Consider the following 56265-nt stretch of genomic DNA (forward strand, 5'->3'; position numbering starts at 1 on the left):
TTGGCCGCCGATGGGGCCACAGCCCTTCGAGCCCGTGACGCCGCTGGCCGGGCGCCGTGCCGGCCACCAGCCGGTGCACCTGCTGCCGAGCTGCACCTCGTGGCCGTCCACCTCCAGGCGCGCGTGCTGCTGCGCTTGGCCGCCGATGGGGCCACAGCCCTTCGAGCCCGTGACGCCGCTGGCCGGGCGCGCCCCAGCCTCCCGGTGCACTCACACCCCTGTAGGTTCTTCTGCCAACAAGTGCAACACGGGTAATGCGAACCCCGGGCGCGAACTACTTGCAGTCCGCGCCAAGGGGGTTATGTGATGCAGCAGGGGCTGACAGTCCCTGACCGCTGCAGGCCTTTCCCGAAAGGGCAGGCCGCAGGTAATGCGAGCCCCCAGTGCTGGCAAGAGATTTCCGGTTTTCCATCAATCAGCCTAAGCACAGGCGCTGCAGTGCACGAGCTGCTGCACTTGGCGCGGATCCCGCCCGCTGGCCGTCGATCTACCAGCGCGGCGCCGTGGTGGAGCTGGGCCATGTCCCGCCTGCGGGCCGCAGCAGGCGCGCATAGGGCCGGCGCTGGACATGTACGCCAGGCTGAACACCACTGCCAGCCCGGGCGCACCTTGGTATCGGCCTCACGCCAAGGGATCGAACCGATATTCCAAGTTGGGTGACGCCTGCGCCACCCGGGGGCAACTTTGGGGGCAACTCTTCACTTCGTGGCGTCATTTCCATAGGGAAATGTGCTTCCTGTCGGCGGACCAAAGCAGGGACTCATGTAGTCCCAGGTTCACTCAAGGCCCCTAAGTAGATCAACGACTTAGGGGCCTTTTTCTTGCCATGTTCACCCGCAATGAGGCTGTGCAGCGCGTCCCGAACCGGGGAACAGACCATGATGACGAATGCAGACTGCGTGAATGCCACCTGCCCGCCTGAGTTGCAGCGGCGGCGCTTGACGGACAGTGCGGGGCTGTACCTGGAGGTATCGCCTACCAGGGCCAGGCGCCAAGACGCCGAGTTGCTGGCGCTGCCAGCCGGGGCTGGCGCGCCAACCTCGGTGCAGGGGTTGCCTTGCCACTGGCGGGACCAGCCCTCCTCTCGCGCCCACGCCTCGCAATGGGCCCGGTTGCAAACCTGATGCAACCCTCGGCAACCACCGCTTACTTCACGCCGCCCTGATCGGACCGATGAGGGCGGCGATGTCTCCCCCACTCGATCTGCCCTGCGACAGTGCCGCCGCCCCGACGGCACGACCCAGCGCGTTCCAGCCCTTCCAACGCCTGCAGCGGCTCAAGCTGCTGTGCCTGGGGGGGCTGTTCCTGCTGCTGGCGCTGCTGAGCGTGGCGCAGGGCTGGGATTCGATGCGGGAACTCTCGGCGCAGCGGCGCACGCAGGCCCTTGTGGCCGACATCCACCAGTTGCGCGAGCGGCTGCTCGATACCGAGGACGCGCTGCGCGTCTACCAGACCACCAACAACGACGTGCTGCTGCGCCAATACCTGCGCTGCGCCCTACCCTGCCTCAGCACCGCGGGGCTGCGGGCGCAGGCTGACGAACCGGCGCAGCAGGCGCTGTTCGAGCGCGTCACCGAGTGGGACCAGACCCTGCTGCCGCTGCTGCGCCAGGCGCTGGATGGCGGCCCGTCCACGGCGCCGCTGCCCCTGCCCGCGATCGGCCAGATGCACCGGCTGCTGCTGCAGGCCGAGGAGGCCGAGCTCGCCACGCTGCGCCGCCACGAGGAAGCTTGGCGCACGCGCGGCGTGCAACTGCAACTGATGCTCGGCACCACACTGCTGCTGGGCTTCGCCGGTGTGCTGCTGCTGCAGCGGCGCACCCGGGCGCTGGTGCAGGCCGGGCTGCGCGCGGAGACCGCGCTGGAGGAAGCGCTGCTGCGCGATCCGCTCACCAGTGCCTACAACCGCCGCGGGCTGGATTTGCACCTGGCGCACCGGCTGGACCAGGCGCGGCAGCGGCAGCAGCCGCTGGCCCTGCTGGCGCTGGACCTGGACGGCTTCAAGGCCGTCAACGACCGCCACGGCCATGGCGCGGGCGACACAGCGCTGCGCACCATCGTGGCGCGGCTGCAAGAGACCGTGGGCGAACACGGACTGGTCACCCGCACCGGCGGCGACGAGTTCGTGCTCGCGCTGCAGGCACCATTGGACGAGGCTGGCGCGCATCTGGTGGCGCAGCGCTTGTTGCGCGCCGTGGAGGCCCCGCTGGCGCTGCCCGGCGGCGGCGCGGCGCGGCTGGGGGCCTCCATCGGCTTGGCCATGTTCCCGCGCCACGGCGCCGATGCGCCGACGCTGCTGCAAGCGGCCGACGCCGCCTCGTACGCCGCCAAGCGCGGCGGCAAGCACCGCGTCTGCACTTTCGGCGAGCCGGCGTGGCTGGGCACCGCGCACGCCGTCGTGCCGCTGCGCCGGGTGCGCTGAGTGCGGCTAGGCTGGGCTCGCGCCGCCGCGGCGCATCCAAGCGCGGCTTCTGCAGGCATCCGGCGTGAAATTGCCTTGAAAGTCGCCTGCGGAGCGCAAGTTATGGCCCTGCGGTCCTTAATCCCTGGGGGGCGAAACGTATACTGCCCCGGCTACTTCATCTCGCGGGAAAGCTGTTCACATGGGTGCCAAATTGAAAGTCGCCGGCCTCGTAGCCATTGGCGCCGTGGCGGGCGCGCTCACCACGATGCAGCTGCAGGCGGTGGCACGCAACGCGACTTCACCACTGCCGCTGGAGGAGCTCCAGCAACTCGCCGCCGTCTTCGGCATCGTCAAGAGCGACTACGTCGAGGCGGTGGACGAGAAGAAGCTGCTGACCGATGCCATCGCGGGCATGGTTTCGGGGCTCGATCCGCACAGCCAGTATTTCGACAAGAAGAGTTTCAAGGAATTCCGCGAGGGCACCAGCGGCCGCTTCGTGGGCGTGGGCATCGAGATCGGCATGGAGGACGGGCTGGTCAAGGTGGTGTCGCCCATCGAGGGCTCGCCGGCTTTCCGCGCCGGACTCAAGGCGGGTGACCTGATCACCAAGATCGACGACACCGCCGTCAAGGGCCTGACCATGGACCAGGCCGTCAAGCGCATGCGCGGCGAGCCCAGCACCAAGGTGCAGCTCACCATCTTCCGCAAGGCCGAGAGCCGCACCTTCCCGGTGACGATCACGCGCGAGGAAATCCGCGTGCAGAGCGTGCGCGCCAAGGTGGTGGAACCCGGCTACGCGTGGCTGCGCGTGAGCCAGTTCCAGGACCGCACGGTGGAAGACTTCGTGCGCAAGATCGAGGAAATCTACAAGCAGGAGCCCGCCCTCAAAGGCTTGGTGCTGGACCTGCGCAACGACCCGGGCGGCCTGCTCGAAGGCGCCGTGGCGATCTCCGCGGCCTTCCTGCCCTCGGACGTGGTGGTGGTCTCCACCAACGGCCAGCTACCCGACTCCAAGGCCACCTTCAAGGCCTCGTCGGAGTTCTACCAGCGCCGTGGCGGCGCCGATCCGCTCAAGCGGCTGCCCGAAGCCGTCAAGAAGGTGCCGATGGTGGTGCTGGTCAACGAGGGCTCGGCCTCGGCCAGCGAGATCGTCGCCGGCGCGCTGCAGGACCACAAGCGCGCCGTCATCATGGGCGCGCAGACCTTCGGCAAGGGCTCGGTGCAGACGGTGCGCCCGCTGACGCAGGACACGGCGCTCAAGCTCACCACCGCGCGCTACTACACCCCCAGCGGGCGCTCGATCCAAGCCAAGGGCATCGTGCCCGACGTGTGGCTGGACGAGACCGCCGAGGGCAACGTCTTCGCCGCGCTGCGCATGCGCGAGGCCGACCTCGACAAGCACCTCGGCACCGCCGAGGAAAAGCGCGACGAGGCGCGCGAGAAAGCCCGCGAGGAGGCGCGCCAGAAGCTCGAAGAGCAGTTGGCCAAGCGCGCCGAGCCGCCCAAGCCGCTGCCCGAGTTCGGCAGTGCCGAGGACTTCCAACTGCTGCAGGCGCTCAACCGGCTGAAGAACAAGCCGGTGGTGGTCAGCAAGACCATGAGCGAGCGCAAGCCCGAGAGCGAAACCAACTGAGCCGGCACCACGCTTGGCCATCGGCCACTGCCTTCGCAAAGCCCGCCATGCGCGGGCTTTGTGCTCTGTGGCGGCGGCTATGCTGACGCGATGAACGACGATCAGCTCCTGCGCTACTCGCGCCACATTCTGCTCAACGAACTTGGCGTGGAAGGCCAGCAGAAGCTGCTGGACAGCCGCGCGCTGGTGATCGGCGCCGGCGGCCTGGGCTCGCCGGTGGCGCTGTACCTGGGCACTGCGGGGCTGGGCACCATCACGCTGGTGGACCACGACACGGTGGACCTGACCAACCTGCAGCGCCAGATCGCGCACGACATGGCGCACGTGGGCCAGCCCAAGGTGCTGTCCGCCGCGGCCAGCATCCATGCGCTGAACCCGGAGACGCGCGTCCTCACGCTGCAGGAAAAGGTTGACGCGGCGCGGCTGGACGAGCTCGTGTACGGCGCCGACGTGGTGCTCGACTGCAGCGACAACTTCCGCACCCGCCACGCCGTCAACGCCGCCTGCGTGCGCCACGGCAGGCCGCTGGTGTCGGGCGCGGCCATCGGCTTCGACGGCCAGATCGCCGTGTACGACACACGCCACGCCGAGGCACCCTGCTACGCCTGTGTATTTCCGCCGGAATCGGGCGTGGAGGAGGTGCGCTGCGCCACCATGGGCGTGTTCGCGCCGCTGGTGGGCATCATCGGCAGCATGCAGGCGGCCGAGGCCCTGAAGTTGCTTGCCGGGGTGGGCAGCTCTCTGGCCGGACGGCTGCAAATGCTGGACGCGCGCAGCATGGAGTGGACGGAGATCCGCATCGGCCGCTCCGCCCAGTGCCCGGTGTGCGCCACGCGTGGCGCGGCGCACTGACACAACAAACCATTCCCGTACATCGCATGGAAAAGCGCCCCGACCTGACCGCCCGCAACTTCCCCACGGCCGAGGAAGAAGCGCTGTCGCAGCTTGAAGCCTCCCGCTACGCCGGCCCCGAGAGCGCCTACCGCCTGGCCTTCACCGACACGGCCTTCCTGCTGCGCGAGCAGTTGCGCCCGGTGCGCATGCAGCTGGAGCTGCTCAAGCCCGAATTGGTGCAGCGCGAGCAGGGCATCGAGTCGACCATCGTCATCTTCGGCAGCGCGCGCGTGCTGCCGCCGGAGGAGGCGCAGTTGCGGCTGGAGGCCGCGCGCGAGCTGGGCGAACCCCAGGCGCTGCGGCGCGCCGAGATGGGCGTGCTCATGAGCCGCTTCTACGACGAGGCGCGGCGCTTCGCGGCGCTGGTGACCACGCAATCGCGCTCGCACGACACGCCGATCTACGTCGTCACCGGCGGCGGCCCCGGCGTCATGGAGGCGGGCAACCGCGGCGCCTTCGAGGTGGAAGGCAAGAGCATCGGCCTGAACATCGTGCTGCCGCACGAGCAGGCACCCAACCCGTACATCACGCCGGAGCTGTGCTTCCAGTTCCACTACTTCGCGCTGCGCAAGATGCATTTCCTCATGCGCAGCATCGCGCTGGTGTGCTTCCCCGGCGGCTTCGGCACGCTCGATGAGTTGTTCGAGGTGCTGACGCTGATCCAGACCGGCAAGTCGCGCGCGCGCCCGGTGCTGCTGTTCGGGCGCGAGTTCTGGACCAAGCTCATCAACTTCGACTGGCTGGTGGAGACCGGCATGATCAGCCCCGGCGACGTGAACCTGTTCCACTTCGTCGAAACCGCCGAGGACGCCTGGGCACGGCTGACCGAGATCTACGGCTTCGACGCCCCCGTGACGCAGACCGGCGAGTTCGCCGACGACATCTGAAGGAAAGCGCCCCGTTCGGGCTGAGCCCTTCGACAAGCTCGGGACGAACGGGCACATGGGAGGTAGCCGGCACGGCGGCTGCCCACCATCGATTGCCACCCGTTTGCCGCAGGAGCCGCGCATGAACCGCAATGTCAGTCTCATCGGCGCGCCCACCGACGTGGGCGCCGGGGCCCGCGGCGCCAGCATGGGCCCGGAGGCGCTGCGCGTGGCGCGCATCGGCCCGCTGCTGGGCGAGATGGGCCTGGACGTGGTGGACCGCGGCAACCTCACCGGCCCGGCCAACCCCTGGCTGCCGCCGGTGGAGGGCTACCGCCACTTCGACGAGGTGCTGGCCTGGAACCGCGCGGTGCACGAGGCGGTGTACGCGGAGCTGCAGACGGGGCGCTTCCCGATCCTGCTGGGCGGCGACCACTGCCTGGGGTTGGGCTCCATCAGTGCCGTGGCGCGGCACTGCCGCGGCACCGGCCAGAAGCTGCGCGTGCTCTGGCTCGATGCCCATGCCGACTTCAACACCGACCAGATCACCCCCAGCGGTAACATCCACGGCATGCCCGTGGCCTGCCTGTGCGGCTACGGCCCCCGCCCGCTGGTGGAGATCGGCGGCCACGTGCCGGCGTTGAGCCCCAAGTGGGTCAAGCAGATCGGCATCCGCAGCGTCGATGCCGGTGAGAAGCAGCTGCTGTACGACGCCGGGCTGGAGGTGTTCGACATGCGCTACATCGACGAGATGGGCATGCGCCACACCATGGAGCTGGCCCTGGCGACGATGGACGCCAGCACGCACCTGCACGTGAGCTTCGACGTCGACTTCCTCGACCCCTCCTTCGCCCCCGGCGTGGGCACCACCGTCATGGGCGGCCCCACCTACCGCGAGGCGCAGCTGTGCATGGAGATGATCGCCGACACCGGCCGCCTGGCCTCGCTGGACGTGATGGAGCTCAACCCGGCGCTGGACGTGCGCAACCGCACCGCCGAGGTCGCCGTGGACATGGTGCAGAGCCTCTTCGGCAAGAGCACGCTGGTGCGGCGCCCGGCGCGCTGAGGCTGCTCATGAACGCGGCTTCGCGGCCTCCGCGTTGAGGCCGCAACAGCTGCTCCCGCCCCTCATCCCTGCTGCTGCGCATCCTGCACCGGCGGCACCTGCGGCAGCGCCGTCGCGGGGCGCTGCCGCGTGTTGGCCAGCGCGCCGGCGGACTCCAGGATCGGGTAGGCGATGGAGCAGATGTGCGAGTTGATGCGCTTCAGGTCGCTGATGAGGTCCAGGTGCAGGCTGCTGGTCTCGATGCTGTAGGGCGTGTTGGCCTGCAGCCGCACGATGTGGGTGGCGGCGTACTCGTGCTCCAGGGCGCGGAAGCGCGCCTTCTCCTCCAGCAGCTTCTGCGCGTCGTGCACGTTGCCGTCGAGGAACACGCTCATCCCGAGGCGCAGGTTCTGCAGCAGGCGCTGGTGCAGGTGCACGATCTCGGCCATGCCGGCGTCGGAGAGTCGGCGCTTCTTGCGGATCTTCTTATCCTCGATGTCCTGCAGCACGCGCTCGATGATGTCCCCGATCTGCTCCATGTTGATGGTGAAGGAGACGATGTCGGTCCAGCGCCGCCCCTCGCGCTCCGACAGCGCCTCGCGCGAGATCTGCGTGAGGTAGAACTTGATGGCCGAGTACAGCGCGTCCACCGTGTCGTCCATCTTGCGCAGCTGCTGCGCCAGCGCCAGATCGTCGTGGCGCAGCACGGGCTCGATGCCGCGCAGCATGGTCTCCACGATATCGGCCTGGTGCAGCGCCTCGCGCGCGGCGCAGGTGATGGCCAGCGAGGGCGTCTCCAGCGCCATCGGGTCCAGGTGCTGCGGGCGTGCCGGCGCCGCCGGTACCGGCGGCTCGGTGAGCCACTGCTCCAGCCAGCGGGCCAGCAGCGTCGTGGCACCGACGAACAGCAGCGCCAGCGCCACGTTGAAGCCCAGGTGGAACAGCACCACCTGGCGCGCCACCGAGGGCGCGCTGGCTTGCAGCCAGGCGTGGATCTGCGGCAGCAGCGGCATCGCCACCAGGCAGCCCGCGACCTTGAACAGCAGGTTGCCCACCGGCAGCCGCCGCGTCGCCATCGAGCCGCGCAGCGTGGAGAGCACGCCCAGTACGCCGCTGCCGAGGTTGGCGCCCAGCACCAGGCCCAACGCCACCAGCGGCGCCAGCAGCCCTTGCGCCGCCAGCGTGGCGGTGAGCAGCACGATGGCCAGGCTGGAGTAGGACAGCACCGCCAGCACCATGCCCATGAGCAGCTGCGGCACCACTTCGCGCGGCAGCGAGGCCAGCAGCGTGCGCACCACCGGCGAGGCCACCAGGGGGTGCGTGCTCTCCATGATCAGGTGCAGTGCCAGCGTGATCAGCCCCAGGCCGATGAGCACGCGGCCCAGGCGCCCGGTGGCGCTCTTCTCGCGCGAGATGAACATCACCACGCCGACGAAGATCAGCAGCGGCGACAGCCACGACAGGTCGAAGGAGAAGAACACCGTCATGAGGCTGGAGCCCATGTCGGCGCCCAGCATCACCGCCAGCGCCGCCGAGGTCGGCACCAGCTGCCGTCCGACGAAGGAGGCCATGAGCATGCAGGTGGCGGTGCCCGACTGCAGCAGCATCGTCACGCCCATGCCCGCCAGCAGCGCCGAGGGACGCGAGCCCATGCCGCGCGCAAGCACGTGCCGCAGGTCCTCTCCGAACATGCGCAGCACTCCGGTGCGCACGATGAAGGTGCCCCATACCAGCAGGGCAATGGCGGCCAGCAGATTCAGCAGCTCGGTCATGAATACTTCTTCCGGGTCCCCCGGACGGCGCTGCCCTCCACCCCTCGCGGCGCGCGTCCTTTAAGAAACCCGAGCGAGAAGCATGCCCGAACCTCGCATGTGGCGGCTACAGGTGTTTACATGAAACCATGGTGACGTTGCTATCTCGCCGCACCGCGTTGCTCAGCCTGGGACGCAAGGCCCCTGGCGGTGCCTGAATTCGCGCGGCGTCAGCGCCGCGGGGTCGGCATGCAGGCCCAGGCCCAGCGCCCGTGCCGCGCGCTCGGCGGCGGCATAGGGGCCGGGGCGTCGATGCCAGCCGTCGTTCCAGGCCGCTCCCTGGCGCACCAGTTCCTCCCCCAGGTCCCGGCCCTGCGCATCGGCCACCCGCGCCAGCAGCCGGCCGTAGTCGTCGCGCGTCACCACGTGCACGCGCAGCTCGCGCCCCTGCACCAGCGCGCGCAACGCGTCACGCGCCTGTGGGCCCCAGGGCTGGCACAGCTCCGGCGCATCCAGCCCCTGCAGCCTCAGCTTCAGGGCGCGGCCCCCGTCGCTCGGGACCAGCCACAGGGTGTCGCCATCGACCACCCGCTCGGCGCGGCCACGCAGCTCGGCCGCAGCCTGAGCCGCAAGCGCCGCCGCCGGCGCCATGAGCAGCCCGGTGGCCAGCAACGCCACCCGCAGCCCGTGCAGGCGGCCCGCCGCAACCCGTGCCGCGCGGTGGCGGCTCAACCCGGTTGCTCCACGCCCTGCGCCGCCGGGCGCTCCTCCCGGACCAGCAACTCGTCCAGCCGCTGCAGGAAGGCATGAATTTCGATGGGCTTGCTCCAGAACCCGTCGAAACCGCTGGCGCGGGCGCGCTCGACGTTGTCGGGCATGGCGTCGGCCGTCAGCGCGACACAGCGCAGGCCGCGCGTGCGCGGGTCGGCACGCAGCCGTGCGAGCACCTCGTGGCCGCTGATGTCGGGCAGGTTCAGGTCGATGAGCACCAGCGCCGGCAGCTCGCTGCGCGCCAGCGCCAGGCCCGATTCGCCGCTCTCCGCGATGCGCAGCCGGCACTGTGGCCGCAGCGCCATGATGTGCTCCACCAACAGCGCGTTGACCGGCTCGTCCTCGATGTAGAGCACCAGCGGCGCCGCGCCGGTGGCCGGCATCGCGGCGGCAGGAGGGGAGGTGGGTGCGCAAGCAGCGACCGGTGCCGGCGATGGCGGCGCGGGCACCGGGACCGCTTCAGCCGGGGCCACGGGCAACTCCAGGGTGAACACGCTGCCGCCCTCCTCGCCCCGGCCCGCGCGCAGGCTGCCGTGCATGAGCTGCGCCAGGCGCTGCGAGATCACCAGTCCCAGCCCCGTGCCCTCGATGCCCGAGCGCTCCGCGCCCAGACGGTTGAAGGGCTGGAAGAGCTGGCCGAGCTGCGCGTCGCTGAGGCCCGGGCCCGAGTCCTCCACGGCGATGGCCACGCGCCCGGGACCGGCGGCGCGCACCGTCAGCCGCACCCAGCCGCCGCGGCGGTTGTACTTGATGGCATTGCTCAGCAGGTTGAGCAGCACCTCGCGCAGCCGCGTGGCATCGGCCTGCACCTGCTCGGCCGCGCCGCCGAGCTCGGCGCTGAGCGTGACCTCGGCGGCGCGCGCCATCGGCTCCAGCGCGTCCAGGCAGGACGGCACCAGCGGCGCCAGCGCCACAGGCCTCAGCGCCAGGCGCAGGCTGCCGGACTCGATGCCGGTGAGGTCCAGCATCTCGTTGATCATCGTCAGCAGGTGCTCGCCCGCGCCCTGGATGCGCTGCAGCCGCTGCGCCTGCGCCGTGGGCAGCGGCGAGCGCGCGTCGAGCTGCATCATCTGCGCGAAGCCCAGGATGGCGTTGAGCGGCGTGCGCAGCTCGTGGCTGGTGCGCGCCAGGAACTCGCTCTTGGCGCGGCTGGCGCGCTCGGCGGCCTCACGCGCCGCGCGATCCTCCTCGGCGTACTTGCGCTCGCTGATGTCGAGGTTGGTGCCGGCCATGCGCAGCGCGCGCCCTTGCGCGTCGCGCTCCACCACGCGGCCGACGTCCAGCACCCAGCGCCAAGGGGCCGCACCGGTGCCCACGCGGTACTCGGCCACGTAGGCGGCGCTGCGGCCCTCCAGGTGCGCCCGCAGCGCCGCCTGCATCGCCTCACGGTCCTCGGGATGCACCAGGCCCTTCCAGCCCGCCACGCTGGGCAGCGGCTCCGCCGCGCCGCAGCCGCGCATGGCCAGCCAGCGCGCGTTCCAGGCCAGGGTGCCGGTGGTGATGCTCCAGTCCCACAGCCCCAGGTCGGCGCCGGCCAGCGCCAGTTCCAGCCGCTGCTCGCTGGCCCGCAGCGCGGCATTGGCGGCCGCGAGCTCGGCGGTGCGCGCCGCCACGCGCGAGGCCAGCTCGGCACGCACCCGGTGCTGCAGCCGCAGCAGCCGGAACAGCAACAGGCTCGCCAGCGTGCCGCCGATCAGCACCAGCATCGCGGCGGCCTCCACGGGCGAGTCGAGCTGCTGGCGCAGGTGCAGCAGCCACACCCGGCCGCCCACGTTCACGCGCAGCGACTGCGTCCGCGTGGCCGCTTCGGCCGCCACGCGTGACGGCCCGGCCTGCTGGCCGTCGTAGAGCAGGTTGCCGCGCGAGGGCAAGGCCTCGCGGCCGGCCGGTCCCAGGTCGTGCAGCCGCAGATCCAGCCCCTGCAGCAACTCGCCGCCCAGCGTGGCGTCGATGAAGTCGCTCATGCGCAGCACCACCTCGGCCGTGCCCAGGAAGGCGGTTCGGCGCTGCTCCAACGTGTCCAGCGGCATGAGCGGGCGGTACACCGGCTCGCGCAGCACCAGCAGAGGGCCGAGGTTGCGCGCCTGCTCCAGGTTGGACCACGCCGAGGCGATGAAGCGGCCGTTGTCGCGCGCCTCCTCCAGCCCGCGGCGGCGGTCCGGCGACGAGGCGATGTCGAAGCCGAGCATGGCCTCGTTGCCTTCCAGGGGTTCGAGGTAGTCGACGACGTAGTAGTCGTCGCGGTCGCCCGGCGGATGGATCTCGAAGTCCGGGTAGCCCTGCGGCCGCACGCTGATGTCACCGCGCACCATGGCTTCGAAGGCGAACCGGTCTTCAGCCGCGAGATAGCGCACGAAGCGCAGCGCGCGGAAGCCCGGGTGGCGCCGCGGCAGCTCCAGTTGCTGCGCCAGGCGCCTGAACTCGTCGCGCGTGACCGTGTCGGAGGCCAGGAACAGCCCGCGCACGCCGCGCAGCACCTCGGCCCAGCCGTCCACGCGCCGCTCCACCACCTCGGCCACGATGCGCGCGCGCGCCTCGAAATCCAGCCGCGCGCGCGTGCGGGCCGCCTCCTGCACGTACCACGCCGCGCCCAGGCTCAGCGCCAGTCCCAGCACGAGCACCAGGAGCGCAAGCGGCGGCGAGCGGGACTGGTCCGAAGCAGGCATGACAGACGAACGGCGCTGGAGCGGCGGCAGGACGGCTCCTGTACAGCTGAACTCCCCACCATAGTCCTGCGCTTGCGGGCTGCCCAGGGGACGGCGAGCGGCACCGGCGAGTTGTGCGCAGTAATGCACGGCGCCGGCCAATCGCCATTTCCGCCTCTACCCGTTCGGCCCGCAATTGGGCATAAATACATCCACGGCGCCGCGATGCAGTAAGGTGGCACCGCTCCAGGCAATACGTCGGAAAGGAGGCTTTCATTAGAACGTCGAGTGAACAGACTGCTCCTGAAACTCCGGGGAACGATAAATCTCAGCGACCCATCTGAGTTCTTGCCCCCTGTGTCTTGATGAATTGCACGCGGGTTTTCCATGCCCACGGCTTCAGCCCTTGATGGCATGTCGATTCGGCAAACTTCTGACTGCCGATGTGCATCGACAAATCCAGGGAATACCACCCTGATGCCCCCAAAGCCGCTGTAGCCACGGCGATGGCAAGCCCCTCCCTTCAAACGGCGCCCACGGGCGCCGTTCCATTTTCGTGCAGCTTTCCACGCCAGCACCGATTTTCCGCCTTCGGCCCCTCGTGGATTTTCCAAAGGTGGCGCATAAACAAATTCCTTACCACTGCGCCGCCCATGCCGGCGCCCAGGATTGCGCCATGAACGCCCTCAAGGAATACCTGCTGCTGATCGTGATTTCGGTTTTTCTGGCCAACAGCGTGGGCACGGCCTACGGCGAACTGGCGAATTCCCTGCTCAGCGAGGTCGTGCTCAAGCTGGAGCGGGTACAGGGCCTGGTGCGCTGAAGCCAGCGCGACCCGGCACGATGACACTGGACTATTCCGCCCGTATTTGAACCCGGCGCTCAACCCGCGCCCGGCTCGCCCAAGATCCGGGCCAGCCGCTGCGCCAGCTTCTCGTTGCTGAGCTGCTCCCGCCAGCGCTCCACCATCAGCGGTACGGCCAGCGGGCTGGGCTCCCTCAGATCCACCAGCAGCACCCGCTGCGCCGCCAGCCGGCGCAGCGTCTTCTCCAGCCGCCCTATTTCCAGCTCCTGCGCCAGCGCCTCGTTGCGCGCCTGTGCCAGCAGCAGGTTGTCCGGGTCGTATTGGCGGAACACGTCGTAGAACAGACCGCTCGACGCCTGTAATTGCCGCGCGCTCTTGGCCGCGCCCGGATAGCCGCCGAATACCAGCCCCGCCACGCGCGCAATCTCCCGGAAGCGCCGCTGCGCCAATTGCCGTGCATCCAGGCTGGCCAGCAGATCCGCCTCCAGCTGCGCGGTGGCGAATATCGAGCCGTCCAGCAGCGTGCCCAGAGCCAGCGGGCGCGCGCTCAGCAATTCCAGCCCATATTCGTTGACCGCCAGCGAGAAGGTATTGGCCTGCGCCTGCGCCAGCCGCCAGGCCAGCAATCCCGCCAGGCCCAGGTGCACCGGACCGCCGGCGAAGGGATAAATCCACAAGTGATGGCCCTCGCGCGAGCGGTGGCGCTCGACCAGCAATTCATCCGGCCCGGGCAACCGGGACACGCCGGCCTGCAATTCCAGCATCGGCCGCGCCGCGCGCATTTCCGGCTCATTGAATTCTCCCCGCGCCGCCTCGTGCAGCAATTCGCGCAGGGCATTCGCCAATTCGTCGGACAGCGCCATGCGCGTGCCGGACCAGACCGGGATGCGCCCGCTTTTCTTCGTCGCCCGCGTCACGTAGGCCGTGAGTTCGCGCACCCGCACGAATTCCAGCAGCCGCCCGGCGAACCAGAAACAGTCGCCCGGCGCCAGGCGGGCAATGAAACTCTCATCGACGGTGCCCAGCGCGGCGCCGCCCACCATCCGCAGCCGCATGGTGGTCTCGGACACGATGGTCCCGACCTGCAGCCGGTGCCGGTGCGCGATGGCGCGGTCCGTGACGCGAAAGCGCCCGTCCACCACCCGCAGCCGGTGGTACTGCGGGTACGCCGCCAAGCTCTTGCCGCCCTGCCCCGCGAAAGCCAGCGCCCAGTCGAACTCCTCGCGCGTGAGATCGCGGTAGGCCGGGGCGCCGCGCACCTCCTCGAACAGCGCCGGCGCGCCCCAGCCGCCATCGGGCAGCGGCTCGGCCTCGAAGCCACCGCCCAGCGCCACCGTCACCAGATGCTGCACCAGCACGTCCATCGGTTTACAGGGGCTGCGCCGCGCCTCGATGGCACCGGCCTGGGCAGCGCGGCGCAGCGCCGCCGCCTCCAGCAGCTCGAACGACTGCGTGGGCACCAGCGTGGCGCGGCTGGCGCGCCCGGGCGCGTGGCCGGAGCGCCCCGCGCGCTGCAGCAGCCGCGCCACGCCCTTGGGGCTGCCGATCTGCAGCACCCGCTCCACCGGCAGGAAGTCCACGCCCAGGTCCAGCGAGGAGGTCGCCACCACCGCCTTGAGCCGCCCCTCCTTCAGCCCCTGCTCCACCCACTCGCGCAGGGACCGGTCCAGCGAGCCGTGGTGCAGCGCGATGACGCCGGCCCAGTCCGGGCGCGCCTCCAGCAGGCGCTGGTACCAGATCTCGCTTTGCGAGCGCACGTTGGTGAACACGAGGCAGGTGCCCGCCGGCTCGATCTCGCGCACCACCGCGTCCAGCATGCGCAGGCCGAGCTGGCCCGGCCAGGAGAAGCGCGCCGGGGCATCGGGCAGCAGCGTGTCGATCACCAGCCGCTTGTCGATGCGCCCCTGCACCAGCCGGGCGCTCCCAGCGCCGGTCAAGGTGGACATCGCCTCCTCCAGGTTGCCCAGCGTCGCACTCAGGCCCCAGGTCAGCAGCCGCGGGTTCCAACGCCGCAGCCGCGCCAGCGCCAGCTGCACCTGCACGCCGCGCTTGCTGCCGATGAGCTCGTGCCACTCGTCCACCACCACGGTGTGCACGTGGCGCAGCTCGGCCTCGGCATCGGCGCGCGTGAGCAGCAGGCTCAGCGACTCGGGCGTGGTCACCAGCGCCTGCGGACGCTGCCGCTCCTGGCGCTGGCGCTCGGCCGTGCTGGTGTCGCCGGTGCGCTGCGCCAGTCCGAAGCCCGGCGCCACCTCGGCCAGCGGACGCGCCAGCGCCTGGGCCGTGTCGCTGGCCAGCGCGCGCATGGGCGTGATCCACAGCACCTGCAGCCCCGCCGCCGCGCTGCGCCGCGCCAGCGCGCCGAACCACACGGCGTAGGTCTTGCCGGAGCCGGTGGTGGCGTGCAGCAGGCCGCTGTGGCCCGCGGCCATCGCGGCCCACACCTCGCGCTGGAAGGCGAAAGGCGTCCAGCCCTGGGCGGCGAACCAGGCCTCGGCGGCGGCGCCGGGCGGTTCGGACGGCAAGTCGGGGCGCATGCGCAAGGCGGGCGAGGGAAGCACGGGCGGGGTTCGGACGTACACGGCGAGCATGCCCCAAGCGCCGCCGGTGGCCGCGCGACGGCGGCTGCGCTACCTTGCCTGCCCTGTGTCCACTGCCATGAGGAGACTGCAATGCCCGCCATGACGAAGAAGACGCTGCTGCTGCCGCTGTGCGCCGCCCTCCTGTCCGCCTGCACGTCGGCGCAGCAGCCCGGCGCGTCACCGGGGTCGCAGCTGGGCTTCTTCGTCACCAGCACCGGGCTGGGCCGCGGCGCGGACCTGGGCGGACTGGCCGGCGCGGACAAGCACTGCCAGGCCTTGGCCGAGGACGTGGGCGCCGGCGGGCGCACCTGGCGCGCCTACCTCAGCACCAGCGCCGAAGGCGGCACGCCGGCCGTGAACGCGCGCGACCGCATCGGCACCGGCCCCTGGCGCAACGCGCGCGGCGTGGTCATCGCCGAGAACGTGGCGCAGTTGCACCAGGACAACCGCATCACCAAGGACACGGCGCTGACCGAGAAAGGCGACACCGTGCGCGGCCGGGGCGACACGCCCAACATGCACGACATCCTCACCGGCTCCCAGGCCGACGGCACGGCCTACCCCGCCGGCGGCAACGACATGAGCTGCCGCAACTGGACCCACAGCGGCGAAGGCGCCGCCATGGTCGGCCACCACGACCGCACCGGGCTGGACGACAGCGCGGCGGCCAAGTCCTGGAACACCTCGCACCCCACGCGCGGCTGCAGCCAGGACGCGCTCAAGGCGACGGGGGGCGCGGGGCTGTTCTACTGCTTCGCGGCGAACTGAGGCCCGTCACCCCCAGGCGCCGCCGCCGGCCAGCAGCTTCTCCAGCGCCTGCAGGTCCACCGGCTTGACCAGGTGCCCGTCGAAGCCCGCGTCCTGCGAGCGCTGCCTGTCCGCGGCCTGGCCCCAGCCGGTGACGGCAATGAGCAGCGAGCGCGCCGACCAGGGCTGCTGGCGGATGCGCCGGCACAGCTCGCAGCCGTCCAGCCCCGGCAGCCCCAGGTCCAGCAGCAGCACCTCGGGCTGCAGCCGCGAGGCCAGCTCCAGCGCATGCAGGCCGTCGTAGGCGGTATGTGCCTCGTGGCCGCCGAGCTGCAGCAGCATCGCCAGGCTGTCGGCGCTGTCGGCGTTGTCGTCCACGATCAGGATGCGCCGCCCCCGCGGCGCGGTTTCGCCGGACCGGTGGTCCTCGGAGGCGGAATCGGAAGGGGGCGGAAGGTCGGGCAGGTTCGGCATGGCAGGGTCGGCCGATGCGGCCGCGGCGGGTATCGGGCCAAAGGCCGTTAAAGATGGGGCGCTCGGCCCCGGAGACAAGGGGATTGTCCCCGCAGCGCCCGGTGGGTTTCCCGGGAGACGCTGCCGGCCTCCAGGTTCGGCCGGCGCAGCGTGCCCTTCGCTTCGATCCCGGGCCCGCGCGCCTACGCGCTGACGATCCAGCCCTCCACCGGGTCGAAATCGGCGGGCAGTCCCCAGTCCTCGCGGCTGCCGGCCCAGGCGGCCTGCACCAGGCACAGCACGGCATCGAGCCGGTCGCCGCTGGCATCGGCGATCAGCGCGTCGTGCTGCGCCGGCGTGAGTTTCAAGCGCAGGCCCAGGCGCGTGCGGCCCTGCTCCAGCGCGGCGACGATGTCCTTGCGCGCGATCAGCCGCTCCGGCGTGTGCTTGAGCGCGTCGTCGTTCTTGTAGGAGCGGCGGCCGATGAGTTCGCGCGCCAGCAGCCCCGGATAGGCCTCCAGCGCGACGCGCGTGCGGTCGCCGTCGAGCAGCCCGGGCAGGTGCGCGCCCGCCTCCAGCAGCAGCGGCACGCCCGCGTGCAGCATGTAGGCCACGGGCGGATTGACCCACTTCATCGAGCTGCTGGCGCCGGCCGGGGCGTCGGTGGCGCGGTGGGCGAACTTGCCGCCCACGGGGCGCGCGTTGCAGAAGGCGGCGAAGGTGTCGCGGATGGCGGAGCGCTCCAGGGCCGCGTAGTGGCGCATCAGCGGCAGCCACTCGGTGGGCCAGCCCAGGTGCTCGACCAGCTCGCGCGGCAGCCCGAAGGGAAAGTCGAAGCCGCCGACCCAGGGCCCGGGCCGCTTGAGGAAGGCACCGAAGGCCTCCAGCGTGTCGAAGGCGTGCAGCGCCTCCAGCTTCACCGCGCCCCCCACGGCACGCCCCTGCGCCACCACCACGGGCTTGCGCCGGGTGGGGCGGCTGGAGAAATCGGCGCCGAGGAAGTCGCAGGAATGCATCGGCGCCATTGTCCGGCGCCTCGTCTCAAGCCACCGGCGCCGCCACCTTCGGCTTCCCTTCGGCAAAGAACGCCCGCAGGTTCTCCAGCACCAGCGCCGACATCGCCTGGCGCGTCTCGCTGGTGGCGCTGGCCACGTGCGGCAGCAGCACCACGTTGTCCAGCCGCAGCAGCGCCTCGGGCACGCGCGGCTCGTCCACATACACGTCCAGGCCCGCGCCGGCGATGCGTTTCTCTTGCAGGCACTTCACCAGCACCGCCTCGTCCACCACCGTGCCGCGCGCGATGTTGACCAGGAAGCCTTGCGGCCCCAGCGCGTCCAGCACCTCGGCCGAGACCAGGTTGCGGCTCTCCGCCCCGCCCGCCGCCGCGATCACCAGGAAGTCGGCCCAGCGCGCCAGCTCCACCAGGCTCGGCTCGTAGCCGAAGGACACGCCCTCGGCGGGACGGCGGTTGTGGTAGCGGATCTCCATGTCGAAGCCGCTGGCGCGCCTGGCGATGGTGCGGCCGATGCGCCCCAGCCCCACGATGCCCAGCCGCTTGCCGCTCACGCGCGTGGCCAGCGGAAATTTCTCGTTCAGCCAACCGCCGCGGCGCACGAAGCGGTCCGCCTCGGTGGCGCGGCGCGCCACGTCCAGCAGCAGCGTGAAGGCGGTGTCCGCCACGCAGTCGTTGAGCACCTCGGGCGTGTAGCCCACCGGGATGCCGCGGCGCGCGGCGGCGCCCAGGTCGATCTTGTCCAGGCCCACGCCGAAGCTGGAAATCACTTTCAGATTCGGCAGCGACTCGATCAGCGCGGCGTCGATGCCCACCGCCGCCGAGGTCACGGCGGCGACGAACTCGGCGCCGTGACCGGCCAGGTACGCCCGCGCATCGGGCTGCTGCACCAGCAGCGTGAGCTCGAAATCGGCGGCGAGCTGCTGCTCCAGCCAGGGCGTCAGGCGGCCGATCTGCAGCACGCGGGGTTTGTCAGTCATGAGGGTCCTTTCCATCAGTCGATCTTCACGCCGCCCTGTGCCACCACCTTGGCCCAGTTGGCGCGCTCGCGCTCGAAGAAGGTGGTGAATTCGGTGGGCGTCATGGTGTGGACCTCGGCGCCCTGCCCGCTCAGGCGCTGGCGCACCTCGGGCGTGCGGATGATGCGGGTGAGCTCGGCCGCGACCTTCTCGAGCACCGCCGACGGCGTGTTGGCCGGCATCAGCACGCCCTGCCAGGTGCCGGACTCGAAGCCCTTGACGCCCTGCTCGGCGATGGTGGGCACGTTGGGCAGCAGCGCCACGCGCGTGGACTTGGACACGCCCAGCACCTTGAGCTGGCCCGACTGCACGAAGGGCAGCGTCGCCAGCATGCCGTTCATCAGCACGTGCGCCTGGCCCGCCACGGTGTCGTTGATGGCCTGCGAGCCACCTTTGTACGGGATGTACTCCCACTTGGCGCCGGTGGCCTTCTCCACCGCCACGCCCGCCACGTGCGGCGCGCTGCCGATGGCCGTCACGGCGAAGTCCATCTGTTGCTTGTGCGACAGCGCCACCAGCTCCTTGAGGTTGCTGGCCTGCACCGAGGGATGCACCACCAGCAGGTGCGGCGAGTAGGCCAGCATGGTCACGCCCTTGAGGTCCTTACTGGGATTGAAGGGCAGCCGGTTGTAGACCGACGCGGTGATGGCCAGCGCGCCCACGTCGCACAGCAGCAGCGTGTGGCCGTCGTTGGACTTGGCCACCAAGTCGGTGCCGGTGTTGCCGTTGGCGCCGGGCTTGTTCTCGATGATCACCGTCGTCTTCAGCGCCTCCGACAGCGGCTGGCTGATGGCGCGGGCGATGATGTCCGAGGAGCCCCCCGGCGGGTACGGCACCACGATGCGAAGCGGCTTCGTGGGCCATTGCTGGGCCTGCGCGGCGCCGGCGGCACAAACGGCCAGCGCGGCGGCGGCCAGGGCGTGGAACGTGGTTCTGCAGTTCATGGGGTTGTCTCCTTACAGGTCAGTACGAGGGCAAAACGGGTCCGCCATGCCGGTGAAGGCGCGGTGCTGTACGCGAAGAACGGAGCAGGCGTCCGGCGCGTCCCGTAGCCGAGGCGCCACGCACCCTGCTTCGTCATGCCCGCGCAGGCGGGCCTCCACGAGTCACGCGGTACAGCCCGGCAGGCGTGGACGCCCGCCTTCGCGGGCGTGACGAATTTCTTTTGTTTGCGGTTGCGGATTCGTATGAAAAAGCCGACCCCGCGGCCGGCCTCGGCGCGTCACTCGATCTTGATGTTGGCCGCCTTGATGAGCTGCGCCCACTTGGCGACCTCGGCCTTCTGGAAGGCGGTGAACTGCTCGGTGCCCATCTGCCCGGCCTCCATGCCCAGCTTGGCCAGGCGCTCCTTCACGTCGGGCTGGGCCAGGATCTTGTTGACCTCGTCATGCAGCCGCTGCTGGATCGCCTTCGGGGTGCCCGCGGGTGCGAAGATGGCCTGCCACGACACCACCTCGTAGCCCGGCACCGTCTCGGCCAGCGTGGGCACGTTGGGCATGCTGGACAGCCGCTTGGGCGAGGTCACGGCCAGCGCGCGCAGCTTGCCCGACTCGATGTGCGGACCGGCCACCACGGTGGTGTCGAACATCATGTCCACCTGCCCCGCCATCACGTCCTGGATCGCCGGGGCGCTGCCCTTGTAGGGAATGTGGTCGATGCCGATGCCGGTCTTGAACTTCAGCAGCTCCAGCGCCAGGTGCTGCGAGGTGCCGTTGCCGGCCGAGGCCGAGGTCATCGGCTTCTTGGCCTTGCCCGCGGCGATCACGTCGGCCACGGTCTTGTAGGGGCTGTCCTGGCGCGTGACCAGCACCACCGGGTTGGTGCCGATGAGCGCCACGGGCACGAAGGACGTCACCGGGTCGTAGCCCAGCTTCGAGTAGAGGCTGACGTTGATCGCGTGCGAGCTGATGGTGCCGCCCAGGATGGTGTAGCCGTCAGGCGCCGCGCGCGCGACCTGCTCCGAGCCCACGCTGCCGCCGGCGCCGGCCTTGTTGTCCACGATCACCGTGGTGCCCAGCGCCGGGCCCAGCTTCTGCGCGATCAGCCGCGCCACGATGTCGCTGGTGCCGCCGGCCGGAAAGGCGACGACGTAGGTGATGGGTTTCGAAGGCCACTGGTCCTGCGCCTGCGCGACCGGCAGCGCGGCGGCCAGGGCCAGGGCGGCCACGGTCAGGGTTCGACGGGTGCGGTTCATGGTTTGTCTCCTCTGGGAATTTGTGGGAAATACAGGTGCTGCGGCCCCAGCTCCTCCAGCCGGTTGATGCCCAGCAGCCCCATGTCGGCATGGACCACAGGAAGCGCCGCAGCGCGCGCGGCGCCACGGCCACCGCGGGCTCCACCGGTGTGGCGGCCCTCGGGGCCGGGCTCTGCATCGGGACGGCCATGGGCTGCTGCGGCACCTGTGTCCGCGTCACGCCGCCGGGGCGTCGATGACGATGGCCCGGAAGTCGTTGACGTTGGTCAGCGTCGGGCCGGTGACCACGGAATCCCCCAGCGCCTGGAAGAAGCCGTGCCCGTCGTTGTCGTCCAGGCTGGCGCGCGGGTTGATGCCCTGCGCCCAGGCGCGCGCCAGGGTGTCGGGCGTGATCACGGCGCCGGCGATCTCCTCGGCGCCGTCCACGCCGTCGGTGTCGCCCGCCAGCGCGTGCACGCCCGGCAGAGCGTCCAGCGCCACCGCCATGGACAGCAGGCATTCCACGTTGCGCCCGCCACGGCCCTGGCCGCGCAGCGTCACCGTGGTCTCGCCGCCGGACAGCAGCACGCAGGGCACCTGGAACGGCTGCCCATGGGTGACGACCTGGCGCGCCAGGCCCGCGAGCACCTTGCCCACGTCGCGCGCCTCGCCTTCGAGGCTGTCGCCCAGGATGTAGGGCGTCATGCCCGCCTCGCGCGCCACCGCCGCGGCGGCCTCCAGCGCGATCTGCGGCGCGGTGATCATGCGGGTTTCGCAGCGCTGCAGCCGCGGGTCCTCGGGCTTGACGCTCTCGCTGTCCTCGCGCTCCAGCCAGGCCAGCACCTCGGCCGGCACCTCGATGCGGTACCGGCGGATGATCGCCAGCGCATCGGCGCGGGTGGTGGAGTCGCCCACGGTGGGCCCGGAGGCGATGTCCATGGGGTTGTCGCCGGGCACGTCGGAGATCAGCAGCGTCAGCACCCGCGCCGGGTGGCAGGCCGCGGCCAGGCGCCCGCCCTTGACCGCCGAGAGGTGGCGGCGCACGCAGTTCATCTCGGAGATGGAGGCGCCGCTGGCCAGCAGCGCCTTGTTCACCGCCTGCTTGTGCTCCAGCGTCAGGCCCGGCGCCGGGCCCACCAGCAGCGCGGAGCCGCCGCCGGAGATCAGCGCGATCACGAGGTCGTCGGCCGTGAGGCCGCTGACCAGGGCGCGCACGCGCTCGGTAGCGCGCAGCCCCGCGGCGTCGGGCACCGGGTGCGCGGCCTGCACGATCTCGATGCGCTCGCACGGCACCTCGTAGCCGTAGCGCGTGATGACCAGCCCCTCCAGCGGGCCGTCCCAGTGCTGCTCCAGCGCGCGCGCCATCTCGGCCGAGGCCTTGCCGGCACCGATGACGAGGGTGCGCCCCTTGGGCTTCGCGGGCAGGTGCGGCGGCAGGCACAGCGCGGGCTGCGCGGCGGCGATGGCGGCGTCGAACATGCGGCGCAGCAGGGGGCGGCGGTCGGGGGTGATCATGGACAAATCCTTCGGGTAGGCGGCCAACAACGGTCCTGCCTGTTATCCCGCAAGCTGATGCGCTCCGCGCCCTACTCCGTCATGCCCGCCTTCGCGGGCATGACGACATCTTGTCTTGCGGCCTTCCCTGCAGCACACGCGGCATTGCCAAGCGGCTCAGCTCACCCCTGCGCCACCTCATGGTTCCCCATGATCTCCAGCGCCCGCACCAGCGCCGAGTGGTCGAGGTCGGCCATGCCGTTGGCGGCGAGCACCTGCATCAGCTGCGCGGCGTTGGCGGTCTGCGGCAGCGCCAGGCCCAGCTCGCGCGCGCCCTGCAGCGCCAGGCCCAGGTCCTTCTGGTGCAGCTTGATGCGGAAGCCCGGGTCGAAGGTGCGCTTGATCATGCGCTCGCCGTGCACCTCCAGGATGCGGCTGGAGGCGAAGCCGCCCATCAGCGCCTGGCGCACCTTGGCCGGATCGGCGCCGGCCTTGCTGGCGAAGATCAGCGCCTCGCCCACCGCGGCGATGTTCAGCGCCACGATGATCTGGTTGGCCACCTTGGTGGTCTGGCCGTCGCCGTTGCCGCCCACCAGCGTGATGTTCTTGCCCATCTTCTCCAGCAGCGGGCGCACGCGCTCGAACACCGCCTCGTCGCCGCCGCACATGATGGTCAGCGACGCCGCCTTGGCGCCCACCTCGCCGCCGGAGACCGGCGCGTCGATGTAGTCCGCGCCCAGCGCGTTGATCTTCTGCGCGAAGGTCTTGGTAGCCATCGGCGAGATGGAGCTCATGTCCACGATCACCTTGCGCGGGCCCTTGCTGCCGCCCTGCAGCGCGGTGGCCACGCCGCTCTCGCCGAAGAGCACGGCCTCCACGTCCGGCGTGTCGGGCACCATGGTGAACACCACTTCCGACTCGGCCGTCACTTCCGCGGCGTTGGCGCAGACCTTGGCGCCCGTGGCCGCCACGCTCTGCGGCACCGCGCCGTGCGTGTTGACGAAAAGCTGATGCCCGGCGTTGGCCAGGTGCACCGCCATGGGCGCGCCCATGATCCCGAGGCCGATGAATCCAATGTTCATGTGATCTCCTTTGTCTGGCTTGTGAACGGCTCAGTACGAGCCCGAGCCGGCATCCGCCGGCTTCGGTTGCGCGCGCATCGCGCTGAGGATCTGCTGCGAGCCGGCGGCCAGCAGCCGCGCGTCCGAGCTGACGGTGACGAACTGGAAACCCTTGGCGATGCGCGCCAGCGCCACGTCGGTGCGGCCGTTGTGGATGCCCGCCACCACGCCGTGCGCCTTGGCGCGCTCCAGGATGTAGTCGATGGCCTGCGCCGCCTTGGGGTCCACGTCGTCGAAGGCGGGCTTGCAGCCCAGCGACAGCGACAGGTCCGAGGGACCGATGTAGATCGCGTCGAGCCCTTCGACCGAGAGGATCTCGTCCAGGTTGTCCAGCGCCTGGGCGGTTTCGATCATGGCGAAGCGCACGATCGTGTCGTTGGCCTGCTCGGGGTAATCGGCGCCGCCGTAGTACAGCGCGCGCACCGGGCCGAAGCTGCGCACGCCGCGCGGCGCGTAGCTGGTCCAGGCCACGAGCTTCTGCGCGTCCTCGCGCGTGTTGACCATGGGGCAGATCACGCCGTAGGCGCCCGCGTCCAGGATCTTCATCAGGATGCCCGGCTCCAGCCACGGCGCGCGCACCACCGGCACGGTGTCGGTGGTGGAGATGGCCTGCAGCAGCTGCACCATGGCCTGGTAGTCCACCACGCCGTGCTGCACGTCGATGGTCAGTGTGTCCCAGCCCTGGTGGGCCATGACCTCGGCGGCGAAGCCGTTGGGAATGGCCAGCCAGCCGTTGACGGCGGCGCCGCCGGATTTCCACAGCGTGCGCAAACGGTTCTCTCTCATGGCGTCTCCAGCGTGTTGTCGGGTTCCGGGCCCGGGGCTCGGGCGCGGGTGCGGAAAAAGGCGCCGGCCGGGAGCCGCGGCCCCGGCCGGCGCACGAAGCGCTCAGCGCACCAGGCAGGGCCGCTTGTTGTCGAACTTCCAGCCCGGGATCAGGTACTGCATGGCCACGGCGTCGTCGCGCGCGCCCAGGCCGTGCTGCTGGTACAGCGCGTTGGCCTTCATCACCGCGTCCATGTCCAGCTCCACGCCCAGGCCCGCCTTCCTGGGCACGGCCACCTCGCCGCCCACGATCCGCAGCGGGTTCTTGGTCAGGAACTGGCCGTCCTGCCAGATCCAGTGCGTGTCGATGGCCGTGACGCGACCGGGCACCGCCGCGGCGGCGTGCGTGAACATGGCCAGCGAGACGTCGAAGTGGTTGTTGGAGTGCGAGCCCCAGGTCAGGCCGAAGTCGCGGCAGGTCTGCCCCACGCGCACCGCGCCCTGCATGGTCCAGAAGTGCGGGTCGGCCAGCGGGATGTCCACCGACTGCAGCACCAGCGAGTGCACGAACTGGCGCCAGTCGGTGGCGATCATGTTGGTGGCCGTGGGCAGCCCGGTGGCGCGGCGGAACTCGGCCATCACCTCGCGGCCGGAGAAGCCGCCCTCGGCGCCGCAGGGGTCCTCGGCATAGGCCACCACGCCGTGCATGTCGCGCATCAGGCGGATCGCGTCCTTGAGCAGCCAGCCGCCGTTGGGGTCCAGCGTGATGCGCGCGTCGGGGAAGCGGGCTTTCAAAGCCTTGATGGCCTCGACCTCCTCCTCGCCGCGCAGCACGCCGCCCTTGAGCTTGAAGTCCTGGAAGCCGTAGCGCTTCTGCGCGGCCTCGGCGAGCTTGACGATCCCTTCGGGCGTCATCGCCTCCTCGTGGCGGATGCGTTGCCACTCGTCGGCCGCGTCGGGGTCGCTGTCGTAGGGCAGGTCGGTCTTCCTGCGGTCGCCGATGTAGAAGAGGTAGCCCAGCATCGGCACCGACTCGCGCTGCTGCCCTTCGCCCAGCAGGGCGCACACCGGGACGTCCAGCTCCTGGCCCAGCAGGTCCAGCAGCGCTGATTCCACCGCCGTGACGGCGTGGATGGTGGTGCGCAAGTCAAAGGTCTGCAGGCCGCGGCCGCCGGCGTCGCGGTCGGCGAAGCGGGTGCGGATCTCGGTCAGCACGGCCTGCCAGTCGCCCACCTTGCGGCCCACGACGATCTCGCCCGCATCCTCCAGCGTCTGGCGAATGGCCTCGCCGCCGGGCACCTCGCCCACGCCGGTGCGGCCGGCGCTGTCGGTGAGCACCAGCAGGTTGCGCGTGAAGTACGGGCCGTGCGCGCCGCTGAGGTTGAGCAGCATGCTGTCGCGGCCGGCAACGGGAATGGCCTTCAGGGAGACGACGGTGGGCGTGGAGGTGGGCATGGCGGGCGGGAAGTTGGCGCCCTCCCCCGCCGTGCGGGAGAAGGCTGTGCGGGAACGGGGCGGGGGCGGGACTTCAGTCCGCGCTGATCTTCCGGGTCTCGATCACGTTCTTCCAGCGCGCGTACTCGGCGGCCTGGAACTTCGCGAACTGCTCGGGCGTGTTGGCCACGATCTCGAAGCCCTGATCGGTGAGCTTGGACTTCACGGCCGGCTCGTTGAGCACGGCGGCGATGTGGGTGACCAGCTTGGTCTTGACTTCGGCGGGCAGGCCCTTGGGCGCGGCGATGGCCTGCCACGAGTAGACGTCCACGCCCTTGACGCCGGCCTCGGCCAGCGTGGGCACCTGCGGCAGCAGCGCGGCGCGCTTGTCGCCCGTGACGGCCAGCGCGCGCAGCTTGCCCGCGGCGATGTGCTGCTGCACGGCGTTGATGTTCTGGAACGAGGCGTCCACCACCGCGCCCAGCAAGTCCGTGATGGCCGGCGCGCCGCCCTTGTAGGGCACGTGCGAGCCCTGGGTGCCGGTCTGGGCCCAGAACAGCTCGGCCGTGAGGTGGTCCGAGGAGCCGTTGCCCGAGGAGGCAAAGGTCAGCTTGCCCGGCTCCTTCTTCAGCGCGGCCAGCACGTCGCCCGCGGTCTTGTAGGGCGAGGCCGCCGGCACGACCAGGACGTTCGGGGCCTGGACGGCCACGGTGAGGTAGTCGAAGTCCTTGGTCGCGTCGTAAGGCACGTTCTTGAGCAGGTGCGGCGCGATCACGTAGGGCCCCAGCGAGGCCACCAGCAGCGTGTAGCCGTCCGCCGGCGCGCGCTTGACCTGCGCCGCGCCGATGGTGCCGGTGGCGCCGGCCTTGTTGTCCACCACGAAAGTCTGGCCCAGCCGCGCCTGCAGCCCGGAGGCCAGCGTGCGGGCGATCATGTCGGTGGAGCCGCCCGGCGGGAACGGCACCACCATCGTCACCGGCTTGGCCGGCCAGGCCTGGGCCTGCACGGCCAGGGGAGACAACAGCGCGACACCAGCGAGGGCCGCGGACAACAGGCTTCGACGTTGCATGCTTGGAGTTCCTTGCAAAAGGGGCTGTTCGGTGCCGCCGCAACGGTGCGGCCTGCGCGGCGACGGCAAGGCGCGCTGCCCCGGAGCGGGGACACGCGCCTCGCCTGCCCAGCATGGCCTCAGGCGCCACGACAGCGGACAGCGACTTCACTGATTCTGTTGTCCGTCATCGTACAACTAGGAAATTCGCACCACAAGGCATCGCGGGTTGTGGAGAACACCTAGATGACGCGGCCCGCGGGCTGCCAGGAAAGCTCAGCGCGGGCCGAAGAGGACGTAGTCGGCCGTGTAGGGCACGCGTGAGGAACTGCCGGCCCGCGACGCGCTGCAACCGGTACGGGGCGCGACGCCGCCCACGGTGTGGATGCGCTGCACGCTGCTGACGCGGCTGAAAGTCCCTTCCTTGCCCACGGAGCGGGCGCGCAGCAGCAGCCAGGGAATGGCGCCGGCGGCGGGCGCGTCCACCCGCTCCCGCACGACGCCGACGATGCGGCTGCCGTCGTCAGCCTCCCAGTGCGGCCCCACGTAATGGCGGCCGATGCGCTGGCCGCGCTCGTCGAACAGGTCGGCCTCGGGCGCGACCAGGGCCCACTCGTAGCCCGAGGCATCGGCCTTGAGGCGGCACTCGTAGACCTGCACGCCGCGCGCCGGCACCACCCGCACCAGCCGCTCGTCCGCCGGGGGTCGCAGCTGCTGCGGCACCTCGGGCGCCGGTGCAGGGCCCGGAAGCATGGCGCAGCCGCCAAGGAGAAACGCCGGCAGCGCGGCGAGCAGGCCAGGGGGAAACAGGCGCATGGAACACCTCCGCACAAGGGCTCGGGAACCGTCCCGGGCGCGCAGTGTGGTGCGGCCTGCGCCGCCGCGCCCGGCATGCCCCGGCCGCCGGGACGGCCTTGGCGGCCGGACCGCGCTGCGCGGCGGCTTTTCCATTCCGCTCAGGCGCGGATGTACTTCTCGAACACCTCGCTGAAGTCGCGCCGCGTGTACTCCTGCAGCACCGCGTGGTTGAGGCTGCGCAGCAGCTCGGTGAACTGCCCGGCCAGGCTTTCGCCCGTGCCCGTGCTGCCCAGCTTGTAGGCCGCCGCCGTGGCGTTGAGCGCGTGCAGCGCGTGGCCGCGGCAAACCTCGTCGTGGTGCTGCTGGCGCCCGATGCTGATCAGCGCCTTGTAGATGTCCTTCACCTGCTCGACGAAGCTTTTCCTCACGTCGATGCTGAAAGGCATGGCGCCGATGGCGAACTTCAGCTCCAGGTCCATGTCCAGCGTGCCCGCGGTCTCCAGCGTCACGCCGGTGACGGCATGGCTGGCGTACTCGTAGCGCTTGATGGAACGCTTGGACGACACGGCCGACTCGCCGTCCACGTGGATCAGCGCGAAATTGGTGAAGCAGTACTCGTCCTTCTTCGACTTGATGAGGAAGAAGATGCGCTCGCCGTCCTCGTGGAACAGGTAGTCGTCGGCATCCACGCCGCCGAAGTCCTTGGGCTGGACGATGGTGCCGATGTCGCTGAGGCCCAAGGCCTCGGAAGCAAGCTTCTTGAACATGGTGCGGTCCCTTGCGAGGTGATGGAAGACGGGCCGCGGACAGGCTGCCGCGGCAGGGGGCCCGGTCGGGCCCGGCCCGGATGCGCACCCTGCGCCGTCCCCGGCGTCGCCGTCAACCTTCCCGGGCCTCCGGCAGCGCCGCCGCGTCGCTCTCGCCGCCGCACGGCGCGGCGCGGCTCCAGCGGCCCGCGGCATGCCCCCTTGCCCGGCGCGAATGCAGGAGAAGCCGATATATGACCTGGAGCACGCGCGCCCTGCCGCCCTGCGGCGGCCGGCAATGGGGTCAGTTCTTCTCGCCCGCGGCGCGGCGGCGGCGTTCGCGGCTGTTGGCCAGGTGCGTGCGCATGGCCGCGCGCGCGGCCTCCGGGTCCTGGCGCAGGATCGCGTCGTAGATGCTCTGGTGCTCGCCGTTGGTGCGCAGCAGGTAGGCCTGCAGCTCGGCGCTGGTCTCGTTGCCCAGCCGCGCGCGCGGGATGATCTTGGCGCCCAGCGAACTCAGCAGCTCGGCGAAGTGGCCGTTCTGCGTGGCGCGCGCGATCTCCAGGTGGAAGCCGAAGTCCGGCCCCACCGCGTCGCGCCCTTCCGCCACCGCCGCGGCGAAGGCGTCCAGCGCGCTGCGCATCTCGCGCAGGTTCTCCTCGGTGCGGCGCACGGCCGCCAGCGCCGCGGCCTCGGTCTCCAGCCCGATGCGCAGCTCCAGCACCGCGATCACGTCGCGCAGCGTCTCCAGCTGCTCCGGCGTGATGCGGAACGACGCCTCGCCCGGCCCCACCACGAAGGTGCCCACGCCGTGGCGCGTCTCCACCAGCCCCGCGGCCTGCAGCTTGGAAATCGCCTCCCGCACCACGGTGCGGCTGACACCGAACTCCGCCATCACCGCCGCCTCGGTGGGCAGCTTGTGGCCCGGCGCCAGCGCGCCCTCGCGGATGCGCTCGGTCAGCGCCTCGACCAGTTCCTGAGCCAGCGAGCGCGGTCTCTTGCGCGCGGACAACACGGTGTTCATGACTAGTGAAACCCCCTAAGGACTGCGCCTTGACAGTCAAGGCGCGAAAAACTCAAATAGTTGTACGACAACAGACGACATACGACAAGCGCGGTTTTCCACTCGACCCTGTCGTGACCACCCGGAGTTTCGAACACCATGCTGACTGAGCCTGTCACCGCCCTTCGCTTTCATCGGCTGCTGTTGACCGGCGCCGCCGGCGGCCTGGGGCGCGAGCTGCGCCAGCGCCTCAAGCGCTACTGCGACGTGCTGCGCCTGTCGGACGTGGCCCCGCTGGGCGAGGCCGCCGAGGGCGAGGAGCTGGTGCCCGCGCCGCTGCAGGACAAGGCGGCCGTGCACGCGCTGCTCAAGGACGTGGACGCCGTCGTCCACCTGGGCGGCGTCTCCACCGAGCAGCCCTGGCAGCCGATCCTCGAAGCCAACATCATCGGCACCTACAACCTGTACGAGGCGGCGCGGCTCAACGGCGTCAAGCGCATCTTCTTCGCCAGCTCCAACCACGTCTGCGGCTTCTACAAGCAGAGCGAGGTCATCGGCGTGGACGCTCCCGCGCGCCCGGACGGGCTCTACGGCCTGTCCAAGGCCTTCGGCGAGGACGTGGCGCGGCTGTACTTCGACCGCTTCGGCATCGAGACCGCCTGCGTGCGCATCGGCTCCTCCTTCCCCGAGCCGCGCGACCGCCGCATGCTGGCCACCTTCATGAGCTACGACGACCTGGAGCGCCTGGTGCTGGCCGTGCTGACCACGCCGGTGCTGGGTTGCAGCGTCATCTACGGCGTCTCCGACAACCAGACGCGCTTCTATGACAACAGCGGCGCCGCGCACATCGGCTACCGCCCTCGGGACAGCTCCGACCGCTTCCGCGCCGCGCTGGAGGCCAAGCAGCCCAAGCTGGACCTCAACGACCCGGCCGTGATCTACCAGGGCGGCGCCTTCGTGCGCACCGGCCCCTTCGACGACAACGCCTGAGCGCAGCGGGACCAAGGGCCATGAACCCACAGGACCAGGCCGTGGCGGCCGTGGACGAACTGTGCCCCGTGCGCAACCGCGTGGGCGAGAGCCCGGTGTGGAGCGTCGCGGAGCAGGCGCTGTACTGGGTGGACATCGAGGGCCGGGCGCTGCACCGCTTCGACTGGGCCTCGCGCCAGGAGCGCCGCTGGGCGCTGGCCGAGCGCGTGGGCTGCATCGCGCTGCACGCCGAGGGCGGGCTGGTCGCGGGCATGGAGACGGGCGTGTTCCGGCTGCGGCCGGGCGCCGGCGGCGACCTCCGCGCGGAGCTGCTGCAGGCCGTGCGGTTCGCGCAGCCGGGCATGCGCTTCAACGACGGGCGCTGCGACCGCCAGGGCCGCTTCTGGCTCAGCTCCATGGTGATGGACATGGCGCTGGCGCAGCCCGCCGGCGTGCTCTACCGCTATGACGCGCGCGGCCTGGTGCCGATGGTCGAGGGGCTGGTCACGGGCAACGGCCTGGGCTTCAGCCCGGACGGGCGCACGCTGTACCTGTCGGACTCGCACCCCACGGTGCAGCGCGTGTGGGCCTTCGACCTCGATGTCGAGGGCAACCTCTGCAACCGGCGCGAGTTCATCGACATGAACCAGCACCCGGGCCGCCCCGACGGCGCCGCGGTGGACGAGGACGGCGCCTACTGGATCTGCGGCAACGACGCCGGCCAGGTGCACCGCTTCCTGCCCGATGGCCGCCTGGAGCGCTCGCTGCGCCTGCCGCTGAGCAAGCCGGCGATGTGCAGCTTCGGCGGGCCGGCGCTGCGCCACCTCTTCATCACCTCCATCCCGCCCGCGCTGCCTGCCGCGGGCTTCGATGCCGCGCTCGACGGCGCGGTGCTCGTGGCCCAGCCGGGCCCGCGCGGGCTGCCCGAAACGCCCTTCGGCGGCTGATTCCAGGCCTCCACAACCATTTCTCACGGAGACACGCACCATGTTCAAGCAACTGCCCCTCGCCATGGCCGCCGCGCTGGTCGCCCTCGGCGCGCAAGCCAAGGAACTCCGCTCCGCCGACGTGCACAACAGCGACGACTACCCCACCGTCGCGGCCGTGAAGCACATGAGCCAGGTGCTCGAACAGAAGAGCGGCGGCAAGTACAGGATCAAGGTCTTCAACAAGAGCGCCCTGGGCAGCGAGAAGGAGACGCTGGACCAGGTCAAGATCGGCGCGCTGGAGATGAACCGCGTCAACATCTCGTCGCTGAACTCCATGTGCCCGAAGTCGCTGGTGCCCACGCTGCCCTTCCTGTTCAACAGCGTCGAGCACATGCACAAGGTGCTGGACGGCCCGGTGGGCGAGGAGATCCTCAAGGGCTGCGAGCACGAGGGCCTGGTGGGCCTGGCCTTCTACGACAGCGGCGCGCGCAGCATCTACGCCAAGAAGCCCGTGCGCACCCTGGCCGACGCCAAGGGCATGAAGATTCGCGTGCAACCTTCGGACCTGTGGGTGGCCGTGGCCTCCGCGATGGGCGCCAACGCCACGCCCATGCCCACCGGCGAGGTCTACACCGCGCTCAAGACCGGCCTGATCGACGCCGCCGAGAACAACATCCCGTCCTACGAGGGCTTCAAGCACTACGAGGCGGTGAAGGTCTACTCCAAGACCATGCATTCCATGGCGCCGGAGATGCTGGTGATGAGCAAGGCCGTGTTCGACAAGCTGCCCAAGGCCGACCAGGATCTGTTCCGCGCCGCGGCCAAGGAGTCGGTGGACTTCCAGCGCAAGAAGTGGGCCGAGGCCGAGGCCAAGGCGCTGGAGATCGTGACCAAGGGCGGCGCGCAGATCGTCTCCGACGTGGACCTGGCCTCCTTCAAGTCCGCCATGGCCCCGGTGTACGCCAAGTTCGCCAGCACGCCCGACCTGCAGCGCCTGGTCAAGGCCGCGCAGGACACCAAGTAAGCCGTTCCTCCAGGGCGCCGGCGGCTTCGCCGGCGCCCCTTGACGCGGGCCGCGCCGCCTCGGCGCGGTCCGCCTTTTCTGGAGACTCCCCATGACACCCGCCGCCCTACCGGCCACCGTCGCGGACAACGAGAACGTCAACGCCGCAACGGGCACGCCGCTGACGGCCGCCCACGCGCGTCCGCCCTCCACCCACCTCTATTCGCGCTTTTGCGCCTTCCTGTCCAAGTCCAGCCTGGTGCTGGCCGTGATCGGGCTCATCGCCCTGATCCTGTGCGTGCAGTTCCAGGTCGTCGGCCGCTACATCTTCAACGACACGCCCACCTGGGCCGAGGCCCTGGCGCTGCAGCTCGTGCTCTACATCACCGCGCTGGGCGTGGCGGTGGGCGTGCGCGACGCCGGCCACATCGGGCTGGAGTCGCTGGTGGTGCTGCTGCCCGATGCCTGGCGGCAGCGCGTGGAGATCCTCATCCACGGCTTCGTCATCCTCTTCGGCGCCATCATGGCCAAGAGCGGCTGGCTGTGGACCACCCTGAAGTGGAGCGACATCAAGCCCATGCTGGGCGTGCCCGTGGGCGCCGACTACCTCGCGCTCGTGGTGGCGGGCGTGCTGATCGTTCTCTTCTCCATCGAACACATCATCGCGCTCGTGCGCGGCGAGGAAGTGGTGCCGGCATGGAACTGACCGTCCTCTCCATCAGCTTCGCCATCCTGCTCGTCCTGGGCGTGCCGGTGGCGTTCTCCATCGGCCTGGCCTCCGTCGCCACCGTGCTGTACTCGGGCATGCCCGTGGAGATCGTGTTCCAGAAGATGGTCGGCGGCATGCAGGTGTTCTCCTTCCTGGCCATCCCGTTCTTCGTCTTCGCCGGCGAGCTCATGCTCTACGGCGGCATCGCCGACCGCATCGTGCGCTTCGCCAACTCGCTGGTGGGCCACGTGCGCGGCGGCCTGGGCATGAGCAACGTCGTGGGCTGCACGCTCTTCGGCGGCGTGGCGGGCTCGGCGCTGGCCGACGTCTCGGCCATGGGCTCGGTGATGATCCCGCTGATGAAGAAGGAAGGCTACGACGCCGATTACGCCGTCAACGTCACGACGCACTCGGCGCTGGTGGGCGTGCTCATGCCCACCTCGCACAACCTCATCATCTTCACGCTGGCCACCACCGGCATCGCCTCGGTGAGCGTGCTCAGCCTGATCCTGGCGGGCATCATCCCGGCGCTGCTGCTGACCCTCTGCAACCTGGCCGCGGCCTACTACGTGGCGCGCAAGCGCGGCTATCCCACCCGCGGCGGCTTCCCCGGCTGGATGGAAGTGGTCCGCGCCTTCCTGGGCGCGCTGCCGGGCCTGCTGATCGTGGTGATCATCCTCGCGGGCATCCTCTCGGGCATCTTCACCGCCACCGAATCGGCCGCCACGGCCGTGTTCTGGGCGCTGCTGGTCACGGCCATCGTCTACAAGACGCTGTCGTGGAAGGACTTCCTCAAGGCCTGCGCCAAGGCCTGCAAGGCCACCGGCGTGGTGCTGCTGCTCATCGGCATCTCCAGCGCCTTCGGCTACTTCATGGCCCTGTACGAAGTGCCGCAGAAGACCGGCGAGCTGATGCAGTCCGTGACGGACAACCCGCTGTTGATCTTCCTGATGATCAACCTGCTGCTGTTCATCCTGGGCACCTTCCTCGACATGGCCGCCACCATCCTGGTGTGCACGCCGATCTTCCTGCCCATCGCCGTGCAGTTCGGCATGGACCCGGTGCAGTTCGGCATCGTCATGCTCATCAACTGCGCGCTGGGCCTGAACACGCCGCCCGTGGGCGTGACGCAGTTCGTGGGCTGCGCCATCGGCCAGATCTCGGTGGGCCAGGTGATGAAGTCCATCCTGCCCTTCTACACCGCGCTGACCGTCTGCCTCTTGCTGGTGACCTACGTGCCGGCCTTCTCGCTGTGGCTGCCCAACATGTTCCGATGAGGGTCCCGCGGCCGCGCCGCTTGCCGGCGCGCACCGCCCCGCCCTCCCCTTCCCGTTGAACCCGCGGCCGGCAAGCTCCTCCCCACAGGGCTTCCGGCCGCGCCCCGTTTGAAGCAGGATCCTTCACATGACCGCCTCCTCCGCACCGCTGCTCATCCGCATGCATGCGAACGACAACGTCGCCATCGTCGCCAACGACGGCGGCCTGGGCGCCGGCACCGAGCTGCCCGACGGCCTGGTGCTGCGCGAGCACGTGCCCCAGGGCCACAAGGTGGCGCTGGTGGACTTCAAGGCCGGCGACGCCGTGCGCCGCTACGACGTGCCCATTGGTTTCGCCCTCGACGACATTCCCGCCGGCAGCTGGGTGCACGAGCGCCGGCTGCAGATGCCCGAGGCGCGCGGCCTCGAAGACCTGCCCATGGCCACGCGCAAGGTCGAGCTGCCGCCGCTGGAGGGTTTCACTTTCGAAGGCTTCCGCAACCCGGACGGCTCGGTGGGCACGCGCAACCTGCTCGCGATCACGACGACGGTGCAATGCGTGGCCGGCGTGCTGGAGCACGCGGTCAAGCGCATCCGCGAGGAGCTGCTGCCCAAGTACCCCAACGTGGACGACGTGGTGGGCCTGGAGCACGGCTACGGCTGCGGCGTGGCCATCGACGCGCCTGACGCGGTGATTCCCATCCGCACCCTGCGCCACATCTCGCTGAACCCGAACTTCGGCGGCGAGGTGATGGTGGTGAGCCTGGGCTGCGAGAAGCTGCAGCCCGAGCGGCTGCTGCCGCCGGGCGTGATCCCGCTGGTGGACGAGCGCAACGTGGCCGACATCGGCAACAACGCCGGGCCCGGGCTGGACGTGGTGACGCTGCAGGAGCAGGACGGCTTCGGCCCGATGATCGCCACCATCATGGCGCGCGCCGAGGTGCACCTGGAGCGCCTGAACGCCCGCCACCGCGAGACGGTGCCGGCCTCGGAGCTGGTCGTGGGCGTGCAGTGCGGCGGCAGCGACGCCTTCAGCGGCGTCACCGCCAACCCGGCGGTGGGCTTCTGCGCCGACCTGCTGGTGCGCGCCGGCGCCACCGTGATGTTCTCTGAGACTACCGAGGTGCGCGACGGCGTGGCGCAGCTCACCGCGCGCGCGGCCACGCCGGAGATCGCGCAGGCCGTGGTGCGCGAGATGGCCTGGTACGACGACTACCTGCAGCGCGGCAGCGTGGACCGCAGCGCCAACACCACGCCGGGCAACAAGAAGGGCGGCCTGTCCAACATCGTCGAGAAGGCGATGGGCTCGATCGTCAAGTCGGGCTCCGCGCCCATCAGCGGCGTGCTCTCGCCGGGCGAGAAGCTCAACGGCAGGAAGGGGCTGATCTACGCGGCCACGCCGGCGTCGGACTTCATCTGCGGCACGCTGCAGCTGGCCGCGGGCATGAACCTGCACGTGTTCACCACCGGCCGCGGCACGCCCTACGGGCTGGCGGAGGTGCCGGTGATCAAGGTCGCCACGCGCAGCGACCTGGCGCGGCGCTGGCACGACCTGATGGACGTGAACGCCGGCCTCATCGCCGACGGCCAGGCCAGCATCGAGGACATGGGCTGGCACCTGTTCCGCCTGATGCTGGAGGTGGCCAGCGGGCGCAAGAAGACCTGGGCCGAGCAGCACAAGCTGCACAACGCGCTGGTGCTGTTCAATCCGGCGCCGGTGACCTGATCGGCCTGTTCCCTGTATCGAAGAAACTGAAATATCCCCGTCACACCCGCGCAGGCGGGTGTCCACGAACGCCGGGCTGCGTCCTGGTTGGCGTGGGTGCCCGCCTGCGCGGGCATGACGGGGAACTATTTCAGCTTCGATCAGGATGTGGAATGAACCTACAAACCGCCCCGATGCTCCAGCGCCTGCTCGACGTCACCGCGCTGGAAGCCGCGCTGCAGCGCTTTGCCGACGCGCGCGACTGGAACGGCTTTCACACGCCGCGCAACCTGGTGCTGGCGCTCACCGGCGAGGTGGGCGAGCTGGCCGAGCTGTTCCAGTGGCTCACGGACGAGCAGGCCGCGCGCATCGCGCAGGAGCCCGCCACGGCCCGCGCGGTGCGCGACGAGCTCGCCGACGTGCTGATGTACCTGGTGCGGCTGAGCACCGTGCTGGGCGTGGACCTGGACGCGGCGGTGCGGGAGAAGTTCATTGCCAACGGGGTGAAGTACCCGGCGCCGGATGCGGGCCGCAGCGGCCCGGCCTGAAGCGGCAGGCTCATCCCTTCTTCGGCTTGCCGAGGGCCGCTCCCCGCGCCGGCAACTCGATCGGCAGCCGCGTCTCCGACTTCACCTCCTTCATCACCACGCTGGAGCGCACGTGCGTGACGCCGGGCAGGCGGAAGGCGGTTTCGTGCAGGAAGTGCTCGTAGGCCTGGATGTCGGGCACCAGCACCTTGATGACGTAGTCCGCCTGCCCCGTGGTGGACCAGCAGGCCACGATCTGCGGGCTCTGCGCCACCGCCGCCTCGAAGCGCTGCACCTCGCCCTCCTGGTGCCGGCTGAGGTTGATCTCCGCCAGCACGCACAACTGCAGGTTCACCTTGGCGCGGTCCACCAGCGCCGTGTAGCCGCGGATCACGCCCGCGGCCTCCAGCTCCTTGATGCGCCGCCAGCACGGCGTGCTGGACAGGCCCACCGCGGCCGCGAGCTGCTGCACCGTCTGGCGCGCGTCGCGCTGCAGTTCGTTGAGCAGCAGCACGTCCTGGCGATCGAGCAAATCCATTCCGCTTTACTCCCGAATGTGGAAATGAATTTCCATTTCAACCCGGATTCCGCGAAAAACAAGTAACTCTTTCCCGAAGCCACGCCCTACCCTTTCCCGTTATCAATGAGCAGCCCGGAGAGCGCGCCATGACGACGGAGACAAGACCATCCTTTTCCCCTGCCCTGCAGGACTACCGGCTCGACGACGCGCTGTGGGCGCACGGCGGGCGCGTCTTCCTCAACGGCACGCAGGCCCTGGTGCGGCTGCTGCTGATGCAGCGCCGCCGCGACGCCGTCGCGGGGCTGGACACGCGCGGCTTCGTCAGCGGCTACCGCGGCTCGCCGCTGGGCCTGGTGGACCAGACGCTGTGGCAGGCCGGCGAGCGGCTGCAGGCCGAGGGCGTGCGCTTCCTGCCGGCGATCAACGAGGAGCTGGGCGCCACGGCCGTGCTGGGCACGCAGCGCGTGGAGTCGGACCCCGAGCGCACCGCGCAGGGCGTGTTCGCGCTGTGGTACGGCAAGGGCCCGGGCGTGGACCGCGCCGCCGATGCGCTCAAGCACGGCAACGCCTACGGCAGCTCGCCCCATGGCGGGGTGCTGATGGTCGCGGGCGACGACCACGGCTGCGTCAGCTCCTCCATGCCGCACCAGAGCGACCAGCTGTTCCAGAGCCTGCACGCGCCGGTGCTCTCCCCGTCCAGCGTGGCCGAGATCCTGGAATTCGGCCTCTACGGCTGGGCGCTGTCGCGCTTCTCGGGCTGCTGGGTGGGCCTGACCGCGCTGTCGGAGGTGGTGGAAAGCGGCGCCACGGTGGACCTGGACCTGGTGAACGCCCGCGCCGCGGCCTGGCTCGACGGCGACGCGGTGCGCGGCCTGACCGGCTTCACGCCGCCGCCCGACGGCCTGCACTACCGCTGGCCCGACTTCCCCTCGCTCAAGATCGAGGAGCGGCTGCACCTGAAGCTCGACGCGGTGCGCGCCTTCGCCCGCGTCAACAGCATCGACCGCCGCGTGGTGGAGCCGCGCGAGCCGCGCGTGGGCGTGCTCACCGCGGGCAAGGCGCACCACGACTTCATGGAGGTGCTGCGCCGGCTGGACGTCTCCACCGAGACGCTGGCCGCGCACGGCATCCGCGTGCAGAAACTGGGGCTGACCTATCCGATCGAGCCGCGGCGCGCGCTGGACTTCTGCGAGGGCCTGTCCGAAGTGCTGGTGATCGAGGAGAAGGGCCCGGTGGTGGAGACGCAGCTGCGCGAGCTGCTGTTCAACCGCGCGCGGCGCCCCGCCGTCGTCGGCAAGCGCGACGCCGACGACCGCCCGCTGGTGTCGGCGCTCGGGGAGCTGCGGCCCTCACGCCTGATCGAGCTGGTTGCCAACTGGCTGGTGAAACACTGCCCCGACCTGGACCGCCGCGCGCTGGTGCGCGACTTCACCCTGCCCGAACTGCTGCACAACGAGGCGGACGGCGTGAAGCGCATGCCCTGGTTCTGCGCCGGCTGCCCGCACAACACCAGCACGCGCGTGCCCGAAGGGTCGAAGGCGCACGCCGGGATCGGCTGCCACTTCATGGCCAACTGGATGCAGCGCGACACCGAGGGGCTGATCCAGATGGGCGGCGAAGGCGTGGACTGGGTTTCGCACGCGCTCTTCACCCGCGTGCCGCACCTGTTCCAGAACCTGGGCGACGGCACCTACGCGCACTCGGGGCTGCTGGCCATCCGGCAGGCCGTGGCCGCGGGCACGACCATGACCTACAAGGTGCTCTTCAACGACGCCGTGGCCATGACCGGCGGCCAGCCGGTGGACGCGCCCATCAGCGTGGACGGCCTGGCGCGCCAGGTGGAGGCCGAGGGCGTGCGGCAGATCGCCGTGGTCTCGGACGGCATCGGCAAGTACGCGCGGCAGCACGGCCGCTTCCCGGCCGGCACCACCTTCCACGACCGCGCCGAGCTCGACGCCGTGCAGCGCCGGCTGCGCGAGGTGGCGGGCGTGACGGTGCTGATCTACGAGCAGACCTGCGCCGCCGAGAAGCGCCGCCGCCGCAAGCGCGGCACCTTGCCCGACCCGGCGCGGCGCCTGTTCATCAACGAGGAGGTGTGCGAGGGCTGCGGCGACTGCAGCGTGCAGAGCAACTGCGTGGCGGTGCAGCCGCACGAGACGCCGCTGGGCCGCAAGCGCCGCATCGACCAGGCCGCCTGCAACAAGGACTATTCATGCGCCAACGGCTTCTGCCCCAGCTTCGTGAGCGTGCTGGGCGGGAAGCCGCGGCGCAAGGTGGGCTCGCTGACGGACCTGGGCGCCTTCGTGCGCAAGGTGGACGATTTGCCGCGCCCGGCGCCGCACGACTGGGACGGCCCTTATGACCTGCTGATCACGGGCGTGGGCGGCACGGGCGTGGTGACGGTGGGCGCGCTGGTGGCGATGGCGGCGCACCTGGAAGGCAAGTCGGCCTCGGTGCTCGATTTCATGGGCTTCGCGCAGAAAGGCGGCTCGGTGCTCAGCCACGTGCGGCTGGCGGACCGGGCCGAGCGGCTGAACCAGGTGCGCATCGACACCCAGCAGGCCGATGCGCTGCTGGCCTGCGAGCTGGTGGTGGGCGCCAGCCCCGACGCGCTGCAGACCGTGCGGCGCGGGCGGACGCGCATCCTGGCCAACGTGCACGAGGTGCCGGTGGACGAGTACCTGCGCAACCCCGACGCCACGCTGCGCGTGCCGCAGCTGCTGCAGAAGTTCCACTTCGCCGCCGGCGAGGAACTGGTGGAGACGCTGGACGCGCAGGCGCTGTGCGAGACCTTCATGGGCGACACGGTGGCGGCCAACATCCTGGTGCTGGGCTACGCCTGGCAGCGCGGCCTGGTGCCGGTGAGCCTGGAGGCGCTGCACCGCGCCATCGAGCTCAACGGCGTGGCGGTGCAGGCCAACGAGCTGGCTTTCTCGCTGGGCCGGCTGGCCGCGGGCGACCCGCGCGCGCTGCTGGCGCTGGGCAGCGCGGAGGTGGAGGCACCGCCCGCCGATGAGCCGCTGGAAGCGCTGCGCGCGCGCGGCATCGAAGTGCTCACGGCCTACCAGAACGCGGCCTGGGCCCGCCGCTTCGCCAAGCTGGTGGACGAGGCCGCGGCGCGCGAGCGCGCCCTCGGCGCCGACGCCTCGTTGCCCTTCAGCCGCGCCGTGGCCCGCAGCCTGCTGAAGCTGATGGCCTACAAGGACGAGTACGAAGTGGCGCGGCTGTTTGCCGACGGCGGCTTCGAGCGCCGGCTGCGCCAGCAGTTCGAGGGCGAATTCAAGCTGCGATTCCACATGGCGCCGCCGCTGCTGGCGCGCGAGCGCGGCGGCCGCCCGCCGCGCAAGTGGACGCTGGGTCCCTGGCTGCTGCCGCTGCTGCGCGTGCTGGCGCACGGCAAGGTGCTGCGCGGCACGGTGCTGGACCCCTTCGGCGCGACGGCCGAACGGCGCCTGGAGCGCGAGCTGATCGCGCAGTACGAGCAGCGCGTGCGCGAGCTGCTGCCGCTGCTGAGCGCGGAAAAGCTGCCGCTGGCCGTCGAGATCGCCCGGGTACCGCTGAACATGCGCGGCTACGGCCACGTGAAGGCCGCCGCCGTGGCGCAGGCGCGGCTGCGCGAGGCGGAGCTGCTGTACCGCTTCGACCCGGCGCACCACCCGCGCCCGGCAGCCTCGCGCGCGGCGGGGCAGATCCGTGGCATCCGGGTGACGGCGGGGGCGCATTGAGGCGGTCCATGTGTTGACCACGAGTCGATCACATGCCCAATTTGGGCAAAGCAAAACCCGAATTGGGTACGATTAAACCCAGTATGGGCATGTCACAAGCACTCGACTCGCGGGCATCCAAGGCGCCAGTGGTTCGCGGCGGCCTTTCGGATGCGCTGTTCAGCACCACGCAGCAGCGTGTGCTGGGCCTGCTGTTCGGACAACCGCAGCGCAGCTTCTACGCCAACGAGATCATTGCCTTGACACAGAGCGGCTCCGGCGCGGTGCAACGAGAACTGGCCCGGCTGGCGCAGACCGAGCTGGTCACCGTGCGGCAACTGGGCAACCAGAAGCACTACCAAGCCAACCCGGACTCGCCGATCTACGCCGAGCTGTGCGGCATCGTGCAGAAGACCATGGGGTTGGCCGAGCCGCTGCGCGCCGCTTTGGCGCCTCTGGCGACGCACATCCGCGCCGCCTTCGTGTTCGGCTCCGTAGCCAAGCGCCAGGACACCGCCAGCAGCGACGTGGACCTGATGCTCATCAGTGACGACCTGGGCTACGGGGAGTTGTTTGCCGTGCTGGAGCCCTTGAGCCAACGGCTGGGCCGTGCGGTGAATCCAACGATCTACACGCCAGCCGAACTGCACAAGCGCATTGGGCGCGGCGATGCCTTCATCACCCGCGTACTGGCGCAGCCGCGAATCTGGTTGATGGGAGACGAGCATGCCCTCACCGCTTGAGAACCTTTGTGGTCCCGGCAAGGACCTGCGTGCAGAGGCGGCCGATGCGGCCGAATTCGCCGGCCTGCTGCGCTCGGGCCTGGCCCGGCTGGCTGATGCGTCCAAGGCGCCGCTGTCGCTCGAAAGCCGCTTCGACCTTGGCTACAACGCCTCCCACGCCCTGAGCCTGGCGGCGCTGCGCTGGCACGGCTACCGCCCTGCCAACCGCTACATCGTCTTCCAGGTGTTGCCGCATACGCTGGGCCTGGGCCCCGAGGTGTGACGCGTACTGTCCAAGTGCCATCAAACCCGCAACCTGGGCGAGTACGAAGGAGATTTGGAACTGGACGAGCGTCTGGTCACTGACTTGATTGCGGCCTGCAGCGCCGTTGCGGCACGGGTAGAGGCCCTGGCGCCCATCGCCAAGCCATAAGCGGCGGACGTCACAGCCCGAGTAGCCCGAGTACGGTTCGCAAGGGCTGCCCATGATTGAAGGGAGCCTTCTGCGCTAGCCTCGCCTGCCTCGACACTTGAACGAGGAAAGAAAGACATGCGAGGCATCGTGTTACGCGCCCCGGGAGGCTTGGAGCGTCTGGAAGCCGCCAACCTGCCCGACCCCGGCGCGCCCGGCCCCGGCCAGATCCGCGTGCGGTTGCACGCCAGCTCGCTCAACTACCACGACTACGCCGTGGCGCTGGGCGCCATTCCCGCCGCGGACGGCCGCATCCCCATGTCCGACGGCGCCGGCGTGGTCGAGGCCGTGGGCGACGGCGTGAGCGAATTCGCCGTGGGCGACGCGGTGGTGTCGGGCTTCTTCCCGACCTGGCTCGAAGGCCCGGCGCGCGTGGGCGACTTCGCCACCGTGCCCGGCGACGGCATCGACGGCTACGCGCGCGAGGCGGTGGTCGTGCCCGCCACCTGGTTCACCCGCGCGCCGCGCGGCTACAGCCACGCGGAGGCCGCCACGCTCACCACCGCCGGCCTCACGGCCTGGCGCGCGCTGGTGGTGGAAGGCGGGCTGAAAGCCGGCGACACGGTGCTGGTGCAGGGCAGCGGCGGCGTGTCGGTGTTCGCGCTGCAACTGGCCAAGGCCATGGGCGCGCGCGTCATCGCCACCTCCTCCTCCGACGAGAAGCTGGAGCGGCTGCGCGCGCTGGGCGCCGACCACCTCATCAACTACCGCCGGCACGCCGACTGGGGCCGCCTGGCGCGCGAGTGGACCGGCGGCGTGGGCGTGGACCACGTGGTGGAAGTGGGCGGCCCGGCGACGCTGGCGCAATCCATCGAGGCGGTGCGCGTGGGCGGCCACATCGCGCTCATCGGCGTGCTCACCGGCCTCGGCGGTGACGTTCCCACCGCGGCGCTGATGGCCAAGCAGGCACGGCTGCAGGGCCTGATCGTCGGCAGCCGGCGCATGCAGCGGGAATTCGTCGCCGCGCTGGAAGCCACCGGCATCCACCCGGTGATCGATTCGACCTATGCGCTGCAGGAGCTGGCCGACGCCTTCCGCCACCAGGGGGCCGGGGCGCACTTCGGGAAGATCTGCGTGGCGATCTGATCAGGCCACCGCCCACAGCACTGCTCCCCGTTCGCCCTGAGCTTGTCGAAGGGCTCAGCCGAACGGGCTCGCTTTCATCACGGGCGAAGCGAGCCTCAAGCCACCGCCAGCCCGTTGTTGCGGCTGTAGTGGCGCAGCAGCTCCAGCGCCACGCTGGGCCGGGCGCGCAGGCGGGACTCGTCGAAGCCCCTGTGGAACAGCGGAGCGAGCTCGGCCGGCAACCCGTCGTCCTCGGCCTCCGCGTCCGTCGCCGCCGGGTCCTCTTCGAGGCAGCGGTAGGCCATGGCCCAGTCCGCGAAGGTGCGCTCCGCCACCGGCCCCTGCACCAGCACCGTGACGCGGCGGTGACGCAAGTCGCGCCGGACGCGATCGAACAGCGCCTTCACGGCCGCTTCCTCGCCTTCGAGCAGCTGCATGAAGCCGCCGTGCGCGTACAGCAGCATCCCGGTGATGCCCAGCGCGCGGTTGCGGCGCACGGACGTGGCCAGCAGTGCCTGCAGCTCGGCCCGCGTGGGCTCGTCGCCGCTCACCATGCTGATGTAGATGACTTGGTACAGCGCCATGGACTGCCTTCCGTGGAGTCGGCGGATGGAGGCATGTCCCCGGCCCGGCTGCCGTGACCGGGCGGAGAACAGCGGGTCCGGAACACTGCAACCCGGCCGGCGTTGCGCCCCGGGGGCCGTCCATGCGGACGGCCAGGGAGCGCGGCCCGGCCTCTTGGGCCGGGGTCGCCGTGACTGCAACAACCGCTCATTGTTGGACGCCGCACCTTTCCGGTGCCTGACGTTTCAGCGGTGTGTGGCGCTTCAGCCCTGTGCCGCCGCGCGCCGCTGGCCCACCGCCTCGGCCAGCCGCCGCAGCACCCCGGCCGTCTGTGCCCAGCCGATGCACGCGTCGGTGATGGAGACGCCGCGCTGCAGCGCCACGCCGGGCTTGAGGTCCTGCCGCCCCTCCTCCAGGTGGCTCTCGATCATCAGCCCCGCGATGCGGCGCTCGCCCGCGGCGATGCGCGCGGCGATGTCGTCCGACACCTCGATCTGGCGCCGGTGCTGCTTGGCGGAGTTGGCGTGCGAGCAGTCCACCATCAGCGTCTCGCGCAGGCCGGCCTTGGCCAGGGCCGCGCAGGCGGCGTCGATGCTGGCGGCGTCGTAGTTGGGGCCGCGCGAGCCGCCGCGCAGGATGACGTGGCAGTCGTCGTTGCCGCGGGTCTCGAAGATGGCCGCCTGGCCCATCTTGGTCATGCCCATGAAGGCGTGCGAGGCGCGCGCGGCCTGCAGCGCGTCCACCGCCACCTGCACCCCGCCGTCGGTGCCGTTCTTGAAGCCCACCGGGCAGCTCAGGCCCGAGGCCAGCTGGCGGTGGCTCTGGCTCTCGGTGGTGCGCGCGCCGATGGCGCCCCAGCTCACCAGGTCGGCGATGTACTGCGGGCTCAGCAGGTCCAGGAACTCGGTACCGCAGGGCAGGCCGAGCGCTGAAATCTCCAGAAGCAGCTCCCGGGCTTTCCTGAGCCCTTCGTTGATGCGAAAACTTCCATCGAGACGAGGGTCATTAATGAAACCCTTCCAGCCCACGGTGGTGCGCGGCTTCTCGAAGTACACGCGCATGACCAGCAGCAGCTCGCCCTTGAGTTCCTCGTCCAGCGCCTTGAGGCGGTGGGCGTACTCCATGGCCTGGCCGTGGTCGTGGATGGAGCACGGCCCCACCACGACCAGCAGCCGGTCGTCGCGCCCGCGCAGCACATCGGCCGCGGCGCGGCGGGCGTTTTCCACCAGCGCCAGCACCGCGTCGGACACCGGCACCTCGTCCAGCAGCAACGCCGGCGAGATCAGCGGGCGCACCGCGCCGATGCGCACGTCGTCGATGCGCGTGAGGTCCTGCGTGGAATCGGCACTGCCGGCTTCGTGGTCGTGCTGGGGGTCGTCGATGCGTTGGGTCATGGCGCGGGCCTGGACTGCGGGGGTCAAAGGTCGAAGATTTTCCCCGGATTGAGGATGTTCTTCGGGTCCAGCGCCCGCTTGATGGTGCGCATCAGCTCCACCGCGCCGGCGCCGGCCTCCTCCACCAGGAAGCCCATCTTGTGCAGCCCCACGCCGTGCTCGCCGCTGCAGGTGCCATCGAGCTGCAGCGCGCGGTGCACGAGCTTGTGGTTGAGGTCCTCGGCCAGCGCGCGCTCCTCGGCGCTGTTGGCGTCGATCAGGTAGCCGAAATGGAAATTGCCGTCGCCCACGTGGCCCACCAGGAAGTACGGCAGCCCGGAGGCGTCCACCTCCGCCACCGAGTCCAGCAGGCAGTCCGCCAGGCGCGAGATGGGCACGCAGGTGTCGGTGGACATCACGCGGCAGCCCGGGCGCGACTGGATCGCGGCGAAGTACGCGTTGTGCCGCGCCGTCCACAGCCGCGTGCGCTCCTCCGGCGTGCTGGCCCATTCGAAGGCCTGGCCGCCGAACTCGGCGGCGATCTCCTGCACCGTCTCGGCCTGCTCCTTCACGCCCGCGGGCGAGCCGTGGAACTCCATCAGCAGCATGGGCTCCTCGCGCAGGCTCAGCTTGGAGTGCGCGTTGACCATGCGCACGGTGTTGCCGTCGATCAGCTCCACGCGCGCGATGGGCACGCCAAGCTGGATGGTCTGGATCACCGTGCGCACCGCGGCCTCGATGCTCGGGAAGGAGCACACCGCCGCCGATACCGCCTCGGGCAGCGGGTACAGGCGCAGCGTGATCTCGGTGATCACGCCCAGCGTGCCCTCGCTGCCCACCATCAGCCGCGTCAGGTCGTAGCCGGCGCTGCTCTTGCGGGCGCGGGTGCCGGTGCGAACGATCTTGCCGTCGGCCGTGACCACCTCCAGCGCCAGCACGTTCTCGCGCATGGTCCCGTAGCGCACGGCGTTGGTGCCCGAGGCGCGCGTGGCGCACATGCCGCCGATGGAGGCATCGGCGCCGGGGTCGATGGGGAAGAACAGGCCCGTGGACTTCAGCTCGTCGTTGAGCCGCTTGCGCGTGATGCCGGGCTGCACGGTGACCGTGAGGTCGTCGGCGTCGATGGACAGCACCTGGTCCATGCGCGAGAGGTCCAGGCTGATGCCGCCCTGCACCGCCAGCAGGTGGCCCTCCAGCGAGGAGCCGGCGCCGTAGGGGATCAGCGGCACCTCGTACTGGCTGCACAGGTCCACCACCTCGGCCACCTCGGCGCTGCTCTGCGCGAACACCACCGCCGCCGGCGGCGGCACGGTGAAGGTGGACTCGTCGCTGCCGTGCTGCTCGCGCACGGCCTGCGCGGTGGAGCAGCGCGCGCCGAAGCGCGCCTGCAGCGTCTCGATCAGCGCCTGCGGCACCGGGCGCTGGCGGACCACGGGAAGCGCCGCCGCGGCGCGCCCGGAAACGGTGTCTTGCATGGTGTTGTCTCCGTGGATTCGGCCGGCGACTGGCGGCCGGCTCGCGGGGAAAGGCAGGGACTATAGGCGCCGCCTCCAGCCCCTCCCGCCGCCCGCCAGGCGCCCGGGCGCGGCCGTCCCACGGCGTGAACGAATGGCGCGGGCAAGCGCCGCGCCGGGCACGGCCGGGGCGGCAGGCCCGGGTCCCGGGGCTGCGCCGCGCCGCGAAAATCGACGTCCACCTTCAAGGAGACGCCATGCACCTTGCCCAATGGCTGGGAACCGACCTCCCGCTGATCCAGGCCCCCATGGCAGGCAGCCAGGGCGGCGCGCTCGCCATCGCCGTCAGCAATGCCGGCGGCCTGGGCTCGCTGCCCTGCGCGATGCTCACGCCCGAGGCGCTGCACGCCGAGCTGTCCGAAATCCAGGGCGGCATGCGCCGCCCCTACAACGTCAACTTCTTCGCCCATACGCCGCCCGTGCCCGATACGGCGCGCGAGCAGTGCTGGCGCGAAACCCTGGCGCCCTATTACGCCGAATTCGGTATCGACCCGGCCGACATTCCCGCCGGCCCCGGCCGCGCGCCCTTCAGCGCCGAATTCGCCGCGGTGCTGGAGGAATTCCGCCCGCCGGTGGTGAGTTTTCACTTTGGCCTGCCGGCGCCGGAGTTGCTGGCCCGCGTGAAAGCCTGGGGGGCGAAGGTGCTCAGTTCCGCCACCACCGTCGAGGAAGCCGTGTGGCTGGAGGCGCACGGCGCCGATGCCGTCATCGCCCAGGGCCTGGAAGCCGGCGGCCACCGGGGCATGTTCCTGGCCGAGGACATCACGACCCAGCTCGGCACCTTCGCGCTGGTGCCGCAGGTGGTGAAGGCGGTGCGCGTTCCCGTCATCGCCGCCGGCGGCATCGCGGACGCGGCCGGCGTGCGCGCCGCGCTGGCGCTGGGCGCGGCCGGGGTGCAGGTCGGCACCGCCTACCTGCTGGCCGAGGAGGCCACCACCAGCGCGGTGCACCGCGCGGCACTGCAGAGCGAAGCCGCCCGCCACACGGCGCTGACGAACCTCTTCAGCGGCCGGCCGGCGCGCGGGATCGTGAACCGGCTGATGCGCGAGATCGGGCCCATGTCGGCCGCGGCACCGGCCTTCCCGCTGGCGACGGCGGCCATCGCACCGCTGCGGGCCCAGAGCGAGGCGCAAGGGTCCGGCGAGTTTTCGCCGCTGTGGGCGGGGCAGAACGTCAGCCCGTGCGCCCGGCGCTCGGCGGCCGACATCACGAAGTCCTTCTTCCAATAGCCTCGTGCAGGCGGGCATCCCGGCTTGCGCTCGCCGGGATGCCCGCCTCCGTCAGGGCCAACTCTTGTTACCAGCGCCGACATTCTGAAAAACACCTGCGCTTCAATGTCTTTGGCCGCAGCCGAAGAACGTTGCAGCAAGCCGGGACATGCGTAGCCGCGATGCGCGAGGAAGCTCGTGCAGTTCGAGAAATACCGCCGCTCCGGCCTCCCCCGTCAGGGGACGGGGGATTCCAAGAGATCGACCTATGCGCTCCAAGTCCTGGCGCCTGCGCCTCGCTGTGTCCGGTTTTATGTTTGCTGCGGCAATCTGTCACGCCGCGCCGGCCGTTGGCAATTCAGGCTGCCAGCCCTCCGTCACCGTGCGCACTTTGCCCTTGAATTACACCGAGGTGGATACCGGCGACGTGCGCGCCGTCACGGCATTGAATCGCAATTCCTCGCTGCCGCTGACGCAGAACAGTTTCGGCCTGGGTTCCACCTATGCCGAAAGCCACGTCATGGTGAGCTGGAAGAAGGACGCCCAGGGCTGCCCGGCGCTGGACCTGCAGGTGAGTTATCACAAAACCACCGTGCACGTCGCCAGCGAATTGCGCGAAAACGCCTGCGCCTTCGACCACGTGCACGCGCATGAAATGAACCACCTGGCCATTTACCGGCGCTGGCTGGACGAATCGCCGCAGCGGCTGGGTGAATTCTTCAAGCAGCGTTTCGAGTCCCTGGCCGCCATGGATTCCCTGAGCCGCAACCAGGAAACCATCCGCCTCGCGCTGGCGGAATTCGGCAAGGTGCGCGCGCAGCACGACGAATTCGATTCCGCGGCCGAATACGACCACAACCAGGCGGTCTGCGATCGCTTCATTCCCAAAATGCTGGACCGCCTGAAGGCCGAGGGCAAGCTGCCCTGATTCAATTCTTCAATTGAAACCCCGGCTGAGGAATTTCGAGCCCTTCAGCCCGAAACGCCAGAGCTCGTGCGCGGCCTTGGTGATGCCGATGCGCGGCCCCACCAGCAGTTCCACCGGCTCGGCCGGGCCGGGCAGCAGTTCGAAGGGCGGCGCGTCCAGCGGCAGCCCGTCCAGCGAACGCGTGATGCCCAGCGCCTGCGCCAGCCGCCCAGGGCCCGCGCACAGCAGCTCCAGTTTCTCCACGCCTCGGCGCTCGCGCATGCGCTCCAGCCCGTGCGTGGGCTCCAGCGCCCGGATCAGCACCCCGGCGCCATGCCCGGCTTCGCGGCACACGAAATTCATGCACCAGTGCATGCCGTAGGAGCGGTAGACGTAGGCATGCGCCGGCGGGCCGAACATGGAGGCGTTGCGCGGCGTCTTGCCCGCATAGGTGTGCGAGGCCGGGTCGGCCTGGTCGTAGGCCTCGGTTTCGACGATGCGGCCGCCCACGCCATCGATCAGCAGCGTCACGCCGATGAGCTGCCTCGCCACGAGCAGCGATTCGGCGGAGAAATCAATGTCCACAAGCAGGGTCATGAGTCGATTCTGGCGGGCGTGAGCAAGCCTCCTGCCGCGTCCGGCCCGCCGCGTCGCCGACGCCTCTGTCGGCCGGACGGAGAAAAGTCCCGGTCCCGCCACGTTCCAGCCGGTTGCTATTGCCCATGGCACCGGTCGGCGGCGGGGCTACCGTGTGCGTTCCAATTCCACCTGGAGGAGAAGCCCCATGGCGAACAGCGTGGCGAGGAACAAGCGCGGTCTCTGGGCCGCTGTCGTGGTGGTGGTGCTGGCCGTCCTGGCGGCGGCCGCATGGTGGTGGAACCAGGGGCGACAGTCCTCCACGGTCGGCACGGCCCTCGCCGACCCCGACGCCCCCTTCACCGCGCTGGACTGCAAGCCACGCCTGCTCGATGACCGCCCGGCGCTGGCCATCGTCTTCTCCCAGCCGCTGGACCGGCGCCAGGGTTTCGGCCACGCGCTGCGCGTGGTGGACCTGGGCCCCGCCGATGCCGACGGCGAGGTGAAGGAGCGCGGTGCCGAGCAGCCCGCCGCGTCCGCTCCCGGCGCACCGCCGGCTGGTTCCGCGCCCAACGAAAAACTGCTGCAGGGCGCCTGGGTGGTGGGCGACAACCCGCGCCTGCTCTATTTCCCCTTCATCCAGCCGCAGCGGCGCTTCCGCATCGAGGTGGCCGACGGGTTGAAGGCACAGGACGGGCGTCGGCTCGCGCAAGCCCACCGCTGCGAGGTCGCCAGCGAGGCCATGCCGCCCTCCTTCTTCTTCGCCAGCCGCGGCGTGGTGCTGCCGGCGGGCCAGAACGGCGGGCTGCCCGTGGTCACGGTCAACGTGCCGGAAGTGGACATCCAGTTCCTGCGCGTGGAGCCGGCGCAGCTGCCGCGCTTCCTGGAGCGGGTGGCGGGCGTGCGCAAGGGCGCGCGCGGCGAGGACGGCGAAACGGGCGACACCGACGCGCAAGGCTACACCGGTGACGACGGCAGCCGCCGGCTGCAGGGCCTGGTGGGCGGCTGGGAGCTGGACCAGCTGCGCCAGAGCGCCACCAGCGTGCACCTGGGCCGCTACGGCACCGACCCCACGCCCAACAAGCGCCATGTGAGCTTCATCCCGGTGGAGCAGATCGCCGAGCTGCAGCAGCCCGGCGTCTACATCGCCGTGATGACGCAGCCGGGGCGCTTCTCGGACGAGTACCAGGTCACCTACTTCCACGTCAGCGACATCGGGCTGCAGGCGCGGCGCTACGCCGGCTCCATGGACGCCTTCGCCAGCTCGCTCAAGTCCGGCGAGGCGCTGCGCGGGGTGCAGTTCGAGCTGCTGGACGTGAACGGCCGCTCCCTCGCCCGCGCAGCGGGCGACGCCGAGGGGCATGCCCACTTCGACGGCGCCTTCGAGCAGGCCGCGCTGCTGGTGGCGCGCCGCGGCGAGGGGGCGCAGGGCCAGATGAGCGTGCTGGCGCTGCGCGCGCCGGCACTGGACCTGTCGGAATTCGAGATCGGCGGCCACCCCTCGCGCAACGTGAAGCTGTTCGTGTGGGCCGGGCGCGACCTGTACCGGCCGGGCGAGCGCTTCGAGCTGTCGGTGCTGATGCGCGACGCCGATGGCAAGGCGCTGCCGCCGCAGCCGCTGACGGCCACGCTGAAGCGCCCGGACGGCCGCGGCGTCGGCACCAGCGTCTGGAAGCCGGAAGAGACGTTCCCGGGCTACGCGCGGCATGCCGTGGCGCTGCCGCCGGACGCCCAGACCGGCACCTGGCAGCTGGAGCTGCGCGCCGACCCGGGCGCCAGGCGCGCGGACGCGGTGTGGAAATTCCAGGTCGAGGAGTTCCTGCCCGAGCGCATGAAGCTGGAGCTGTTGACCGCGCGGGCGGTGCTGCTGCCCGGCGACGACTTCGAGGTGGCGGTGCGCGGCGACTACCTCTTCGGCGCCCCGGCGGCCGGCAACCGGCTGCTGGTGGCCGCCACCAGCTCGCGCCAGCGCGAGGCCCTGCCCCGGCAATGGCCCGGCTTCGTCTTCGGCGACTTCGCCGATGACGACCGCACCAGGCGCGAGGAGCTGGACGAGCAGACGCTGGACGGCGAGGGCCGCGCCCGGGTGCGCCTGCCGCTGCCCGACCTGCGGCCGGCCTCGCCGATGCTGGTGCGCGGCAGCTTCAGCCTGCTGGAATCGGGCGGGCGGCCGGTGGTGCGCTCCATCGAGCGCGTGCTGTGGCCGGCGCCCAAACTGCTGGCGCTGCGCCCGCTGTTCGACCGCGACGTGGCGCCGGACAACGCCACGGCAGAGTTCGAGCTCATCCGCGTGGACCCGCAGGGCCAGCCGCAGCCGCTGAAGAAGGCGCCGCTGCGCCTGGTGCGCGAGGACCGCCAGTACTACTGGCGCTACGACGACCAGAAGGGCTGGAACTCGGGCTACACCGAAACCGAGGAGTTGATCGAGTCCGGCCAGGTGGCGCTGCAAGGCGAGCGCACGCGGGTGTCACTGCCGGTGCGCTGGGGCCGCTACCGCCTGGAGGTGGACGACCCCGAAACCGGGCTGCGGCTGCGCTACCGCTTCCACGCCGGCTGGGGCGCGCAGGAGGCCGAGGACATGGGCAACCGGCCGGACCGCGTGCAACTGAAACTGGCGCAGGCGCCGCTGAAGGCGGGCGACCGGGCGCAGCTCAGCATCACGCCGCCGCACGACGGCACGGCCATCGTCACGGTGGAAGGCGACCGCCTGCTCTGGAGCCAGCGGGTGGACGTGCGCGCCTCGGGCACGCGCATCGACATCCCCATCGACCCCGCCTGGGCGCGGCACGACCTGTACGTGGCCGTCACCGCGCTGCGCCCGGGCAGCCAGGGCGACCGCGTCACGCCGGCGCGGGCGCTGGGGCTGATCCACCTGCCGCTGGCGCGGCAGGAGCGGCAGCTCAAGGTGGCGCTGCAGGCTCCGGCCAAGGTGCTGCCCGAGAAGCGCGCCACCGTGCGCGTGAAGGCCGAGGGGCTCAGCGGGCAGGCGGCGCTGGTGACGCTGCACGCGGTGGACGTGGGCATCCTCAACATCACGCGCTACGCCACGCCCGACCCGCTGGACTTCTTCTTCGGCCGGCACCGCTACGGCGCCGAGCAGCTCGACCTCTACGGCAAGCTCATCGAGAAGATGCAGGGCACCACGGCCCGGCTGCGCTGGGGCGGCGACGCCGGCCCGCGCGACAGCAAGAGCCTGCCCAAGAAGGTTCGACTGGTGGACCTGTTCAGCGGCCCGGTACAGCTCGACGCCCGGGGCGAGGCCGAGATCGGGCTGGACATCCCGGACTTCAACGGCACGCTGCGCCTGATGGCGGTGGTGGCGACGGCCGACCGCTTCGGCAAGGCGGACGCGGAAATGGTGTCGGCCGCGCCGCTGGTGGCCGAGCTGGCGATGCCACGCTTCATCGCGCCCGGCGACAGCGCCTTCATCGCGCTGGACGTGACCAACCTCAGCGGCGCGCCGCAGCAGGTGAAGGTGCGGCTCGAAGGCGCCGAGCCGGTGCGCGTGGGCGGCGCGGAGCAGTCGCTGTCGCTCAGGCACCAGCAACGCGCGACGCTGCGCTTCCCGGTGGAGGCGACGGACGCCTACGGCCTGGGCCGGCTGCGGCTGCAGGTCAGCAGCGCCAGCGGGCTGAAGATCGCGCGCGAGTCGGTGCTGCAGGTGCAGCCGGCCACGCCGGCCGAGCGGGAGGCGCGGCGCCTGCGGCTGGAGCCCGGCGGCGAGCTGAAGCTCGACGCGGCAGCGCTGGAGCGCTTCCACAAGGGCTCCGCGGCGCTGTCCATCGCCGTGTCTGATGAACCGCCACTGAACCTGCGTCCGCTGGTGCAGGGGCTGCTGGACTATCCCTACGGCTGCCTGGAGCAGACCGCCAGCGCGGCGTACCCGCACCTGTTCATCGACGAAGGGGCGGCGCAGGCGCTGGGGCTCAAGCCGCGCAGCCGCGAGGAGCGGGCGCAGTTCGTCGAGGGCGCGCTGGGGCGGCTGGCCGGCCTGCAGAAGGCCAATGGCGGTTTCACCTTGTGGGGCGATGGCGGCTACGAAACCTGGCTCTCGGCCTACGTCATGGGCTTCATGCAGGACGCGCGGGACCAGGGTTTCAGCGTGCCGGACGCCTTCTACCGCAAGGCCCAAGGGTGGCTGCTGCAGGAGCTGCAACAAGCGCCGAACCGCTTCCCGCAGTGGCCTGCGGCGCTGCAGGCGACGCTGGGCGCCAGCGGCGCGGGCACCGCGGCGAAGGCAGCGGCTTCTTCGGCCTCGGCCGCCAGCGGCGTGGACGGCCCGGCGCTGAGCGCGCGCGACCGCCGGCTGCTGCGCGACAGCCACCAGCGCTTCGCCGAGCTGGCGCACGCGGGCTACGTCCTGGCGCGCGACCAGAAGGCGCCGCTGGCGATGCTGCGCTACCTGCACGACCAGCAGCGCGGCAAGGCCCGCTCGCCGCTGCCGCTGGTGCACTTGGCCATCGGCCTAAAGCTCATGGGCGACGAGGGCCGCTCGCAGGCGGCGCTGGAGGAAGCGCTGCGGCGTCCCTACGGCCTGCCAGGCGCTCGGGTTTCGGCCTGGGGCGAGGAATGGCTGGGCGACTACGGCACACCGGTGCGCGACCTGGCGCTGGCCTCCGCGCTGCTGGCCCGGCACGAAATGAAGCTGCCGCGGCGCGAGAGCCTGCTGTTCGATGCCATGGACCGCCTGAACGGGCGCCACTACCTCTCCACGCAGGAGCGCCTGGCGCTGTTCCTGGCCGGGCGCGCGGCCGGCATGGCAAGCAGCGCGGCGGGCCGCGAGGGCTGGACGGCGCAGCTGAGCATCGGGGACACGGCACAGGCGCTGGCCTCGCGCGGCACCGAGCAGCGCAGCCTGGACGCCGCGGCGCTGGCGCGCGGCGTGTCGCTGCTGAACCGGAGCGCGCGGCCGCTGTTCGTGGAGGCGGAGGCCAGCGGCTACCCGCTGAAGGCGCCGGCCGTGCGCGGCGACACCATCGAGCTGCAGCGCGCCTGGTTCGATGCCTCGGGCCAGCCGCTGGCCGAGGGCAAGGCGCTGAGCGTGGGCGAGCTGCTGATCGTGCGCGTGATGGCACGCGCGAGCCGGCCCATCGAGGACGCGCTGATCGTGGACCGCGTGCCCGCCGGGCTGGAGGTGGAGAACCTCAACCTGTCGCAGGGGCCGAAGGCGGAGGAATTCAGGGTGGGCGACACGGACGTGGCGCAGGCGATGGCGGACAGCCGGGTGAAGCACCGCGAGTACCGCGACGACCGCTACGTGGCCGCGGCGCGGCTGGACCGCGAGTGGCTGCCGGTGTTCTACATGCTGCGCGTGGTCAGCCCCGGGCGCTTCGTGGTGCCCGCGCCCTTCGCCGAAGCCATGTACCGGCCGGAGCTGCGCGGCGTGGGCGCGGCGGGCGCGCCAGTGGTGGTGAACGATCCGCGGGGAGAGGCGGGACAGTGAGGCGGCAGCCGCTGTCTGCGGAAGGGCGACCATGACCCGCCCCATCGAGCTGGCCCTCGCCGCCGCCCTGGCCCTGCTGCTCGACCTGGACCTGGCCTGTCCTCCCCCCATCCCGCGCGACGCCCCCGGCGCCGTCGTCGTGGCCCGCGACGGCACGCCGCTGCGCACCTGGCCGGATGCGGACGGCATCTGGCGCCAGCCCGTCACGGCCGAGGAGGTCTCGCCGCTGTACCTGCAGGCGCTGCTGGGCTATGAGGACCGCTGGTTTTACTGGCATCCCGGCGTGAACCCCGTGGCGCTGGCGCGCGCCGCCGCGCAGTGGCTGCGCCACGGGCGCATCGTCTCCGGCGGCTCCACGCTGACCATGCAGGTGGCGCGGCTCATCGACCCGCCACCCACCGGCAGCAGCCGCAGCCTGCGCGCCAAGGCGCGCCAGATCGCCCGCGCGCTGCAGCTGGAGCTGCGGCTGTCCAAGCGCGAAATCCTCACCCTGTACCTCAACCGCGCCCCCATGGGCGGCATCGTCGAGGGCGTGGAGATGGCCAGCCGCGGCTACCTCGGCCGCCCGGCCCTGCACCTGAGCGCGGCGGAGGCCGCGCTGCTGGCCGCCCTGCCCCAGGCGCCCTCGCGCCTGCGCCCGGACCGTTCCCCCGCCGCCGCGCAGGCCGCGCGCGACAAGGTGCTGCAGCGGCTGCAGGACCTGGGCACCTGGGACGCGCGCACCGTGGCCGACGCGCGGCTGGAGCAGGTGGCGGCGCAGCCGCTGCGCGCGCAGTGGCTGGCACCGCTGGCAGCCGAGCGGGTGCGGGCCCAGGCACGCGCCAACGGCACGCCGGGCGCCTCCCTCCGGCCGCCGCGCGGCCCCGCGCCCACCGTGCTGCGCACCACGCTGTCGCCCGAAGTGCAGGCTGGCGTGGAGCGGCTGCTGCTGGACCGGGTGGACGCACTGCCGCCCAGGGTCTCCATGGCCGCGCTGGTGATGGACAACGACACGCTGGAGGTGCTGGCCTACGCCGGCTCGGCCGACTTCGCCGATCCGCGCCGCGCCGCGCACGTGGACATGGTCCGCGCCGTGCGCTCGCCGGGCTCGACGCTGAAGCCGTTCCTGTACGCGCTGGCGCTGGACGAGGGGCTGGTCCATTCCGAGAGCCTGCTGGTGGACGCGCCCCAGTCCTTCGGCGGCTACCAGCCGGGGAACTTCCAGGCCAGCTTCAGCGGCCCGGTGAGCGTGGCCGAGGCGCTGCGGAAGTCGCTCAACGTGCCGGCGGTGGACCTGCTGGAGCGCCTGACGCCCCAGCGCTTCGCTGCCGTGCTGCGCGCCGGCGGCCTGCGCCTGCGCATGGCGCCGGGCGCGCAGCCGAACCTGAGCCTGATCCTGGGCGGGGCCGGCACCACGCTGGAGGAACTCGTCGGCGCCTACCGGGCGCTGGCGCGCGGCGGCCTGTCCGGCACGCCGCGGCTCACGGCCGAGGCGCCGCGCGTGGAGGCGCGGCTCATGAGCGCGGGCGCGGCCTTCATCGTGCGCGACATCCTCGAAGGCGGCGGCCATCCCGAGCGTCCCTTTGCCGAGGGCACGCGCCGGCTGGCCTGGAAGACCGGCACCAGCTTCGGTTTCCGGGACGCCTGGGCCGTGGGCGTCACCGGGCAGCACACGGTGGGCGTGTGGGTGGGCCGGCCCGATGGCACGCCCAACCCGGGCTTCTTCGGCGCCAACGCCGCCGCGCCGCTGCTGCACGAGCTGCTGGCGCTGCTGCCCGAGGGCGAGGTGCCGTCCGCGCCGCGCGTGCCGCCGCCGGGCGTGGCGCCGCTGCACAGTTGCTGGCCGCTGGGCTTGAGCGCGCAGGCCACCGCGCCGCGGCACTGCCTGGTGCGCCGCACCGGCTGGATGCTC

General features: G+C 70.9%; 45 protein-coding genes. 22 read left to right on the forward strand and 23 right to left on the reverse strand.

All coding sequences use genetic code 11. From position 1 onward, the window contains the following. A partial coding sequence (locus Q0741_RS05710; RefSeq protein WP_298232231.1) for a hypothetical protein occupies positions 1-210 on the reverse strand: 210 nt, incomplete at its 3' end. A gap of 975 nt (positions 211-1185) precedes the next feature. On the opposite strand from Q0741_RS05710, the gene Q0741_RS05715 reads away from it, so the two are divergent. From Q0741_RS05715 to rocF, 5 genes are all read left to right on the forward strand, one after another. Further along, on the forward strand, positions 1186-2421 hold the full coding sequence (locus Q0741_RS05715) for a GGDEF domain-containing protein (protein ID WP_298232232.1): 1236 nt from the start codon (positions 1186-1188) through the stop codon (positions 2419-2421). 181 nt (positions 2422-2602) lie between these two features. Next, a complete protein-coding gene (locus Q0741_RS05720) occupies positions 2603-4036 on the forward strand; it encodes a S41 family peptidase (RefSeq protein WP_298232233.1) in 1434 nt (477 codons plus the stop codon). A 90-nt stretch (positions 4037-4126) separates the two neighbouring features. Further along, positions 4127-4888 (forward strand): HesA/MoeB/ThiF family protein, encoded by a 762-nt coding sequence (locus Q0741_RS05725; RefSeq protein ID WP_298232234.1) that lies wholly within the window; start codon positions 4127-4129, stop codon positions 4886-4888. 26 nt (positions 4889-4914) lie between these two features. Beyond that, entirely contained in the window at positions 4915-5817 is a 903-nt protein-coding gene (locus tag Q0741_RS05730; RefSeq protein WP_298232235.1) for an LOG family protein, read from the forward strand. 121 nt (positions 5818-5938) lie between these two features. Then, a complete protein-coding gene (gene rocF, locus Q0741_RS05735; protein WP_298232236.1) occupies positions 5939-6862 on the forward strand; it encodes an arginase in 924 nt (307 codons plus the stop codon). 62 nt (positions 6863-6924) lie between these two features. On the opposite strand, the gene Q0741_RS05740 is transcribed toward rocF, so the two are convergent. From Q0741_RS05740 to Q0741_RS05750, 3 genes are all read right to left on the reverse strand, one after another. Continuing rightward, entirely contained in the window at positions 6925-8613 is a 1689-nt protein-coding gene (locus tag Q0741_RS05740; RefSeq protein ID WP_298232237.1) for a Na/Pi cotransporter family protein, read from the reverse strand. A 162-nt stretch (positions 8614-8775) separates the two neighbouring features. Continuing rightward, positions 8776-9324: a thermonuclease family protein gene (locus tag Q0741_RS05745; RefSeq protein WP_298232238.1), complete on the reverse strand. Its 549-nt coding sequence runs from the start codon at positions 9322-9324 to the stop codon at positions 8776-8778. After that, on the reverse strand, positions 9321-12029 hold the full coding sequence (locus Q0741_RS05750; protein WP_298232239.1) for a CHASE domain-containing protein: 2709 nt from the start codon (positions 12027-12029) through the stop codon (positions 9321-9323). The genes Q0741_RS05745 and Q0741_RS05750 overlap by 4 nt, the downstream gene beginning before the upstream one ends. 655 nt (positions 12030-12684) lie before the next feature. Here Q0741_RS05750 and Q0741_RS05755 point away from each other — a divergent pair. After that, complete coding sequence (locus Q0741_RS05755; RefSeq protein ID WP_298232240.1) at positions 12685-12831, forward strand: hypothetical protein; 147 nt, start codon at positions 12685-12687, stop codon at positions 12829-12831. A 59-nt stretch (positions 12832-12890) separates the two neighbouring features. Here the strand turns inward: Q0741_RS05755 and Q0741_RS05760 are convergent, their stop codons facing one another. Then, entirely contained in the window at positions 12891-15350 is a 2460-nt protein-coding gene (locus Q0741_RS05760) for a ligase-associated DNA damage response DEXH box helicase (protein WP_298232274.1), read from the reverse strand. Between the two features lie 135 nt (positions 15351-15485). Here Q0741_RS05760 and Q0741_RS05765 point away from each other — a divergent pair, with 135 nt between their 5' ends. Continuing rightward, positions 15486-16163: a hypothetical protein gene (locus tag Q0741_RS05765; RefSeq protein ID WP_298232241.1), complete on the forward strand. Its 678-nt coding sequence runs from the start codon at positions 15486-15488 to the stop codon at positions 16161-16163. Positions 16164-16169: 6 nt separating this feature from the next. On the opposite strand, the gene Q0741_RS05770 is transcribed toward Q0741_RS05765, so the two are convergent. The 13 genes from Q0741_RS05770 to Q0741_RS05830 all read right to left on the reverse strand — a co-directional run bounded on the left by Q0741_RS05770 (position 16170) and on the right by Q0741_RS05830 (position 29229). Beyond that, on the reverse strand, positions 16170-16616 hold the full coding sequence (locus Q0741_RS05770; protein ID WP_298232242.1) for a response regulator: 447 nt from the start codon (positions 16614-16616) through the stop codon (positions 16170-16172). Positions 16617-16798: 182 nt separating this feature from the next. Beyond that, positions 16799-17611, reverse strand: coding sequence for a DUF429 domain-containing protein (locus Q0741_RS05775; RefSeq protein WP_298232275.1), 813 nt, complete (start codon positions 17609-17611; stop codon positions 16799-16801). Between the two features lie 25 nt (positions 17612-17636). Next, positions 17637-18587, reverse strand: a complete 951-nt coding sequence (locus Q0741_RS05780; protein ID WP_298232243.1) for a 2-hydroxyacid dehydrogenase — start codon at positions 18585-18587, stop codon at positions 17637-17639. Between the two features lie 14 nt (positions 18588-18601). Beyond that, positions 18602-19570 (reverse strand): tripartite tricarboxylate transporter substrate binding protein, encoded by a 969-nt coding sequence (locus tag Q0741_RS05785; protein ID WP_298232244.1) that lies wholly within the window; start codon positions 19568-19570, stop codon positions 18602-18604. A 278-nt stretch (positions 19571-19848) separates the two neighbouring features. Next, entirely contained in the window at positions 19849-20820 is a 972-nt protein-coding gene (locus Q0741_RS05790; protein WP_298232245.1) for a tripartite tricarboxylate transporter substrate binding protein, read from the reverse strand. Positions 20821-21036: 216 nt separating this feature from the next. Then, positions 21037-22314 (reverse strand): glycerate kinase, encoded by a 1278-nt coding sequence (locus tag Q0741_RS05795; protein ID WP_298232246.1) that lies wholly within the window; start codon positions 22312-22314, stop codon positions 21037-21039. 161 nt (positions 22315-22475) lie between these two features. Further along, a complete protein-coding gene (locus tag Q0741_RS05800) occupies positions 22476-23375 on the reverse strand; it encodes a 2-hydroxy-3-oxopropionate reductase (protein ID WP_298232247.1) in 900 nt (299 codons plus the stop codon). A gap of 30 nt (positions 23376-23405) precedes the next feature. After that, positions 23406-24200, reverse strand: coding sequence for an aldolase/citrate lyase family protein (locus Q0741_RS05805; RefSeq protein WP_298232248.1), 795 nt, complete (start codon positions 24198-24200; stop codon positions 23406-23408). Positions 24201-24302: 102 nt separating this feature from the next. Next, on the reverse strand, positions 24303-25634 hold the full coding sequence (gene gudD, locus Q0741_RS05810) for a glucarate dehydratase (RefSeq protein WP_298232249.1): 1332 nt from the start codon (positions 25632-25634) through the stop codon (positions 24303-24305). Positions 25635-25707: 73 nt separating this feature from the next. Then, positions 25708-26682, reverse strand: coding sequence for a tripartite tricarboxylate transporter substrate binding protein (locus tag Q0741_RS05815; protein ID WP_298232250.1), 975 nt, complete (start codon positions 26680-26682; stop codon positions 25708-25710). A 255-nt stretch (positions 26683-26937) separates the two neighbouring features. Continuing rightward, positions 26938-27477 carry a DUF3455 domain-containing protein gene (locus tag Q0741_RS05820; RefSeq protein ID WP_298232251.1) on the reverse strand — a complete coding sequence of 180 codons (540 nt, stop codon included), beginning with the start codon at positions 27475-27477 and terminating at the stop codon, positions 26938-26940. 140 nt (positions 27478-27617) lie between these two features. Beyond that, the gene (locus Q0741_RS05825) at positions 27618-28226 is read right to left on the reverse strand and encodes a PH domain-containing protein (protein WP_298232252.1); all 609 of its coding nucleotides are present in this window, start codon (positions 28224-28226) and stop codon (positions 27618-27620) included. A gap of 283 nt (positions 28227-28509) precedes the next feature. Further along, on the reverse strand, positions 28510-29229 hold the full coding sequence (locus Q0741_RS05830) for a FadR/GntR family transcriptional regulator (RefSeq protein ID WP_298232253.1): 720 nt from the start codon (positions 29227-29229) through the stop codon (positions 28510-28512). Positions 29230-29367: 138 nt separating this feature from the next. Here Q0741_RS05830 and Q0741_RS05835 point away from each other — a divergent pair, with 138 nt between their 5' ends. The 7 genes from Q0741_RS05835 to Q0741_RS05865 all read left to right on the forward strand — a co-directional run bounded on the left by Q0741_RS05835 (position 29368) and on the right by Q0741_RS05865 (position 36327). Beyond that, complete coding sequence (locus Q0741_RS05835) at positions 29368-30198, forward strand: NAD(P)-dependent oxidoreductase (protein WP_298232254.1); 831 nt, start codon at positions 29368-29370, stop codon at positions 30196-30198. A 20-nt stretch (positions 30199-30218) separates the two neighbouring features. Next, the gene (locus tag Q0741_RS05840; RefSeq protein ID WP_298232255.1) at positions 30219-31124 is read left to right on the forward strand and encodes an SMP-30/gluconolactonase/LRE family protein; all 906 of its coding nucleotides are present in this window, start codon (positions 30219-30221) and stop codon (positions 31122-31124) included. Between the two features lie 40 nt (positions 31125-31164). Then, the gene (locus Q0741_RS05845; protein ID WP_298232256.1) at positions 31165-32130 is read left to right on the forward strand and encodes a TRAP transporter substrate-binding protein; all 966 of its coding nucleotides are present in this window, start codon (positions 31165-31167) and stop codon (positions 32128-32130) included. A 91-nt stretch (positions 32131-32221) separates the two neighbouring features. Next, entirely contained in the window at positions 32222-32815 is a 594-nt protein-coding gene (locus tag Q0741_RS05850; protein WP_298232257.1) for a TRAP transporter small permease, read from the forward strand. Next, the gene (locus Q0741_RS05855) at positions 32806-34095 is read left to right on the forward strand and encodes a TRAP transporter large permease (RefSeq protein ID WP_298232258.1); all 1290 of its coding nucleotides are present in this window, start codon (positions 32806-32808) and stop codon (positions 34093-34095) included. Before Q0741_RS05850 ends, Q0741_RS05855 begins: the two co-directional genes overlap by 10 nt. A 127-nt stretch (positions 34096-34222) precedes the next feature. Continuing rightward, positions 34223-35800, forward strand: a complete 1578-nt coding sequence (garD, locus tag Q0741_RS05860) for a galactarate dehydratase (protein ID WP_298232259.1) — start codon at positions 34223-34225, stop codon at positions 35798-35800. Between the two features lie 152 nt (positions 35801-35952). Further along, complete coding sequence (locus Q0741_RS05865) at positions 35953-36327, forward strand: nucleotide pyrophosphohydrolase (RefSeq protein ID WP_298232260.1); 375 nt, start codon at positions 35953-35955, stop codon at positions 36325-36327. A gap of 10 nt (positions 36328-36337) precedes the next feature. Here Q0741_RS05865 and Q0741_RS05870 read toward each other — a convergent pair whose 3' ends face one another. Beyond that, positions 36338-36844, reverse strand: a complete 507-nt coding sequence (locus tag Q0741_RS05870) for an Lrp/AsnC family transcriptional regulator (RefSeq protein WP_298232261.1) — start codon at positions 36842-36844, stop codon at positions 36338-36340. 128 nt (positions 36845-36972) lie between these two features. Between Q0741_RS05870 and Q0741_RS05875 the strand changes: the two genes are divergently transcribed. From Q0741_RS05875 to Q0741_RS05890, 4 genes are all read left to right on the forward strand, one after another. After that, positions 36973-40551, forward strand: coding sequence for an indolepyruvate ferredoxin oxidoreductase family protein (locus tag Q0741_RS05875; RefSeq protein WP_298232262.1), 3579 nt, complete (start codon positions 36973-36975; stop codon positions 40549-40551). Positions 40552-40583: 32 nt separating this feature from the next. Then, positions 40584-41273: a nucleotidyltransferase domain-containing protein gene (locus tag Q0741_RS05880; protein ID WP_298232263.1), complete on the forward strand. Its 690-nt coding sequence runs from the start codon at positions 40584-40586 to the stop codon at positions 41271-41273. Beyond that, the gene (locus Q0741_RS05885; protein WP_298232264.1) at positions 41257-41535 is read left to right on the forward strand and encodes a hypothetical protein; all 279 of its coding nucleotides are present in this window, start codon (positions 41257-41259) and stop codon (positions 41533-41535) included. Before Q0741_RS05880 ends, Q0741_RS05885 begins: the two co-directional genes overlap by 17 nt. A gap of 267 nt (positions 41536-41802) precedes the next feature. Beyond that, complete coding sequence (locus Q0741_RS05890; protein WP_298232265.1) at positions 41803-42810, forward strand: NAD(P)-dependent alcohol dehydrogenase; 1008 nt, start codon at positions 41803-41805, stop codon at positions 42808-42810. Between the two features lie 95 nt (positions 42811-42905). Here Q0741_RS05890 and Q0741_RS05895 read toward each other — a convergent pair whose 3' ends face one another. The 3 genes from Q0741_RS05895 to Q0741_RS05905 form a co-directional block, all read right to left on the reverse strand. After that, positions 42906-43373 carry a BLUF domain-containing protein gene (locus Q0741_RS05895; protein ID WP_298232266.1) on the reverse strand — a complete coding sequence of 156 codons (468 nt, stop codon included), beginning with the start codon at positions 43371-43373 and terminating at the stop codon, positions 42906-42908. Between the two features lie 243 nt (positions 43374-43616). Then, on the reverse strand, positions 43617-44747 hold the full coding sequence (locus tag Q0741_RS05900; protein WP_298232267.1) for a 3-deoxy-7-phosphoheptulonate synthase: 1131 nt from the start codon (positions 44745-44747) through the stop codon (positions 43617-43619). A gap of 23 nt (positions 44748-44770) precedes the next feature. Continuing rightward, positions 44771-46201, reverse strand: a complete 1431-nt coding sequence (locus Q0741_RS05905) for an FAD-linked oxidase C-terminal domain-containing protein (protein WP_298232268.1) — start codon at positions 46199-46201, stop codon at positions 44771-44773. Between the two features lie 236 nt (positions 46202-46437). Here Q0741_RS05905 and Q0741_RS05910 point away from each other — a divergent pair, with 236 nt between their 5' ends. Together Q0741_RS05910 and Q0741_RS05915 are read left to right on the forward strand one after the other, a co-directional pair. Continuing rightward, entirely contained in the window at positions 46438-47469 is a 1032-nt protein-coding gene (locus Q0741_RS05910; RefSeq protein WP_298232269.1) for a nitronate monooxygenase, read from the forward strand. Positions 47470-47716: 247 nt separating this feature from the next. Continuing rightward, entirely contained in the window at positions 47717-48376 is a 660-nt protein-coding gene (locus Q0741_RS05915) for a hypothetical protein (RefSeq protein WP_298232270.1), read from the forward strand. Between the two features lie 9 nt (positions 48377-48385). On the opposite strand, the gene Q0741_RS05920 is transcribed toward Q0741_RS05915, so the two are convergent. Next, positions 48386-48952 (reverse strand): DNA-3-methyladenine glycosylase, encoded by a 567-nt coding sequence (locus Q0741_RS05920; protein ID WP_298232271.1) that lies wholly within the window; start codon positions 48950-48952, stop codon positions 48386-48388. 187 nt (positions 48953-49139) lie between these two features. Here Q0741_RS05920 and Q0741_RS05925 point away from each other — a divergent pair, with 187 nt between their 5' ends. After that, positions 49140-54374, forward strand: coding sequence for an alpha-2-macroglobulin (locus Q0741_RS05925; RefSeq protein WP_298232272.1), 5235 nt, complete (start codon positions 49140-49142; stop codon positions 54372-54374). Between the two features lie 31 nt (positions 54375-54405). Next, positions 54406-56265 (forward strand): penicillin-binding protein 1C (pbpC, locus tag Q0741_RS05930; RefSeq protein ID WP_298232273.1); only part of this gene is annotated, 1860 nt, incomplete at its 3' end.

Origin of the sequence: uncultured Azohydromonas sp., from assembly GCF_937926365.1 — a bacterium.
Lineage (GTDB): Bacteria > Pseudomonadota > Gammaproteobacteria > Burkholderiales > Burkholderiaceae_C > Azohydromonas.

Bases quoted from the DNA above. Each gene is read 5' to 3' on its own strand.
- Q0741_RS05760 (WP_298232274.1), bottom strand. From the start codon at position 15,350: ATGCGCCCCGACTTGCCGTCCGAACCGCCCGGCGCCGCCGCCGAGGCC.
- Q0741_RS05915 (WP_298232270.1), top strand. From the start codon at position 47,717: ATGCGCTCCAAGTCCTGGCGCCTGCGCCTCGCTGTGTCCGGTTTTATG.
- gudD (WP_298232249.1), bottom strand. From the start codon at position 25,634: ATGCCCACCTCCACGCCCACCGTCGTCTCCCTGAAGGCCATTCCCGTT.
- Q0741_RS05725 (WP_298232234.1), top strand. From the start codon at position 4,127: ATGAACGACGATCAGCTCCTGCGCTACTCGCGCCACATTCTGCTCAAC.
- Q0741_RS05785 (WP_298232244.1), bottom strand. From the start codon at position 19,570: ATGAACTGCAGAACCACGTTCCACGCCCTGGCCGCCGCCGCGCTGGCC.
- Q0741_RS05715 (WP_298232232.1), top strand. From the start codon at position 1,186: ATGTCTCCCCCACTCGATCTGCCCTGCGACAGTGCCGCCGCCCCGACG.
- Q0741_RS05905 (WP_298232268.1), bottom strand. From the start codon at position 46,201: ATGCAAGACACCGTTTCCGGGCGCGCCGCGGCGGCGCTTCCCGTGGTC.
- Q0741_RS05875 (WP_298232262.1), top strand. From the start codon at position 36,973: ATGACGACGGAGACAAGACCATCCTTTTCCCCTGCCCTGCAGGACTAC.
- Q0741_RS05790 (WP_298232245.1), bottom strand. From the start codon at position 20,820: ATGAACCGCACCCGTCGAACCCTGACCGTGGCCGCCCTGGCCCTGGCC.
- Q0741_RS05820 (WP_298232251.1), bottom strand. From the start codon at position 27,477: ATGCGCCTGTTTCCCCCTGGCCTGCTCGCCGCGCTGCCGGCGTTTCTC.
- Q0741_RS05920 (WP_298232271.1), bottom strand. From the start codon at position 48,952: ATGACCCTGCTTGTGGACATTGATTTCTCCGCCGAATCGCTGCTCGTG.
- Q0741_RS05805 (WP_298232248.1), bottom strand. From the start codon at position 24,200: ATGAGAGAGAACCGTTTGCGCACGCTGTGGAAATCCGGCGGCGCCGCC.
- Q0741_RS05845 (WP_298232256.1), top strand. From the start codon at position 31,165: ATGTTCAAGCAACTGCCCCTCGCCATGGCCGCCGCGCTGGTCGCCCTC.
- Q0741_RS05835 (WP_298232254.1), top strand. From the start codon at position 29,368: ATGCTGACTGAGCCTGTCACCGCCCTTCGCTTTCATCGGCTGCTGTTG.
- Q0741_RS05720 (WP_298232233.1), top strand. From the start codon at position 2,603: ATGGGTGCCAAATTGAAAGTCGCCGGCCTCGTAGCCATTGGCGCCGTG.
- Q0741_RS05900 (WP_298232267.1), bottom strand. From the start codon at position 44,747: ATGACCCAACGCATCGACGACCCCCAGCACGACCACGAAGCCGGCAGT.
- Q0741_RS05765 (WP_298232241.1), top strand. From the start codon at position 15,486: ATGCCCGCCATGACGAAGAAGACGCTGCTGCTGCCGCTGTGCGCCGCC.
- Q0741_RS05890 (WP_298232265.1), top strand. From the start codon at position 41,803: ATGCGAGGCATCGTGTTACGCGCCCCGGGAGGCTTGGAGCGTCTGGAA.
- Q0741_RS05885 (WP_298232264.1), top strand. From the start codon at position 41,257: ATGCCCTCACCGCTTGAGAACCTTTGTGGTCCCGGCAAGGACCTGCGT.
- Q0741_RS05740 (WP_298232237.1), bottom strand. From the start codon at position 8,613: ATGACCGAGCTGCTGAATCTGCTGGCCGCCATTGCCCTGCTGGTATGG.
- Q0741_RS05895 (WP_298232266.1), bottom strand. From the start codon at position 43,373: ATGGCGCTGTACCAAGTCATCTACATCAGCATGGTGAGCGGCGACGAG.
- garD (WP_298232259.1), top strand. From the start codon at position 34,223: ATGACCGCCTCCTCCGCACCGCTGCTCATCCGCATGCATGCGAACGAC.
- Q0741_RS05880 (WP_298232263.1), top strand. From the start codon at position 40,584: ATGCCCAATTTGGGCAAAGCAAAACCCGAATTGGGTACGATTAAACCC.
- Q0741_RS05825 (WP_298232252.1), bottom strand. From the start codon at position 28,226: ATGTTCAAGAAGCTTGCTTCCGAGGCCTTGGGCCTCAGCGACATCGGC.
- Q0741_RS05780 (WP_298232243.1), bottom strand. From the start codon at position 18,587: ATGACTGACAAACCCCGCGTGCTGCAGATCGGCCGCCTGACGCCCTGG.
- Q0741_RS05800 (WP_298232247.1), bottom strand. From the start codon at position 23,375: ATGAACATTGGATTCATCGGCCTCGGGATCATGGGCGCGCCCATGGCG.
- Q0741_RS05775 (WP_298232275.1), bottom strand. From the start codon at position 17,611: ATGCATTCCTGCGACTTCCTCGGCGCCGATTTCTCCAGCCGCCCCACC.
- Q0741_RS05865 (WP_298232260.1), top strand. From the start codon at position 35,953: ATGAACCTACAAACCGCCCCGATGCTCCAGCGCCTGCTCGACGTCACC.
- Q0741_RS05830 (WP_298232253.1), bottom strand. From the start codon at position 29,229: ATGAACACCGTGTTGTCCGCGCGCAAGAGACCGCGCTCGCTGGCTCAG.
- Q0741_RS05850 (WP_298232257.1), top strand. From the start codon at position 32,222: ATGACACCCGCCGCCCTACCGGCCACCGTCGCGGACAACGAGAACGTC.
- Q0741_RS05755 (WP_298232240.1), top strand. From the start codon at position 12,685: ATGAACGCCCTCAAGGAATACCTGCTGCTGATCGTGATTTCGGTTTTT.
- Q0741_RS05770 (WP_298232242.1), bottom strand. From the start codon at position 16,616: ATGCCGAACCTGCCCGACCTTCCGCCCCCTTCCGATTCCGCCTCCGAG.
- Q0741_RS05925 (WP_298232272.1), top strand. From the start codon at position 49,140: ATGGCGAACAGCGTGGCGAGGAACAAGCGCGGTCTCTGGGCCGCTGTC.
- Q0741_RS05870 (WP_298232261.1), bottom strand. From the start codon at position 36,844: ATGGATTTGCTCGATCGCCAGGACGTGCTGCTGCTCAACGAACTGCAG.
- Q0741_RS05795 (WP_298232246.1), bottom strand. From the start codon at position 22,314: ATGATCACCCCCGACCGCCGCCCCCTGCTGCGCCGCATGTTCGACGCC.
- rocF (WP_298232236.1), top strand. From the start codon at position 5,939: ATGAACCGCAATGTCAGTCTCATCGGCGCGCCCACCGACGTGGGCGCC.
- Q0741_RS05730 (WP_298232235.1), top strand. From the start codon at position 4,915: ATGGAAAAGCGCCCCGACCTGACCGCCCGCAACTTCCCCACGGCCGAG.
- Q0741_RS05840 (WP_298232255.1), top strand. From the start codon at position 30,219: ATGAACCCACAGGACCAGGCCGTGGCGGCCGTGGACGAACTGTGCCCC.
- Q0741_RS05815 (WP_298232250.1), bottom strand. From the start codon at position 26,682: ATGCAACGTCGAAGCCTGTTGTCCGCGGCCCTCGCTGGTGTCGCGCTG.
- Q0741_RS05910 (WP_298232269.1), top strand. From the start codon at position 46,438: ATGCACCTTGCCCAATGGCTGGGAACCGACCTCCCGCTGATCCAGGCC.
- Q0741_RS05750 (WP_298232239.1), bottom strand. From the start codon at position 12,029: ATGCCTGCTTCGGACCAGTCCCGCTCGCCGCCGCTTGCGCTCCTGGTG.
- Q0741_RS05855 (WP_298232258.1), top strand. From the start codon at position 32,806: ATGGAACTGACCGTCCTCTCCATCAGCTTCGCCATCCTGCTCGTCCTG.